Source organism: Sinomicrobium endophyticum (assembly GCF_052983315.1).
In genome coordinates this window covers 230131-287801 of the sequence record NZ_JBRKIS010000043.1, presented here as the reverse complement: position 1 = coordinate 287801, position 57671 = coordinate 230131, and the positions used below count along the sequence as shown (strand labels likewise).

The 57671-nt window shown below is 42.3% G+C and carries 58 protein-coding genes (2 of these 58 only partly in view); 39 read left to right on the top strand and 19 right to left on the bottom strand.

All coding sequences use genetic code 11. From position 1 onward, the window contains the following. The 3 genes from ACVBDU_RS17960 to ACVBDU_RS17950 all read left to right on the top strand — a co-directional run. Positions 1-3087, top strand: the final stretch of a protein-coding gene (locus ACVBDU_RS17960; protein ID WP_447181108.1) for a T9SS type B sorting domain-containing protein. The gene continues 8163 nt to the left of window position 1, outside the view; the window shows 3087 of its 11250 coding nt (coding positions 8164-11250); its start codon lies off the left edge, out of view; its stop codon occupies positions 3085-3087. Between the two features lie 228 nt (positions 3088-3315). After that, positions 3316-4269, top strand: a complete 954-nt coding sequence (locus ACVBDU_RS17955) for a PorP/SprF family type IX secretion system membrane protein (RefSeq protein WP_447181107.1) — start codon at positions 3316-3318, stop codon at positions 4267-4269. Positions 4270-4371: 102 nt separating this feature from the next. Continuing rightward, positions 4372-5190, top strand: coding sequence for a coiled-coil domain-containing protein (locus tag ACVBDU_RS17950; protein WP_447181106.1), 819 nt, complete (start codon positions 4372-4374; stop codon positions 5188-5190). Positions 5191-5494: 304 nt separating this feature from the next. On the opposite strand, the gene ACVBDU_RS17945 is transcribed toward ACVBDU_RS17950, so the two are convergent. The 5 genes from ACVBDU_RS17945 to ACVBDU_RS17925 form a co-directional block, all read right to left on the bottom strand. Beyond that, positions 5495-6646, bottom strand: a complete 1152-nt coding sequence (locus tag ACVBDU_RS17945; protein WP_447181105.1) for an alpha/beta hydrolase — start codon at positions 6644-6646, stop codon at positions 5495-5497. Between the two features lie 429 nt (positions 6647-7075). Beyond that, positions 7076-7693, bottom strand: coding sequence for a hypothetical protein (locus tag ACVBDU_RS17940; RefSeq protein ID WP_447181104.1), 618 nt, complete (start codon positions 7691-7693; stop codon positions 7076-7078). Between the two features lie 16 nt (positions 7694-7709). Further along, on the bottom strand, positions 7710-8261 hold the full coding sequence (locus ACVBDU_RS17935; RefSeq protein WP_447181103.1) for an RNA polymerase sigma factor: 552 nt from the start codon (positions 8259-8261) through the stop codon (positions 7710-7712). Between the two features lie 39 nt (positions 8262-8300). Then, complete coding sequence (locus ACVBDU_RS17930) at positions 8301-9011, bottom strand: LexA family transcriptional regulator (RefSeq protein ID WP_447181102.1); 711 nt, start codon at positions 9009-9011, stop codon at positions 8301-8303. Positions 9012-9476: 465 nt separating this feature from the next. After that, a complete protein-coding gene (locus tag ACVBDU_RS17925; protein ID WP_447181101.1) occupies positions 9477-10136 on the bottom strand; it encodes a response regulator in 660 nt (219 codons plus the stop codon). Positions 10137-10546: 410 nt separating this feature from the next. Between ACVBDU_RS17925 and porN the strand changes: the two genes are divergently transcribed. Together porN and ACVBDU_RS17915 are read left to right on the top strand one after the other, a co-directional pair. Continuing rightward, on the top strand, positions 10547-11449 hold the full coding sequence (gene porN / locus ACVBDU_RS17920) for a type IX secretion system ring subunit PorN/GldN (protein ID WP_447181100.1): 903 nt from the start codon (positions 10547-10549) through the stop codon (positions 11447-11449). Between the two features lie 91 nt (positions 11450-11540). Beyond that, complete coding sequence (locus tag ACVBDU_RS17915) at positions 11541-12596, top strand: NAD(P)/FAD-dependent oxidoreductase (RefSeq protein ID WP_447181099.1); 1056 nt, start codon at positions 11541-11543, stop codon at positions 12594-12596. 32 nt (positions 12597-12628) lie between these two features. Here ACVBDU_RS17915 and ACVBDU_RS17910 read toward each other — a convergent pair whose 3' ends face one another. Further along, a complete protein-coding gene (locus ACVBDU_RS17910) occupies positions 12629-13033 on the bottom strand; it encodes a DUF983 domain-containing protein (RefSeq protein ID WP_447181098.1) in 405 nt (134 codons plus the stop codon). Between the two features lie 219 nt (positions 13034-13252). Here ACVBDU_RS17910 and ACVBDU_RS17905 point away from each other — a divergent pair, with 219 nt between their 5' ends. From ACVBDU_RS17905 to ACVBDU_RS24045, 9 genes are all read left to right on the top strand, one after another. After that, a complete protein-coding gene (locus tag ACVBDU_RS17905; RefSeq protein WP_447181097.1) occupies positions 13253-15166 on the top strand; it encodes an ABC-F family ATP-binding cassette domain-containing protein in 1914 nt (637 codons plus the stop codon). 254 nt (positions 15167-15420) lie between these two features. Next, positions 15421-16332, top strand: a complete 912-nt coding sequence (gene cyoE / locus ACVBDU_RS17900; RefSeq protein WP_447181096.1) for a heme o synthase — start codon at positions 15421-15423, stop codon at positions 16330-16332. A 55-nt stretch (positions 16333-16387) separates the two neighbouring features. Further along, positions 16388-16969, top strand: coding sequence for a cytochrome c oxidase subunit 3 (locus ACVBDU_RS17895; RefSeq protein ID WP_447181095.1), 582 nt, complete (start codon positions 16388-16390; stop codon positions 16967-16969). A gap of 49 nt (positions 16970-17018) precedes the next feature. Then, on the top strand, positions 17019-17993 hold the full coding sequence (locus ACVBDU_RS17890; protein WP_447181094.1) for a cytochrome c oxidase subunit 3: 975 nt from the start codon (positions 17019-17021) through the stop codon (positions 17991-17993). Positions 17994-18051: 58 nt separating this feature from the next. Continuing rightward, positions 18052-18402, top strand: coding sequence for a cytochrome C oxidase subunit IV family protein (locus ACVBDU_RS17885; RefSeq protein ID WP_447181093.1), 351 nt, complete (start codon positions 18052-18054; stop codon positions 18400-18402). Positions 18403-18524: 122 nt separating this feature from the next. Then, positions 18525-19202: a hypothetical protein gene (locus ACVBDU_RS17880; protein ID WP_447181092.1), complete on the top strand. Its 678-nt coding sequence runs from the start codon at positions 18525-18527 to the stop codon at positions 19200-19202. Between the two features lie 60 nt (positions 19203-19262). After that, positions 19263-19952 carry an SCO family protein gene (locus ACVBDU_RS17875; protein ID WP_447181091.1) on the top strand — a complete coding sequence of 230 codons (690 nt, stop codon included), beginning with the start codon at positions 19263-19265 and terminating at the stop codon, positions 19950-19952. A 10-nt stretch (positions 19953-19962) separates the two neighbouring features. Beyond that, complete coding sequence (locus tag ACVBDU_RS17870; protein WP_447181090.1) at positions 19963-20493, top strand: DUF420 domain-containing protein; 531 nt, start codon at positions 19963-19965, stop codon at positions 20491-20493. Positions 20494-20534: 41 nt separating this feature from the next. Beyond that, complete coding sequence (locus ACVBDU_RS24045) at positions 20535-20750, top strand: CAMCR motif-containing small membrane protein (protein ID WP_514372388.1); 216 nt, start codon at positions 20535-20537, stop codon at positions 20748-20750. Between the two features lie 21 nt (positions 20751-20771). Here the strand turns inward: ACVBDU_RS24045 and ACVBDU_RS17865 are convergent, their stop codons facing one another. The 4 genes from ACVBDU_RS17865 to ACVBDU_RS17850 all read right to left on the bottom strand — a co-directional run bounded on the left by ACVBDU_RS17865 (position 20772) and on the right by ACVBDU_RS17850 (position 26853). Beyond that, entirely contained in the window at positions 20772-22112 is a 1341-nt protein-coding gene (locus ACVBDU_RS17865) for a TolC family protein (RefSeq protein ID WP_447181089.1), read from the bottom strand. A gap of 10 nt (positions 22113-22122) precedes the next feature. Beyond that, complete coding sequence (locus tag ACVBDU_RS17860; protein WP_447181088.1) at positions 22123-25194, bottom strand: efflux RND transporter permease subunit; 3072 nt, start codon at positions 25192-25194, stop codon at positions 22123-22125. Between the two features lie 5 nt (positions 25195-25199). Further along, entirely contained in the window at positions 25200-26246 is a 1047-nt protein-coding gene (locus ACVBDU_RS17855; protein ID WP_447181087.1) for an efflux RND transporter periplasmic adaptor subunit, read from the bottom strand. A 196-nt stretch (positions 26247-26442) separates the two neighbouring features. Beyond that, positions 26443-26853: a BrxA/BrxB family bacilliredoxin gene (locus ACVBDU_RS17850; protein WP_447181086.1), complete on the bottom strand. Its 411-nt coding sequence runs from the start codon at positions 26851-26853 to the stop codon at positions 26443-26445. 217 nt (positions 26854-27070) lie between these two features. On the opposite strand from ACVBDU_RS17850, the gene ACVBDU_RS17845 reads away from it, so the two are divergent. From ACVBDU_RS17845 to ACVBDU_RS17835, 3 genes are read left to right on the top strand one after another with little or no spacing between them, the layout of a single operon-like run. Beyond that, complete coding sequence (locus tag ACVBDU_RS17845; RefSeq protein ID WP_447181085.1) at positions 27071-27652, top strand: HupE/UreJ family protein; 582 nt, start codon at positions 27071-27073, stop codon at positions 27650-27652. Position 27653: 1 nt separating this feature from the next. After that, complete coding sequence (locus ACVBDU_RS17840; protein WP_447181084.1) at positions 27654-28094, top strand: deoxycytidylate deaminase; 441 nt, start codon at positions 27654-27656, stop codon at positions 28092-28094. Continuing rightward, a complete protein-coding gene (locus ACVBDU_RS17835; protein WP_447181083.1) occupies positions 28084-29730 on the top strand; it encodes a S41 family peptidase in 1647 nt (548 codons plus the stop codon). The genes ACVBDU_RS17840 and ACVBDU_RS17835 overlap by 11 nt, the downstream gene beginning before the upstream one ends. A 5-nt stretch (positions 29731-29735) precedes the next feature. Here ACVBDU_RS17835 and ACVBDU_RS17830 read toward each other — a convergent pair whose 3' ends face one another. The 4 genes from ACVBDU_RS17830 to ACVBDU_RS17815 all read right to left on the bottom strand — a co-directional run bounded on the left by ACVBDU_RS17830 (position 29736) and on the right by ACVBDU_RS17815 (position 32143). Beyond that, complete coding sequence (locus tag ACVBDU_RS17830) at positions 29736-30338, bottom strand: FAD-dependent oxidoreductase (protein ID WP_447181082.1); 603 nt, start codon at positions 30336-30338, stop codon at positions 29736-29738. Further along, complete coding sequence (locus ACVBDU_RS17825) at positions 30338-30541, bottom strand: hypothetical protein (RefSeq protein WP_447181081.1); 204 nt, start codon at positions 30539-30541, stop codon at positions 30338-30340. Before ACVBDU_RS17825 ends, ACVBDU_RS17830 begins: the two co-directional genes overlap by 1 nt. 94 nt (positions 30542-30635) lie before the next feature. Further along, a complete protein-coding gene (locus ACVBDU_RS17820) occupies positions 30636-31208 on the bottom strand; it encodes a MarC family protein (protein WP_447181080.1) in 573 nt (190 codons plus the stop codon). A gap of 143 nt (positions 31209-31351) precedes the next feature. After that, positions 31352-32143 carry a glycerophosphodiester phosphodiesterase gene (locus tag ACVBDU_RS17815; protein WP_447181079.1) on the bottom strand — a complete coding sequence of 264 codons (792 nt, stop codon included), beginning with the start codon at positions 32141-32143 and terminating at the stop codon, positions 31352-31354. Between the two features lie 169 nt (positions 32144-32312). On the opposite strand from ACVBDU_RS17815, the gene ACVBDU_RS17810 reads away from it, so the two are divergent. The 5 genes from ACVBDU_RS17810 to dgt all read left to right on the top strand — a co-directional run bounded on the left by ACVBDU_RS17810 (position 32313) and on the right by dgt (position 38751). Beyond that, a complete protein-coding gene (locus tag ACVBDU_RS17810) occupies positions 32313-32882 on the top strand; it encodes a DUF3109 family protein (RefSeq protein ID WP_447181078.1) in 570 nt (189 codons plus the stop codon). Positions 32883-33253: 371 nt separating this feature from the next. After that, a complete protein-coding gene (locus ACVBDU_RS17805) occupies positions 33254-34240 on the top strand; it encodes a ribonucleotide-diphosphate reductase subunit beta (protein ID WP_447181077.1) in 987 nt (328 codons plus the stop codon). A 55-nt stretch (positions 34241-34295) separates the two neighbouring features. Further along, on the top strand, positions 34296-36743 hold the full coding sequence (locus tag ACVBDU_RS17800) for a ribonucleoside-diphosphate reductase subunit alpha (protein WP_447181076.1): 2448 nt from the start codon (positions 34296-34298) through the stop codon (positions 36741-36743). A 152-nt stretch (positions 36744-36895) separates the two neighbouring features. Beyond that, positions 36896-37405, top strand: coding sequence for an RDD family protein (locus ACVBDU_RS17795; protein ID WP_447181075.1), 510 nt, complete (start codon positions 36896-36898; stop codon positions 37403-37405). Then, positions 37405-38751 (top strand): dGTP triphosphohydrolase, encoded by a 1347-nt coding sequence (gene dgt, locus ACVBDU_RS17790; protein ID WP_447181207.1) that lies wholly within the window; start codon positions 37405-37407, stop codon positions 38749-38751. The genes ACVBDU_RS17795 and dgt overlap by 1 nt, the downstream gene beginning before the upstream one ends. A gap of 3 nt (positions 38752-38754) precedes the next feature. On the opposite strand, the gene ACVBDU_RS17785 is transcribed toward dgt, so the two are convergent. The 3 genes from ACVBDU_RS17785 to ACVBDU_RS17775 form a co-directional block, all read right to left on the bottom strand. Beyond that, positions 38755-39846, bottom strand: coding sequence for an alpha/beta fold hydrolase (locus tag ACVBDU_RS17785; protein WP_447181074.1), 1092 nt, complete (start codon positions 39844-39846; stop codon positions 38755-38757). A 292-nt stretch (positions 39847-40138) separates the two neighbouring features. Next, entirely contained in the window at positions 40139-42076 is a 1938-nt protein-coding gene (locus ACVBDU_RS17780; RefSeq protein ID WP_447181073.1) for a sialate O-acetylesterase, read from the bottom strand. Between the two features lie 362 nt (positions 42077-42438). After that, complete coding sequence (locus ACVBDU_RS17775; RefSeq protein WP_447181072.1) at positions 42439-42903, bottom strand: hypothetical protein; 465 nt, start codon at positions 42901-42903, stop codon at positions 42439-42441. A 285-nt stretch (positions 42904-43188) separates the two neighbouring features. Between ACVBDU_RS17775 and ACVBDU_RS17770 the strand changes: the two genes are divergently transcribed. The 6 genes from ACVBDU_RS17770 to ACVBDU_RS17745 all read left to right on the top strand — a co-directional run bounded on the left by ACVBDU_RS17770 (position 43189) and on the right by ACVBDU_RS17745 (position 48001). Continuing rightward, positions 43189-43641, top strand: coding sequence for a lipocalin-like domain-containing protein (locus tag ACVBDU_RS17770; protein ID WP_447181071.1), 453 nt, complete (start codon positions 43189-43191; stop codon positions 43639-43641). Between the two features lie 41 nt (positions 43642-43682). Further along, a complete protein-coding gene (locus ACVBDU_RS17765) occupies positions 43683-44138 on the top strand; it encodes a hypothetical protein (protein ID WP_447181070.1) in 456 nt (151 codons plus the stop codon). A 141-nt stretch (positions 44139-44279) separates the two neighbouring features. Next, a complete protein-coding gene (locus ACVBDU_RS17760; RefSeq protein ID WP_447181069.1) occupies positions 44280-45380 on the top strand; it encodes a serine hydrolase domain-containing protein in 1101 nt (366 codons plus the stop codon). Positions 45381-45550: 170 nt separating this feature from the next. Beyond that, positions 45551-46042 carry a hypothetical protein gene (locus ACVBDU_RS17755; RefSeq protein WP_447181068.1) on the top strand — a complete coding sequence of 164 codons (492 nt, stop codon included), beginning with the start codon at positions 45551-45553 and terminating at the stop codon, positions 46040-46042. Positions 46043-46508: 466 nt separating this feature from the next. Then, a complete protein-coding gene (locus tag ACVBDU_RS17750) occupies positions 46509-47210 on the top strand; it encodes a hypothetical protein (protein WP_447181067.1) in 702 nt (233 codons plus the stop codon). Positions 47211-47335: 125 nt separating this feature from the next. Then, positions 47336-48001, top strand: coding sequence for a DUF2461 domain-containing protein (locus tag ACVBDU_RS17745; protein WP_447181066.1), 666 nt, complete (start codon positions 47336-47338; stop codon positions 47999-48001). 82 nt (positions 48002-48083) lie between these two features. Here ACVBDU_RS17745 and ACVBDU_RS17740 read toward each other — a convergent pair whose 3' ends face one another. Then, positions 48084-48641, bottom strand: a complete 558-nt coding sequence (locus ACVBDU_RS17740) for a GNAT family N-acetyltransferase (RefSeq protein ID WP_447181065.1) — start codon at positions 48639-48641, stop codon at positions 48084-48086. Positions 48642-48850: 209 nt separating this feature from the next. Between ACVBDU_RS17740 and ACVBDU_RS17735 the strand changes: the two genes are divergently transcribed. The 6 genes from ACVBDU_RS17735 (at position 48851) to ACVBDU_RS17710 (ending at position 53729) form a co-directional block, all read left to right on the top strand. After that, positions 48851-49939 carry a serine hydrolase domain-containing protein gene (locus ACVBDU_RS17735; protein ID WP_447181064.1) on the top strand — a complete coding sequence of 363 codons (1089 nt, stop codon included), beginning with the start codon at positions 48851-48853 and terminating at the stop codon, positions 49937-49939. Beyond that, positions 49940-50500 carry a GNAT family N-acetyltransferase gene (locus ACVBDU_RS17730; protein ID WP_447181063.1) on the top strand — a complete coding sequence of 187 codons (561 nt, stop codon included), beginning with the start codon at positions 49940-49942 and terminating at the stop codon, positions 50498-50500. Positions 50501-50521: 21 nt separating this feature from the next. Further along, complete coding sequence (locus ACVBDU_RS17725) at positions 50522-50893, top strand: DUF1801 domain-containing protein (protein WP_447181062.1); 372 nt, start codon at positions 50522-50524, stop codon at positions 50891-50893. Positions 50894-50914: 21 nt separating this feature from the next. Continuing rightward, positions 50915-51286: a VOC family protein gene (locus ACVBDU_RS17720; RefSeq protein ID WP_447181061.1), complete on the top strand. Its 372-nt coding sequence runs from the start codon at positions 50915-50917 to the stop codon at positions 51284-51286. A 250-nt stretch (positions 51287-51536) separates the two neighbouring features. Beyond that, entirely contained in the window at positions 51537-53027 is a 1491-nt protein-coding gene (locus ACVBDU_RS17715; protein WP_447181060.1) for a TlpA family protein disulfide reductase, read from the top strand. A gap of 297 nt (positions 53028-53324) precedes the next feature. Continuing rightward, positions 53325-53729: a VOC family protein gene (locus tag ACVBDU_RS17710; protein WP_447181059.1), complete on the top strand. Its 405-nt coding sequence runs from the start codon at positions 53325-53327 to the stop codon at positions 53727-53729. 1 nt (position 53730) lies between these two features. Here ACVBDU_RS17710 and ACVBDU_RS17705 read toward each other — a convergent pair whose 3' ends face one another. After that, complete coding sequence (locus tag ACVBDU_RS17705; protein ID WP_447181058.1) at positions 53731-53862, bottom strand: hypothetical protein; 132 nt, start codon at positions 53860-53862, stop codon at positions 53731-53733. Positions 53863-53920: 58 nt separating this feature from the next. On the opposite strand from ACVBDU_RS17705, the gene ACVBDU_RS17700 reads away from it, so the two are divergent. The 5 genes from ACVBDU_RS17700 to ACVBDU_RS17680 all read left to right on the top strand — a co-directional run. Further along, on the top strand, positions 53921-54355 hold the full coding sequence (locus ACVBDU_RS17700; RefSeq protein WP_447181057.1) for a hypothetical protein: 435 nt from the start codon (positions 53921-53923) through the stop codon (positions 54353-54355). A 158-nt stretch (positions 54356-54513) separates the two neighbouring features. After that, positions 54514-55011 carry a MepB family protein gene (locus ACVBDU_RS17695; RefSeq protein ID WP_447181056.1) on the top strand — a complete coding sequence of 166 codons (498 nt, stop codon included), beginning with the start codon at positions 54514-54516 and terminating at the stop codon, positions 55009-55011. A 150-nt stretch (positions 55012-55161) separates the two neighbouring features. Beyond that, complete coding sequence (locus tag ACVBDU_RS17690; protein ID WP_447181055.1) at positions 55162-55578, top strand: DUF6194 family protein; 417 nt, start codon at positions 55162-55164, stop codon at positions 55576-55578. Between the two features lie 260 nt (positions 55579-55838). Continuing rightward, entirely contained in the window at positions 55839-56921 is a 1083-nt protein-coding gene (locus ACVBDU_RS17685) for a redoxin domain-containing protein (RefSeq protein WP_447181054.1), read from the top strand. A gap of 352 nt (positions 56922-57273) precedes the next feature. Beyond that, a protein-coding gene (locus tag ACVBDU_RS17680) for a TlpA family protein disulfide reductase (RefSeq protein WP_447181053.1) crosses the window boundary here: on the top strand, positions 57274-57671 show its beginning. It continues 550 nt past the right edge of the window; the window shows 398 of its 948 coding nt (coding positions 1-398); it begins with the start codon at positions 57274-57276; its stop codon lies off the right edge, out of view.

Sequence of the window (57671 nt, the reverse complement as noted above, 5' to 3'; positions counted from 1 at the left end):
GCAGGTACACACGATGCCTCCAATGGCCTGACTCCTGTAGTCAATCTCGGTGGAGGAAGTTACTATGTGGAGATCCGCCAGATCAATGTACCGGGTTGTACCCGTACCAGGGCTTTCGGTATAGCAGAGCCAATTGGCGGAGATATAGAAGCTGAAACGGAAGTCATAGTAACTCCTATTACCTGTGAACAGGCAACGGGAAGTATATACATCCTGGCATCGGGTGGATGGGGAGGTCATAAGTATTATGTAGCTCCCATAACAGCACCAGCACCGGCAGAAGGTGATTTTGTCGATACGCGGAACTTTACCGGGCTCACTCCGAATATTTACCAGGTTTGGGTAAGTGATGCAGGAGGGTGTATGGTGCAACTGAGCAATGTTAACCTGCAGGAACCGGACCCTATAAACGCCGGGATAACTGCTAATCCCGGAACGGACCTGCAATGTATCGGAGATACCAATATTGAGGTGTCTGCGCAAAACGTTACCGGGGGCTCCGGTGACTATCAGTACCGGCTTAATCGCTATGCGGCGGATGGGACCACTATAGAAAACACAACAGATACCTATAATTCACCGGATTTCGGTGGTTTGGGGAAAGGGATTTACTCCATTACGATAGAAGATAACTGGGATTGTACATTTACTACCGCCACAATAACCATTACCGAACCGGCTCCTATAGTACCTGTACTGGAAATAGTGGAAAATATCCGTTGTGAAGAAGATGCCGTTATCCGTGTTTCGGCAACCGGCGGCATTGGCGGACCTTATACCTATAGTGCGGATATAAACGGACCTTACACCGGTACGGATACTTTCAATGTGGGGCCGGGGACATATTCTTTCTATGTGAAAGATGCTAATGACTGTGAACCGGTACGAAGTAATGAAGTAACCATAAATGCTATTGAAGATATTGTTATAGACCTGGATCTTTCTGCAGCAAGTGTTAATTGCAGCGGGGATGCTACAGCTACAATACGGGCTGCGGCAACCGGCGGACTGGGAAATTATCTCTATATCCTGCTCGATGAAAACCAGGCTCCTGTAGCAGGACAACAAAATGCTTCCGGTATATTTACAGGGCTTCTTGCAGGTACATATTACGTTATGGTGGAAAGTGACGATTGTGACGAGGTATCCGTAGCCATAACAGTAACGGAACCCGATCCCTTGATTATAGATGTAGAAACCATTGATGTTTTGTGTTACGGAGGCCGGAACGGAAGAATAACTCTTTCCGCAAGCGGAGGCACGGGAACAGTGAAGTATGCCATATCACCAAATCTGAACCAGTTCCATGAAGAAGCGGAGTTTGATAACCTGGGAGCAGGAACCTATACCATTGTTGCCCAGGATGGAGCAGGGTGCTTTGAGAGGTTCGAGGTTACGATCATCGAACCGGATCCGATAGCAATAGATCTGAGCTTTACGGAGGAGATATGTAAAGACGATAACAATGCATCCGTTACTGCAGTTATTACCGGGGGAACGGCACCGTATTTTACCAGTCTGAACAACAGGAATGACTATCAGGAAGGCAGGTTGGAGTTTACGGGTCTTGCAGGAGGGGAAACCTATGTAGTGTTCGTTAAGGACAGTAATGATTGTGAAACCTATCAGACAATCACCATTCCGGAAGGAGTCAATATTGTTCCCGAAGTGGAAATTATATATGGTTTTTGCCGCAACAGTTCTTTCCAAAATGAAGTTACCGTTCGAATAGCCGATCCGGGAGAAGTCACCAGGGTCACTTATTCCCTTGACGGAGGTACACCCCGTACCAGCAGAACCTTTGCAAATCTCGCACCGGGATCTCATACCATAGAGGTTATTCATACCAACGGATGTATAAAGAGTGTATCTTTTGTTATCGAAGAGAAAGATCCGCTGGATCGGGTAGAGGCAACAAGTGTTACCGATGTGAATTGTCACGGAGAAGAAACGGGTAGTATTACCGTTCAGGCTACCGGGGGAGAAGGCGCCATTGCGTATGCCATTCTCGGTATAGATGTTTACCAGTCTTCTAACGTATTCGATAACCTGGCAGTGGGAACCTATACCATTATAGCACGGGATGAAGCGGGATGTACGGTAACGACATCTGTGGAAATCGATGAGCCGTCACAGCCCGTAACTGTGCAGGTGGTGAGTTTACAGGAAGAAGTATGCGAAGGCGACCGGGATGCTTATGTGGAGATAAGTGTGTCCGGAGGTACACCCCCTTATGCCACCAGCCTGAACAACAGAAACAATTTTGTAAATGATAGATTCCTGTTTACAGACCTTCCGGGAGGAAGAACACATACTATCTATGTGAGAGATGCCGGCGGATGTGAATATATAGCTGTGGTGGACTTTGAAAACCCGGTGACCATTCAGCCCGAAGCGGAAATAAATTATGGCTGTGAAGGAGCATTTTCTACAAATTCAGTAACCATTAGCGTAGATGAAAATGTGGCTGATGATGTCATCTACAGATTGGATGGCGCGGCCGGACAAATGAGCAATATTTTCAGTGACCTTAGCCCGGGAATGCATACGGTAGAAGTACTGCATGCCAATGGATGTTCCAGAAGCGTATCCTTTATGGTTGAAGACATAGCGCCTTTACAGTTGAGACTCCAGGTGAACAACCTGAATGAGATTACGGCCATAGCATCCGGAGGTGCCGGAGGGTACCAATACTATGTTGATGATATAAGTCTTAACGACAAAAATACCTATTATATAAACCATACTGCGACATATACGGTACGTGTAGTCGATGCCAATGGCTGTGTTGCCATGGTGTCTATAAGTATGGAATTTATAGATATAGAGATTCCCAATGTATTTACCCCGAACGGAGACGGATATGAAGATACCTGGAAGATACGTAATTCCGAAGGGTATCCGGATATGAAAGTAATTATCTATGACCGCTACGGAAGGGAACTGGTGAAATTACCCCAGGGAATTGGCTGGGACGGAATCTATAAGGGAAGATTGTTGCCTACCGGAGATTACTGGTATACACTGAAACTCAACGGGGAAAATGATTCCCGTGAATTCGTAGGGCACTTTACCCTTTACAGATAAACAGATATTGGAAAAGCTGCCTGCTTACCGGAAATGACACTTCCTTTTCGCGCAGTTTGGGAAAGTCGGTTCCGGGAACGCGGCAGCTTTAAAAAGAAATTGTAATAATTCGGAGTCCGGATTAAGGCCTGCTAACCCGGGCCGACAAAAGATTCCGGGCTTTTCCGGTAACTGTACCGGCATCCAAAAGAAGCGGAAAAGTGGCTTTGGGCCAAAAAATATAAGCAAATGAGAAAAAAACTATGTATACTGGCTGTTCTTTTTGTTGTAAAAATCCATGCCCAGGAACTTACCCTGCCCGTATATACGCAATACCTCGCAGACAGTGAATTTGTTATTTCCCCCACCTATGCGGGTATTGGCGAATATATAAGGGTACGCGCCAACGGTGTGTCTCAATGGGTGGGTATCAAAGATTCGCCGAACACACAATCTGTTGCGGGAGATGTACGTCTGGGAATGCGATCGGGAGTAGGGATCACCTTCTTTAACGATAAAAACGGATACACCAGGCAGTACGGAGGTAGATTGTCTTATGCACATCACCTCACCATTGACCCGTATGAGAATAATTTCCTCTCCTTCGGGCTTTCCTATAATTTCAACCAGTTCAAAATAGATGTTTCCGAGTTTGCTCCCGGAGATCCGGGAATTACGGATAACCGCCTGGTGAACAACCATAATTTCGATGTGGGTGTATTGTATCGCTACCGGAGGTTTTACGTAAGTCTTAATGCAGCCAATCTGCTGAATAAACGCACGGACGATTTTACCGTAACCGAACCCAATATACTGCGGAATTATTACGTCTATGCCGGGTACAGGTTCCGGAAACACAAAAAAAGTGAATTTGAAATCGAACCTTCCGTATATTTCCAGATATTCGAAAGTGACGGCCGTTCGAGCACCGACTTTAACATCAAATTCAGAAAGTACGATTTCGAAGATTATTACTGGGCCGGGATATCCTATCGCTTTCTCAATGATCAGGTATTGGACCCGCTTAACATAGGTCCTATGGCCGGTATTAAGATCAGTAATTTTTATGCAGCCTATTCCTACCAGGTATCGCTCAATTCTATTTTCGGGTATAATAGCGGAACGCATATGATTACCCTGGGACTGGATATTTTCCAGGGAATAGGAGAATGTAAATGTACACTCAATACCGGAGGATGGTAGTGTCCGGAGAAATTACCGGGTAACCATCCGGGTTCGTTTTAACCGGCCAGACCCGCACATCGTTAATAATACATTTTTTCAACCCTAAAACTTATAATTTACATGAAATATATACTGTGTTTTGTTTTTATGATGTTTTCTGTTTTTGCCTTTGCGGATTGTACTTCACTGTATTCTGCTGTAACCTATGCCTTTTCACATAGCGGAAAATCCCTCAAAGCAAATAATTTCGATCACCAGCGGTATTATGCAAAGCGATCTATGGAAGCGATCGAAAATGCAGAGGAACAGTTGGGAAGCTGTGGCTGTAGCAAGGCAGGAGACATAATATACGATATAAAGGAGAATCTGGAAAAATCCATAGATCCGGAAGATTGGGATACCGGGAGGTTCTATATAAAAAAGGTCCGTACTTTTCTCGGTGAACTGATCACCACTTTGGATCTGTGCACTGCCGATACGGACCCTGTTCCTGCTACAGTGCCGGATACTGCAAAAGAAAATGATTATAAAGAAAAGAAAGTAGAAGGAGAGGACACGGCAACACTGGCGGAAAAACAAATGGCCTTAAAAAAAGAACAGGAAGCACTTATTGCCAGGCAAAAAGAACTTGAAAAACGATTGGAAGAACAACGCCTGCTCGAACAGCGACTGAAGGAAGAAAGAGAATTGGAACTGGACGAACAAAAAGAACTGATGGTAAAGGCGGAAATAGAATTGTATAAAATAGAAAGTGCCGCAGTAGAGCTTATCCGGGCTTTTTCCTGTGAAAAGGAATTTATGACCACGGAAGCATACAAAAGAGATGAAGAAGTTTTGGAAAATGAAAGTATGAGGGAAACCAGAGACTTTTATAAAGAAAAATTTCGGGAAATAACGGAAAAAATGCTGAAAGAACTCAATTCGTGTATCAATAAATGAGGAAATCCTAACAAAAAAATAACCAGTATCCGTATAAAAACCGCCGGGGAGAAATCCCTGGCGGTTTTTATGATCAGGTAGAAGCTGAAACCCTGCTCCTCCGGATATATCGGGATTGCGATTAGTTTCTCCGCATTTTTACTTTTCTTATTTTCAGGTTGATATGTTGCCGGGTTATTGAGTGCTGACTGAATAACTCAGTAACCTGATAACTATGGCAATCCTGTCCGTCCGTCCCGGCGGGGAAATTGCCATTTCCTAACCTCCGGATTTGCAGTCCGGAGTGGTTTGTTTTCCCGGTATTCTACCAGCCCATATCCTTCTTTATATTGAATATTCTTTCCTGGATCATATCCTTGGTCATGAAATCTATTTCCTTCATCAGGAAGGCTTTTTCGTAGGTTCTGAGGGCCTTCTTGGCATTGCCGCTCTTTTCATGAAAATCCGCCTCAAAAAAATAGCCGAGCATAGAATCCGAAAATTCCTTTTTTCCCAGTTTTCCCAGGCTTTCCAGGGAGGCCAGGTCTTCTTTGGCAATACTGGCTGCATAGATAGCCATAATGTCATTTAACCGGATCTTTTTTTGTACATGATAGGTTTCCCCGATAGCGTTGTACTTATTTTCCAGGTATTCAAATACAGGTCCTTTATCATAGGTGAGCACTTGTTGCTTGTATTGTTCGGGATCAATGGGGCGGTAAAGGTCAAAAATACGGTACAGGGAACGCGGAATAGCATACGTGGCTACAGTGTAACTATCCGAATCTTTGACGGTGTAGAAATGATACTGCAGCTTTTCATTTTCTACCGTATCCAACAGGTGATGAAGTTCCGCGATACGTGAAGCAGTTTCTTCGTCCCGGTTTTTATCCGCCGCAATAAGATGATAGAATTTTTGTGATGTAAGGGTAGATAACCTGCTGGAAAGGTAATTCTCCACATTTGGCGCAAAAGTAGGCTCTATATTGATATACGCATCAAACAGGGGGCGATCCTTGAACAAATAGTAATTCGTAAAATTGGCTGTAAGCCCGTGGCCTATGATGATCCTGAAATCGGCCAGGCTGTATTTTTGTGCAAGAGAAGGGATCAGTTCCATGCCTATAAACTCAAAGAAATCATTGCCCTTGCCTTTAGGGAACCCGGTATCGTCATTGTAGTTACAATCACTGTTGCGGTGCCCTTCCTGGCGGATACCTACAATAATGCTTTCCGGCATTTCATCATTATAATGAAAAAAATTGGCAGAAGCCATTGTAACGTCAAAGAGATAATCTGCATCGAGTACTACGATAAGGGGATATTTCTTTTTGGCATCGTAATTTTTTGGGATGTGGTATCTCACATCCCTCGTTTCTCCGAGTTTCTGAGAAGGATAAGTTGTTTCTTTATATTGTGCGGACATGCCGTAAATGCCGAATAACAGGCCGGCGCAGGTGAATATCAAATTTTTCATTCGGATATAAGTTTAAATTAAGCCGTTTATTATCAAGTTGAAAGTTAAAGCCCTGTATCCGACCCCGATAATTATCGGGACCATTGCAGTTCTTTGGTTTCTATAAACTTTTACTTTGTTCAGTTATTAAGTTATTGGGTAATTGCGTGTTGACTAAATAACCGGGTAACTTAATAACTATGGCAATTTCCGAGCCTGGACGGGCAGGATTGCCACTTTCTAACCTCTGGACAGCAAGTCCAGAGAGGTTTAGTATCAGTTATGAAGATTTTTCAGGTTCGTGGTTTTCGGAATAAAAAGTCTGCCTGTACCGTGTCAGCAGAATTCCTTAGCCTTTTTAATACATAAAACAAGCACTACAAAAGAGTAAATGCTTGTTTTATCTTGTTCCGGAGAAAATCTCCGTTACCGGGTGTTTTTCTGTGTAAATTAGTCCTCTATGATCTTGTCGCGTTTTCCGTCTTTGTAAAGCGCAACAAAAACATCGTTGAATCCCATGTCCATCAGTTCCTTTTTCAGAATGCGGGCCTCATCGGGCGTGTCAAAAATACCGATACTAAAGGCGTAAAAAAGATTTGGGTTTTGAGCGTAAATGAAATTGGTGTTGGACTGAAGGGCTATCTGATCTGTTTCAAAAGCCTTTATTTGTACGGTAAAAACAGAGTCTTTGGAAACAGCGGGGAAGGACGTGGCACTCACATTGTCCAGTTTTTTTTGCAGATTGCTGTTTTCGTTTTCCAGACCGGATATTCTTTCCTTTAACACAGAAGTGCTGTCCATGTTCCGGAGCAGTAACGAATTTTTTTCATAGCAGGAAGCATAAGACGCTTCCATAGCCGTGAGTTCTGAACTAAAATAATAAGCAAAGCCAATTATCGCGAGGCAGAGGACCGAAGTGATCGCCCAGGCTGTATTTCGCATTTTTGTGCTCTTGTCGTAACTATTATTTTTTTCGGTAATCTGGTCCAGGAGTTTCTCGTTACTTTTCTGTTCCCTTTCAATTTTCTTGTGCAGTGCTACCAGGTCTTCTTCTTCTATGTAAGGCATATTCGGTATAGTTTGGTTAAATGGAAATATTATTTCTTTTGGCAATCTTGCGGAGGTTGGTCAGGGCATAGCGCATTCTTCCTAGAGAAGTATTGATGTTTACACCCATTTCTTCTGATATTTCCTTAAAGGTCATATCCCTGTATATACGCATAATAATGACATCTTGCTGATCCGGCGGAAGTTCTTCGATAAGCTTTTTTACCCTGGTCTCGGTTTGTTGTTTGATGAGGAATTTTTCCGCATCAAGCGATCCGTCCTCTATGCCGGACAGAAAGTTGAAGTCCTCGAAATTACGGAAAATACGCTTTCTCTGGTTTTGTCTGAAATGATCTATAACCAGGTTATGCGCAATACGCATTACCCAGGACAGGAATTTTCCTTCCTCACTGTAATCTCCCTTTTTTAAAGTATTGACCACTTTAATAAAGGTGTCCTGGAAGATATCCTCGGTAATGTTCTTATCCAGGACTTTGGAGAAAATAAAATTGTAGATTTTCTGGGAATGCCGGGTTATAAATATTTCAATGATCTTATCGTTTTCAGATATTACGCTTTTTACTTCCATGCTGGGGCATTTTTCTGTCATCAGGGTCACAAATAATTATTAATGGTCTTTTTTTACGATGTCCAATGACAAGGTACTGGTCACCCGCCATGCCTCGGTAATCTCTTCTATGGGCATGACAATATTGTTGGAAAAGTTTCCGTTGTCGTTCATGAGATTGAGTATGTACGGGTTATTAGGATCTTTCATTACCCGGTTAATGTGAATTCCCCGAAGCTTGCTCACGAGAATACACACGGTATTATCCTCTATCTGGTTACGGTCTTCGATTTTTTCTCCGATTACGAAAGCACCTTCCCGTAACGTGGGAGACATGGATACACCTGCCATTTGAAAAGCCCTGGCATTGGGGTTCGTAAAAGAGAAAGGAAGGTTGCATTTGGGCATTTTGTCCAGGAATTCCTCTTTCTGATAATTGGATACATACTGGTAATGTGCCTCAATCGGAACAGCCAGGATGCTGTTGGACGATCTGTTCCTGGTGTGTTCGGAAGAAAACAGGACATTGAGGTCTATATCCAGCATATTACATATGGAAATGATCAGTTCGTAGTCCAGGCTGTTTCTCCTCTTCCATGTAGATATGGTGTTGGGCTTTACATCCAGTACCCGGGACAGCTCTATATTTGTCTGTATCCCAAGGTGGTTCTTTAATTTTTTCAGTAGAAGTGTTACGTCTACGTTGTAATCCCTCTTCAGGGCGATAGCGGGATTACATTCATTGGTCGTTTCGATAGTATTAAATTTCATAATAAAGAATTTTTCAATATTCTACAGGTGTTATGGTTTTATATTAAGTTCTGAAACCACTCTGTTGGCAAAGTGAGAGTTACCTTGCTGGCGACATCCGGAATGTCACTGCCAGGCCCGGCAACTAAAAACGGGCAGTACACAAACCAGATAGAGTGGTTTTTTATAGTTCAGAACTTTTTTCCGGGATACATTAAGATGTAATCCCTGTATGCTCAAAAATATGGCGCAGTGGTGTTTTTTCGGTCCGAAAACCTATAGTATTTGTTCGTTCCGAATGTAGAACTTGTTCTAATGAGGAATAGGAAATACCGTGCGGCAGAAGCTGTTTTTTGAAGGGCAAAATGTCCCGATTCCAAAAAAAAGTGGCACATTAAGAGCAAAGAATGCTTCAGAATGCGCCACAGGTAGTCATGGCAATAACGATATGCCGGAACCAGGTTCCGGTTTTACCCGGTATTTTTGTCAGATGGCAAAAACAGGGGCGTCATAATGGTTGAAGATCTCGATAAGTTCGGTGACATTGCCGATGTTCAGTTTTTTGAATATCCGCATTTTGTGTGTGCTTACGGTAGATTTTTTCAGGTCCAGTATGTTCACGATTTCAAGGTTGCCATTTCCCTTAGCAATAAGTCTGGCGATTTCCAGTTCACGGTTAGACAGGCTGTTTAACGGATTTTTTAATGGTTTTCCGTGTTGCAGGGAGGACTCCTGCAAAAAGTGTTTGGTGACGGACCTGCTTACATACGTATCGCCGTTAATTACCTCGGTTATCGCTTCTTCGATCTCTTCCTTGGAACTGTGTTTGTGCAGGTATCCGTTGGCACCGGCATGAATAAACCGCATGGCATACCTTTTTTCGCTTAAGGCAGAAAACATCAGGATTTTTACATCCGGTGATATCGAGCGGATGACACTGATCATTTCCGTTCCTATACCATTGGGGATATCAATATCCAGGATGATCAGCTCGAAATATTCCTTTTTCAGAATATCGATGGTCTGCGAGAAATCTTCAATAGAGGTAATTCTTGCGCCGGGAAGAAAATCTTCAATAATCCGGGCGATAGCAAATTGTATGACAATATGGTCGTCAACTAGTAAAATGGGGTATTTTTCACTCATGGATACATCGTTTTGGTTTAACATTATGGGGTTATCTGTCTATACGTTACGAAAGGCGATCCACTATTTTCAATGCCAATATAGTAATTTTTTAATTATAGTCTACTGCCTTATAAAGAATTAGAAAAATCCGCGGAATATAACCATAAAATCTCTTTTTGAGATTATTTTTACGTATTGTATATTTCGAAATGAAAATATTTTTCAGATAAAAGAACATTGTACACAATAATATTTATTTTGAAGAGTTAATGTTCGTGAATAGTGTATAGTTGTACAGTCTGTAATAAGGATTTATTATACAATTTTTTCACCGTAAGACTCTGTTAGTTAGGGGTTTAAATGTTTGATGTTAAAATTTTAAATATTCTGGTTGCGGAAACGGTGTTAAACTAAAAAATTATAAGCTTATGTTTTGGAGGGGTGTTTTATCTGTTGCTGTTACGGCATTTACAGCCTGGAGTGCCAGTGGACAGGCCAATGTGCTAAATGCTAAAAGGCCTGAAGATATAGGGAAAAAAACTGAGGCGCAGGCAATGGCAGGACCGGATGTGCCATTGGAATACGGCTATGTGGAAGACAGGGATATACTGTGGTCTAAAGTAGTCTGGGAGGTTATAGACCTTAATGAAAGGGTGAACTTCCCTCTGTACTATCCTATTGACGGTACCGGGGGGCATACCGGTAGGCAGTCTCTTTATGATGTTTTGGTTACTAATATAAAGAACGGAAAAATAAGAGATATTTATTCGGATTCCTATTTTTCCGAAAACAGGAATTTCGGAGAACTGGAAGCTACGTTATCTAAAGTAGATACTACCGATCTTGGATACGAACAGATAAATGCGGGGGAACGGGTTTCGGAAATGTATATTGACAGGCGCGACCTGTCTTCTGCCGATATTGTAGAATACCATATTAAAGGTATGTGGTATTTTGATAAACGCCAGGGAGAACTGAAATATCGTTTGCTGGGAATAGCTCCTGTAGCTCCGGATGTCAATTTTATGGATGAAGGAATTGATGACGGTTCTAATCTTGTAGAACTGTTTTGGGTATGGTATCCGGGGGCCAGGCAGGTGCTGCATGAAGCTAAAGCTTTTAATGTGACCAATTCCGGGGTTCCCATATCTTTTGATCATCTGCTCAATGCGCGTAGGTTTAACAGCGTAATATATAAGGAAGAGAATGTATACGGAGACCGGGAGGTCCAGGATTATATTCCGGATAACGCTATGTTCCAGCTCATGGAAGCCCAGCGGATCCAGGAAGAGATAAGAAATTTTGAACAGGATGTCTGGAAAAACGAGTAAACTTTAATCCTCATTCATAATCAGGATATAAAAATATCCGAAAATCCCCGTAAAACGCCTGCACAGTCCGGGCGTTTTATATTTTTGTGTAATGACAACAGATTATATTATTGTAGGGCTCGGCCTGGCCGGGATATCTTTTTGTGAATATCTCCGGGAGAACGGTAAAGAGTTTGTGGTTTTTGACGGAGGGTCTCAGCAGTCTTCTGCAGTAGCCGGTGGTGTTTATAATCCTGTGGTGCTGAAGCGCTTTACCCCCGCATGGAAGGCAGGAGAACAACTGGATATAGCGATGTCCCTTTACAGGAAGCTGGAAAAAAGATTTACCCGGAAATTCGTTTACCCGATGCCGGTATATCGCAAATTTGCTTCTGTAGAAGAACAGAACCTGTGGTTTGAAGCAGCCGATAAACCGGCATTGTCACCTTTTCTCTCCCCGCGGATAATGCACAACGATAATCCTCGTATACATGCGCCCTATGGATTCGGTGAAGTATGGCACACGGGAAGGATAGGGGTAAAAGAGCTCCAGGAAGAATATACCGATCATCTGCTGGCACAAAATAAACTCCGGAAAGAAAGTCTGGACTATGAAGTTCTGGAGTTTACCGAAGGCGGTGTGCGATATAAGGAGATCGCAGCAAAGCATATAGTGTTTGCAGAAGGTTTCGGGATGATGTCCAATCCGTTTTTTAACTATTTGCCGTTACGGGGAGCAAAGGGAGAGTTGCTGACCATTAAGGCGTCCGGACTGCGCTTGAATGCTATATTAAAATCGTCTGTTTTTCTAATTCCCCTGCAAGACGATCTTTACAAAGTGGGGGCTACCTATAATTGGCAGGATAAGACCAATGCCGTAACCCCCAGGGCAAGGGAAGAATTGTTAAGTAAACTGAAGCCTGTTCTGGATGGCGAATACGAGGTCGTAGAGCAGGAGGCGGGAATACGTCCTACCGTGACGGATCGAAGACCCCTTACCGGCAGGCATCCTCATTATAAAAACATGTATATACTGAACGGTCTGGGAACCCGTGGTACATTAACGGGGCCGTATGTTGCCGGTCAGTTGTATCGCTTTATAGAAGAAGATGCCCCGTTGAGCGAAGAGATCGATATAGAACGGTTCCGGTCAAAATATCCGGGATAATGTCGTATTCTATAGTGTTTCATGTGGTTCCGTCAGGAAGCTTCCGGCCTTTTCGTTTGCTTGCCGGCATCCGGATCGTATTTGATAAAGAAGTTTATCCATATGTTCCTGGATAATCGCATAATTACGGGCATAAATGCGATGAGCGTTCCCATGATGGCAAAGAAAGCTATCTTTAAACCCGTGCCTATAAATAAAAAGGAGATGACAAAAGCACCTACAGCAAAAGCTGTTCCTACGCCATAACTAACGTACATAGCCCCGTAAAAAAAGGAAGGTTCTATCTTGTAACGAGTGCCGCAATGCGAGCACTTTTCGTGCATTTTTAACGTTTTGTACGGATTGTAGAGATTCTTGTCGGTATACATGCTTTCCTGCTGGCATTTAGGGCAGCTTCCTGTTAAAACACTATATAGGCGGGATCCTTTTTTTAACATGGGGAAATTGAATTTACAGAAATTGCATCAAAATTACTAAATAATAGTTTAATATCCGGAGCTGTGCAACGCCTAAACTTCGCAGGCCCGAAAAAAATACGTTTATTTGCACCGGTTTTTGGGAAGATAAGAAATAAACACCGGGTTTTCGTAACGAACGGATGTATAATATTCCAGACCTGGAAACAGAAAAAAATTAAGAATAGGAAATAACAGATCATGCTCAATATTCACAACTTATCGATTTCTTTTGGGGGCGAGTTTCTTTTTGAAGAAGTGTCTTTTCGGTTGAACCCGGGAGACAGGGTGGGCCTTATAGGAAAGAATGGTGCGGGAAAGTCTACGATGTTAAAGTTGCTGTCCGGTGAAATGCGGCCGGATACCGGGGTCATAGCTTTTGATAAAGACGTGTGCGTCGGTTTTCTGAAGCAGGATATCGATTTTGTACAGGGGCGTACCGTATTGGAAGAAGCCTATCAGGCCTTTGAAGAGATCAAAGCCCTGGAAATGCAACTGGACGATATAAATCATAAACTGGCGGAAAGAACCGATTATGAGAGTGAAGCCTATCACCAGTTGATGGTGGATCTTAGTGATATTACACACCGTTATGAGATCCTGGGCGGATACAATTACCAGGGAGAAACAGAAAAGGTATTGCAGGGGCTCGGTTTTAAAAGAGAAGATTTTGACAAGCTTACCGATACTTTTTCCGGTGGATGGCGTATGCGTATAGAACTTGCAAAACTGTTGCTTCAGAACAACGATGTGCTTCTGCTCGATGAGCCTACAAACCACCTGGATATAGAATCTATAATCTGGCTCGAACAGTTTTTACAGCGCTATCCGGGCGCCGTGGTTATCGTGTCGCACGATAAGATGTTTCTGGACAACGTTACCAACAGGACCATAGAGATATCTCTGGGTAAAATATACGATTACAGTAAACCCTATTCCGAATACCTCGTACTTCGTGATGAAATAAAGGAGCAGCAGCTCAATGCCAAGAAAAACCAGGATAAGCAGATACAACAGGCCGAACGACTGATAGAAAAGTTCCGGGCTAAGGCTTCCAAGGCATCTATGGCACAATCGCTTATGAAAAAACTCGACAAAATTGAGCGCGTTGAGGTGGATGAAGAGGATAACAGTGTTATGCATCTTAAATTTCCTGTTTCCATTCAGCCCGGAAAGGTCGTTATAGAAGCGGAAGAGGTCGGTAAGAATTATGGAGAGAAAGAGGTGCTTAAAGGCATTGATCTTCTTGTGGAACGCGGGAGTAAAATAGCTTTTGTAGGCCAGAACGGCCAGGGAAAAACCACTTTGGCAAAGATAATCGTGGGAGAATTGGCTCATACGGGAAATATAAAACTGGGGCACAACGTACAACTCGGGTACTTTGCCCAGAACCAGGCAGAGTACCTGGATGGAGAAAAGACAGTGCTCGGACTTATGGAAGATTCCGCCAACGACACCAACCGAAGTAAAGTCCGGGATATGCTGGGGTCCTTTTTGTTCCGGGGAGATGATGTGGATAAAAAAGTTAAAGTGCTTTCCGGGGGAGAACGAAACCGCCTTGCACTTTGTAAAATGTTGCTGGACCCCTTTAATGTGCTGGTTATGGACGAACCTACCAACCACCTCGATATAAAGTCCAAAAATGTACTTAAGCAGGCTTTGCGGAATTTTGAAGGTACTCTTTTACTGGTGTCGCACGACAGGGATTTTCTCCAGGGGCTGACGGATAAGGTATTTGAATTTAAGGACGGAAAGATAAAAGAATACCTGGGAGATATTAACTTTTTCCTGGAGCAACGGAATGTTGCCGATTTTCGGGCTGTGGAAAAGGCTTCCGTGGAAAAACAGGAAAAAAAAGAAGATAGGCAAAAAGATACCGCACTCTCCTATGAAGAACAGAAGAAGCAGAAATCTCTGAAAAACCGGCTCGGGAAAGTGGAATCACGGATCACCCTGCTGGAAAAGGAGATAAAGGAAACCGATGCAAAGCTGGCTGCGGATTATGATGCTCTGGTCGGTAATAAAGCGTTTTTTAAGGAATACGAAGATAAAAAACGGGAACTGACCGCCCTCACGGTAGAATGGGAGGAGTTGATGGTTACCCTGGACGAATAACGGTAGTATGCAGATGTTATTCTTGTGTCAGAAAAGACTTCCGAAGATTCTCAGAGACTAAACTTTAACTTTTTACAGTACACGGAAGGTTTAAAATACCTGTGTTCAAAATTCCGGATTTATAATTTAAACGGTATCTTTGCACCCGATTATTTAGATGGGAGATATTAGGTATGAGATGTAGAATGAATCTTTTTGAGAGTATTCATACGGTATCTCAGGTCTCACATCTCAAATCTCATATCTGAAAACCGATGAAGACGGCTTTACGAACTACTACAAAAACAGGAACGTTTGCACAGGCTTTGGAAGATTTTAAGCAGATTACCAAAGTAGGCCTGGCCGTTAGTGTGGTATTCTCTTCTGTTGCCGGTTATTTCCTCGGCGCCGAAACTATAGATTACAGGGTGTTGTTATTGCTCATGATAGGCGGGTATTTTATGGTTGGCGCGTCCAATGCCTATAACCAGATCATAGAGCGCGATCTCGATGCCCTGATGAAACGCACCAGGAACAGGCCCATTCCGTCCGGAAGGATGTCCGTAAATACGGCGTTTGTAATCGCTACGGTCTGTGCCGTGCTGGGGATCGTGATATTGTATATGGTAAACCCTAAAACAGCCATGTTCGGGGCCATATCTATTTTTTTGTATACCAGTGTGTATACCCCTTTGAAAACCAAAACACCTTTATCCGTATTTGTAGGGGCATTCCCGGGAGCAATTCCCTTTATGCTGGGATGGGTTGCCGCGACGAATAAATTTGGTATTGAGCCGGGAACCCTGTTTATGATACAGTTTTTCTGGCAGTTTCCCCACTTCTGGGCCATTGGCTGGCTTTTGTACGACGATTACAAAAAAGCCGGATATTATATGTTGCCTACAGGTAAAAAAGACAGTGCCACAGCATTGCAGATAATTATGTATATCATATGGATGATTATCGTTTCCGTATTCCCGGTAACGGGGCTTACAGGCAGATTACACCTGTCCGTAGCTGGAGCTGTGATTGTTGCCTTGCTCGGTGTGGGAATGTTGTATTTTGCTATCCGGCTGTATCACGAGAAAGACAATATAGCCGCAAGAAAACTCATGCTGGCCAGTGTTGCGTACATCACTTTTGTGCAGATAGTGTATGTCGCCGATAAATTTATTGGCGGGTATTAAAATAATATAGAAGGAAAACGGGATGTCCCGATGAGATAATTGCGAAGCATTACATATGGATTTAACACAGGGAACTTTTGAAGAAAAGAATGTCAGGGCTAAGAAAATGATGCTTTGGTTCGGTATGGTGAGCATAGTGATGACTTTTGCAGGCCTTACCAGTGCCTATGTAGTGAGTAAGTCCAGGCCGGATTGGTTGCAGGATTTTGAATTGCCGTCCGCATTTTATATCAGTACGGTGTTCATCGTGGCAAGCAGTGTTACATTTCACCTGGCAAAAAAGGCCATAACAGGATTGCGTCGTGGCGCAGGGACTGTTTTGTTACTCATAACCCTGGTTTTAGGAATAGGATTTATAGCATCCCAGTTTTCGGGTTTTTCACAGATAATAGAAGAAGGGTATTACTTCACCGGAAGTGAGAGCAGTATAACCACCTCGTTTCTTTACGCGATCACCGTAGCGCATATAGCTCACGTTGTGGCTGGTATTATAGTGCTTTTGGTTGTAATTTATAATCATTTTAAAGAAAAGTACGGGCCGGGTCAAACCCTTGGTTTAGAATTGGGTGTGACCTTCTGGCATTTCCTGGATTTTCTGTGGGTATACCTCATTTTATTTTTCTATTTCTTTAGATAAGAAAAAAACGTAAATTTGGGCAGTTTTAAAAAGATATATGTATTAGTGTATGGAAGCTACTGTTACAACAGCTACAGAAGGCAAGGTTTGGGGAGGAGGCAATGAGCCGCTTAATGCCAGTTATGGCAAGATGATGATGTGGTTCTTTATCGTATCCGATGCCTTGACATTCTCCGGATTTCTTGCAGCATATGGTTTTTCGAGATTTAAATTTATAGAATCCTGGCCTATTGCAGACGAAGTGTTTACCCACTTTCCGTTCCTGCATGGTGTAGACGCTCCGATGTACTATGTAGCGTTGATGACCTTTATCCTTATCTTTTCTTCCGTAACTATGGTGCTTGCCGTAGATGCCGGACATCAGCTGAAAAAGACTAAGGTGGCCTGGTATATGTTGTTTACCATCGTAGGTGGTATTATCTTTCTCGGGTCGCAGGCCTGGGAGTGGAAGAACTTTATTCTCGGTGAATACGGTGCCCTGGAAACCAGGGGTGGAAGGATACTGCAATTTGTAGATGCGGATACCGGTAAGCGTATAGCCCTTCATGATTTTGCCACACCTACGGGAGAAACAAAACAAGGAATGAATGCCAACGGGCTTTCTGCAGAAGTAGAAGGCAGTGAGGCAATATATTCTTTAGAAGATATTGTGGCCGGGTTTAATGCGCACTCCAATATAGTCATAAGAACCGAGATGCTGAATGAAGAAGGGCATAAAACCGTACTCAGCAGAACAGAGTCGGCAGAAAAGATAAAGAGTGCCGTTCTGGTTGTAGAGGGGGCTAACCTGGAAAGAAACGAATACGGAAATAGGTTATTTGCAGACTTTTTCTTCTTTATTACCGGGTTCCACGGATTTCACGTGTTCTCCGGGGTAGTTATCAACGTTATTATATTCTTTAACGTAATACTCGGTACCTACGAAAAGAGAAAGAGCTATGAAATGGTAGAAAAGGTAGGGTTGTACTGGCACTTTGTAGACCTGGTTTGGGTATTTGTATTTACATTCTTCTATCTAGTATAAAATAAAAAGGCAACAAAGGCGATCCCTCAGGAGAGTTTAGATAATATATAATTAGAAAATGGCAGCACACGCACACGCATCTAACGTAAAGAGAATATGGATGGTATTTGTTATATTGTCCGTAATAACTATAGTAGAAGTAGCTCTCGGTATCGTAAAGCCGGAGTGGTCTATGGCTCACGTTGTAGGGATGAAGATCCTCAACTGGATATTTATCATCCTTACCATAGTTAAGGCATATTATATAGCCTGGGCTTTTATGCACCTCGAAGGGGAAAAAGGAGCTTTCAGGTGGTCTATTGTCCTGCCGCTTCTTATACTCATTCCTTATCTGATATTCATATTACTTACCGAAGGTAGTTATGTGCATGATGTATTAAGTAACGGCTTTGTGAGTTGGGACTTCTAAACCACATTTAACAATATTAAGAAGGCGGTTTTAAACCGTCTTTTTTATTTTTGTAGCACCTTTAGAGTAGTCTCCTGAAAAAGGGAAATAAGTTCGACAGGTTCTTTAATTGATGTTTACGAATGAAAAAGTATATAGTTCTCGGAGTATTGTTTATCCTTCCTATTATAGCCTATCTTTTCTTTGCTTCGGGGGTGAATAATTTTGTGAAGTTGCCTGTACTGACAGAGAATGTCGGGGAGGTGTCGGCTTTTCATTCTTTGAGTGGTGATGAGGTACGGCTGGAAGACAAGATTACGGTACTTGGTTTTCTTGGAAAGCATCCCGATAAAATGAAAGGCAATGCCTTTAACATCAATCAGAAGATATACAAGAGATTCTACAATTTTTCCGATTTTCAGTTTGTGATGATCCTCCCCGAGGGTACGGAGGAAGAAGCACGGGAATTAAAAAAGGAATTGTCCCCGCTTACCGATATGGTGAACTGGAAGTTCCTCTTTGGAAAAGAAGAGGATATCGCAGACCTTTTTCACAGCTTGAAAAGCAATGTATCCCTGGATAAAAATATGAGCATTCCTCTGGTGTTTATTGTAGACCGTGAACGCAATTTAAGAGGGAGGAAAAAAGATAAAGATTCCGATAATGTTTTGTTTGGATTTGATGCTTCATCTGTGGCGGAACTCAATGACAAGATGATAGACGATATAAAAATATTGCTGGCGGAATATCGCCTGGAGTTGAAAAAAAATAACACTACCAGTAAGCGGGATTCTTATCTCAGGAAATTAAATGACAATTAATAAAGCCGGTTGCGTCGTTATGGCAAATGCGGTTATGTTTAATGGAAAAGTGAAGTTCTTATGAAAGGTAATTATACATATGTCTGGGTTTCTCTGGTTATTCTTGTATTCGGTATTATTTTTATACCTAAAATAATAGACCGGGTAAAGGATGGCGATGTGGTGGATGGTGACCGTCATAAGATAGGCAAGGAGCATAAAGATATCGGAAAGGAAGAACTGGTTGTGGTAGGAGAGGTGCCGCCATTTGCTTTTACGGATCAGAATAATAAGAAAATAACCAATGCCGATTATAAAGGTAAGGTTTATCTCATCGAGTTTTTCTTTACTACCTGCCCTACCATTTGTCCTGTAATGAACAAAAATATGGTAAAGATACAGGAAGCATTCCGGGATAATCTTAAATTCGGAATAGCCTCTATAACCATTAATCCGGAGAATGATACGCCGGAAGTTCTCAAGGCATATGCGGAAAAGTACGGCGCGGAACATCCGAACTGGCATTTCCTTACCGGTGATCAGGACGAAATATATCAGCTCGCTAATAATGGTTTTAACCTGTATGCAGGAGTAAACCCCGAAGTGGATGGAGGTTTTGAACATTCCGGAATGTTTGCCCTGGTAGATGAAAAAGGAAATATACGCTCCAGAATAGACAAATTCGGTAATCCTATGGTGTATTATGATGGGTTGGAACAACAGGGTATAGACATGTTAAAAGAAGATATTGGCATTCTGCTGGGAATTTAAATATGAACCTATGACAGCAACAACCATTGAAGAGAAGAAATACAATAAGCTTATCCTTGTCTTATCTATTGTGATTCCTGTAGCGGTGGCCATTCTTTTTGGAGTAAAGATTCCCAACGTGGAGCCGTTGACCTTTTTACCGCCTGTTTATGCTACGATAAACGGCCTTACGGCTGTTTTGCTGTTCACGGCCGTGTGGGCTGTTAAAAATGGAAAAATTAAGCTTCACGAACGCCTGATGAAAATATGTATAGGCTTGTCCGCTGCATTTTTGATTATGTATATAGCCTATCATATGACCTCAGATTCTACCGTATACGGAGGAGAGGGGATAATAAAATATGTGTACTATTTTATCCTGATAACACATATACTGCTCTCCATTATCATCATACCACTGGTATTGATATCCTTTGTCAGGGCATTGGCAAAGAGGTTTGACAGGCACAGGAAAATAGCACGGATTACTTATCCCATATGGCTTTATGTAGCCGTTACCGGAGTTGTGGTTTACCTGATGATTTCCCCGTATTACGCATAAGCTAAGTCTTGTTCGGATAAAACATTGTAAATTTTATAGTTATTAGCACTAAATATCTCATACTCGTTTTCGTTCTCCTATGGACGGTATTGCCGGCCGGGGCACAGTGTGCCATGTGCAGGGCCGTACTGGAAAGCGGGGAAGGGCAGGAAGCCGCCAGGGGTATTAATAACGGTATTATATATCTTATGGCTATCCCGTATATTGTTATGGGTATACTTGGCTATTTCGTATATCGCAGGTTCCGCAGCAAATAAAAACCCCTTTTCAAAGTATGGCTATTGAGGTTTCGTACCGGTAAGTACTCTGAGGTCGAGTATGGCAAGGTTGTAGTTTAATTGTGCGGCATAGGCGTTCCGGGCTGCTTTCTCCAGTTCCACTTTGGTTTCCAGAAGCTCTTTTTTAGTGATTAATCCCGTTTCCAGTCCATTGTTTTTAATACGGAATTCTTCTTCCCGGAACATGTGGGCCTGCCGGGCGGTGGAAAGAAGTTGCTCCGCCTGTTTGGCATTACGGTATGCCTTCGTTATTTTGTTCCGGATCTCATCCCTGGTATTTTCCGCATATAACGAGGCTTGTAATTGCCTGGACTTAATTTGTTCCAGTTCCGATTTGCGTTTGCCGAAGTCCAGGAAGTTCCAGGTGAGGTTAGCCCCGACAAAATAGTTGGTTTCCGGGAGTTCTTCGATGATTCCCTGGTAAGTGACCCCGCCGGTAATTCCCAGATCGGGGAGGTAGGCGTTTTTGGCGGCAGCTACCCCGTGTTCTGCCTTTTCCTGTTGATATACGGCAGCCCGGATATCCGGATTGTCCCGCATGGCTCTCGCCAGGTATTCGCTTTCCGGTTGCAGAATATATGGCGCTTCCGGGAGTGGAGCCAGTTCCAGGACAACCGTGTCTGCCAGGGAAAGGGTGTTGCGAAGATCAGCCATGTAATTATCCCTGTTTATTTCGGCTTCCAGAAGAAGGTGCTCCTTGCTTGCTTTTTCCGCCTTTAATCCCAATACGTTCACCTCCTGGGTCTCTCCGGCTATACGTGCGCTTTCCGCATCGTATAACCGGGCTTCTGCCAGTTCGACTTCCGCTTTTGCTTCCCCGATTTTTTTATCCTGTATTTTTACGGCATAAAATAGTTTTTCTACTCCGGCTTCGACCTCCAATGCTGCTTTGTGAAGTTTACTGTTCTCCATTTCATTTTCCGCCCGAATTGCTTTTACACCATGACGAACCCGGAAAAGCTGGGTGACCGGCTGATAAGCCAGTATACCCGCAGTAAAAATGTCCCTGTCTCCCTGGTATAGTGTAAAATCGTTCCAGGGTATGGGGATGTTCAGGAAATCCCCGATACCCCCACGGGGGATCACAAAATTATTGTCTCTGAACGAATGGAGATAGTTGCCGCTGGCATACAGTACTGGTTTCCCCTTTGCAGACATGGCCCGGATCTTGTAAAAACTCTCGTTTGCCTTTTCCTGCTGAATGCGAAGAAGCCTGTTTTCGGAAAGCGCTATTTCCTTTGCTTCTTCCAGGCCGAGAACACGCGATTGCTGGGCTTTGATACCGAGTGGTAGTAGCAGGAGCAATAATAACAGGTGAATATGGATCGGCAATTTGTTCATATTTTACGATTCATGTGAGATGAGGTGTGTTATATCCCGGGGGTTTTATCAGCAGGGCATAGAGTACGGGAATAGTAAGCAGAGCCATTACCATGGACCAGACCACACCTACCGCAAGTACACTGGCGAGCGGACTCCACATCGGAGAACCCGAAATTATCATAGGTAATACCCCGAAGGCTGCAGCCATAGCTGTCAGGAAAATAGGACGTAGCCTTCTTTTTCCGGCTTCGATGGCCGCTTCCTGTATGGAATCTCCTTTAATGAGCAGTTCGTTGGTGTAATCTATTAAAATAATAGCATTGCGGACGACCACGCCGGAAAGGCTGATGAGCCCGACAAAAGCCGTAAAACCAAAATTGTTACCAGTGATCAGAAGCCCGAGAAAAGCCCCGAAAAGGCTGAGCGGAATGGTGAGCATGACCAGCATGGTTTCTTTCAGGTTTTTGAACTGGAACAATAAAATAAGGAAGATGAAGACGATGCTTATACCCAGGGCAATGATCATCTGGCTGAAGGTTTCTTCCTTGTTTTCGTATTCTCCGCCATAAGTTATTCTGTAGCCCGCAGGTAAATCTATTTTATCGATCTCTTTTCGTGCAAGGTTCAGTACCTGTTCGGGAAGGACTCCTTTTTTGCTTTCACTCAGCACCGATAGGGTGCGTACCCCGTTACGGCGTACAATACGTCCTGTATGCCATTGTGGGGTAAGCTCGGCGATCTGCCGGAGCGGAACAGAACCTCCTGTAACCGGGGAGGGCAGATATGTGTTTTCCAGCCGGCTGAAATCCTTCCGGCTTTCCTCATCCAGCCGCAGGACCAGGTCTACCGGGGTATTGCCTTCATACATGGTACTCACCGGGGCCCCGGAAAAACCTACATACAAGGTTTTGGCCACACTTTCCGTGGTGAAGCCCAGGCGGCTGGCCTCTGGTTTCAGTTGTATGTTTATACCGTAATAGTCTTCGTGGAAATTGTCACGTACATTATCGCTTCCCGGAGTGTCCTTTAATATGTGACTTATCTGTTCCCCGATATTTTTTACCGCTTGTATCTCCTCTCCGGAAATACGGACTTCCACAGGAGCGAGATAAGGTGTTCCCTGCTGCATGAGTTTTACCAGGGCACGGCCTTCGGGAGCAAGGGCATTGACTTTTTCCGCCAATTCTTCCGAAAATTCCCGGGCGGTGTCGTCATTGGTAGTATTTATAAGTATCTGGGCAAAATTCGACGCCGGTACTTCCGGGGCAAAGTTGTAATAAAAACGTGGAGCACTGCTTCCGGTAAAGACGGCATGCGAAAGTACCCGTTTGTCTCCGGTAATTTCCCCGGCAATACGTTGAATGACTTCTTCGGTCTTCTCTACTTTGGTACCTGTAGGCATCCAAAGATCAATGACAAACTGGTTGCGTTCCGCTGCCGGAAAAAATTTCTGCGGAATGAAAAAATACATGGCCACTCCAAGTACGATCATAAACAAACTGCCGTAAACAGTAACCCTGTGATGTGTCATACACCAATCCAGGGACTTGTCATAAACGGTTTGGAGGTGGTCCAGCATCGAAGGTTTTTTATCAGTTCCCTGATTGTCCTGGTGCAGCCCTTTCTTTATAAAGGCATGGCAGAGGATGGGGGTAAATGCCATAGCCATCAGGAAAGAAGAGGCCAGTGCAATAGTTACCGTAAGGGGAAGGGCGAGAATAAACTCGCCGACGGATCCGCTTAAGATGATCATGGGTAAAAAGGCAGCGATAATAGTTATGGTAGCTGTGAGCACCGGGATAACGAGATCGGTGGCACTCTTCCAGGCTGCTTTGGAAGGCGGCATTCCTTCATCCAGAAGTTCCACGTAGTTGTCGGCAATAACTATGGCATCATCTACCACCATACCGAGCACCACGATCAGGGCCGCAAGGGAGACCTGATGCAATTCTATGCCGAAGGCGTGCAGCATGGCAAAAGTCATGGCGATGGTCATAGGAATGGCCATGGCGGCTACAAGCGCGATGCGAAATGGTAAAAGAACGAGGATAACGATAACCACAGCAACGATAGCAATAAAGAACTCCCGTATAAAATGACTGACATTGTGGTCTACCAGTGCGGGTTGATCGATAACCTTTACAATTTTCACATCAGAAGGGAGTTGCTCCCGTACTTCGTTTATAATTCGTTCGACTTCCTCCCCGAAATCCACAATGTTATTCCCTTCCTGCATTTGGAGGGAGAGCATCACGGCAGAAGAACCGTTTACGGCAGTATACGAATCGGCTTCTTCATATCTTCGTTCTATGTGCGCTACATCTCCAATGCGGATAACGTCGCCGTTTGGGGCGGTTCCGACCACCTGTTGTGCAATTTCTTCTTCCGTATTATAGTAACCCGTGGTGTAAAAGGGAACTTGTTCTGTATCTGTTTTCAGATGGCCGCTGGGGTAAATGTTGTTTTGTGACCGCAGTATATTTATAACCTCGCTGAACTTTACGCCATACTGTGCCAGTTTTTCCGAATTGGAAGTGATGACGATCTCCTGTTGCCTTTCCCCGATTCGCTTCATCTTGGACACGGCGCGGATGTTTCGCAACCTGTCTTCGAGTTTTCGGGTGTATTCTTTTAATTGCCGGGAATCGGTATTTTGAGCTGTAATCCCAAGTACGATAGCTTCCGTATCCCCGAAATCCGAATTTGTAATGGGGCCTATGACCCCTTGGGGAAGCCCTGTTTGTTTGGTGACCTGCAGAGCAATACTCAGTTTGTTCCAGAAGACATCCGGACTTTCCACCCATTCTTCCAGCTCTACCTGGATGACCATGAGTTCGTCCCGCGATGTGGAAAATGTTTTTCCCTTTCTTACTTCGGAAAACTGGAACAGAGTTTCTTCGACTTTACGGGTAAGCTGATCTTCTACCTGCAAAGAGTTGGCTCCGGGAAAATATGCCAGTACCAATCCCTGTCTTACGGTTATTTTCGGATCTTCCCTGCGGGGCATGGTCAGAAGGGAATACACTCCGGCAAAAAATACGATCACCAGTACGGAAATGGTGACCTGGGGATGTTTCAGGGATGATCGTACGAAGTTCATGGACGTTATTTTATGGTTACCGGTGTGCCGTCGTATAATTTTTGCTGTCCTCCGGTGACAATCTGATCTCCTTCACGCAATCCGGAGGTGACTTCTATTTCCTGTTTAAATAGTTTTCCGACGGAGATACTGCGTTTGAATACCCGGTTTTTGTCTGTGTCCAGTACATATACATAGGTGTTGTTGTCCGGATCTCTTAAAACAGCATTCCCGGGAATGGTCAGTATATTTTCTTTACGACGAGTGTCAATATGTATTTCGGCAATCATACCCGGAAGTATTTTGTGGTCCGGGTTTTCCAGGATGATCCTGGCATTGTAGGTGCGTGTGGTGGCTTCGGCGGCCAGTCCGACTTCCGTTACTTTACCTGTATAAACGGTGTCCAGGGCCGGAATGGTAACCCTGGCTTCCTGGTCTCTCCGGATCAGGCTTATATTGTTTTCCGGAACTGCGGCATTGACTTTTATCTGGTCTATATCCGCAAGTCCGAACAGGGGCATTCCCTTATCAATCACTTCTCCTTCAGATACGCCTTTTTTTAGCAGTACACCGGAAATAGGAGCGTAAAGACGGGTGTCGTTCACATTTTTGTTTCGTAATTTTTGTTGCGCCCTGGCCTGTTGAAGTCCCGCCTGTACCTGTACAAAATCAGCCTCGCTTAAGCTGTTGCGGTCATACATGATCTTAAGCCGGTTGTATTTATCCTCTACTTCAAGCAGCTTACCTTCGGCGGCTTCCAGTCCGATGCGATAATCGGAATCGTCCAGGCTGGCCAAAAGAGCCCCTTTTTTAATGCTTTCTCCTTCACGGATCGCAACATAGTTTACTTTTCCGGCAACCATAAATCCGAGGCGAAGAGTTTCCTTTCCTTCTACGTTGCCACTCAGGGATACGGAAGTGAAAACAGTATCATTTCTCACGGATTTTACTTCTACTGATTGTGCTTCCGGCTTCTTTTCTTTGTTTTTGTCTGAAGAACAACCGCTTATTACAAGAACCGGGAAAAGGAAGAAAATAAGGCTCTTTGCAGGTGAAAAACGATCTGACAGCATTTTGGTGAGATTTTGTTTACAATACCAAAATACAGCTTTTACACCATTAAAAAAAGGGGGAAATCACGATTTGTAGTAAGATGTCTGAAAAAGTTTGTTGTGTATGGGGGAAAATCAGTTGTTTTCGGAGAATAAAAACAATGCCTGAAAAGCATCGCTATTCAGGCATGTCCGCAACTTTTATGTTATGCTGATATTAGCAGTGTTCGTTATATGCTTCTACCAGGTTATCAGCTATCAATTCTGCCGGACGGCCCTCAATGTGGTGACGTTCCAGCATGTGTACGAGTTCCCCGTCTTTGAAAAGAGCCATACTTGGCGAAGAAGGGGGGAAAGGAACCATGCGACCCCTGGCTCTGTCGGTAGCTTCCCGGTCTACTCCGGCAAAAACAGTAACTATATGGTCCGGCTTTTTGGCATTGTCCAAAGACATTTTGGCGCCGGGCCTCGCGTTTGCAGCAGCACATCCGCATACCGAGTTAACCACAACAAGGGTGGTTCCCGGTTTGGCCAGAGCTGCATCTACGTCTTCTGCGGTATGTAATTCTTGAAACCCGACATTGGTCAGGTCTTCTTTCATCGGTTTTACTAATTCTTCCGGATACATATTTCTACTTTTTTTGACTTGTCTACAAAATTACAAATAATTTTGTGGAGAAACGATGCTTTAACAGTTTGTTTAGCTTTCCGAATCAAGGCCTTAAGCTGAAGGCGGACAAAGATGGCAGGATAGCGCTTCGTTCGGGGGTGTCTTTTATTTAACATGCAGATATGCAATTTTTATAAATAAATCGTAAGTTTGGGCAACCTCAAAAAATATCTATATGTCACAGTTTTGGCTGTATTTTAAACTGGGGCTTACGCATGTCCTGGATATCCATGCTTACGACCATATTCTTTTTCTTGTTGCGTTAACGGTACCTTATACCTTTAACCACTGGAAGAAGATATTATGGTTGGTTACCGTATTTACCATAGGGCATACTCTGTCCCTTATTATGTCTACATACGGACTCATACGGGTAAGCGCCACCCTGGTGGAATTTCTTATTCCGGTAACTATTTTTATTACCGCATTGTTTAATATATTTACGGCAAAGCGCTCGGGAATAGAAAAATTCGGGCCTGCATTTTTTGTAACCCTGTTTTTCGGGATTATTCACGGTCTCGGTTTTTCATCGTATTTTAAAGGGATTATTGCGGGCGAGGAAAATAAGTTGCTGCCACTACTCGAATTTGCATTGGGGATTGAAGCGGCACAGATTATCGTAGTACTTGTAGTACTTATTGCAGGGTTTATTTTGTCTACCGTGTTCCGGTTTAACCGGAGGGATTGGATCCTGGTCATATCGGCTATGGTAATAGGTATTGTTTTACCGATGCTGATAGAAAACTATCCGTATTGATATGTCAGAAAAGAAACAGGAAAAATACGACAGAGCCTATCTGCGGATGGCTATGGAATGGAGCAAGCTGTCCTATTGTAAACGCAGACAGGTAGGAGCTATCATCGTAAAGGACAGGATGATCATATCCGACGGGTATAACGGAACTCCGACGGGTTTTGAAAATATTTGTGAGGATGATGAGGGGTATACCAAATGGTATGTGCTCCATGCGGAAGCCAATGCCATACTTAAGGTGGCTTCTTCTACACAGTCGTGCAACGGCGCTACTTTGTACATAACCTTGTCTCCTTGCAAAGAATGTAGTAAATTAGTACATCAGGCAGGAATCACCAGAGTGGTCTATCACCAGGCATATAAAGATGATTCCGGATTACAATTTCTCGCCAAAGCAGGCGTTGAATTAGAACATATACCCAACCTGGAAGAGTATGAAGGATGAAAAGAAAATATGGCTGCCCCTGCTGATAGCTGTCGCATTAGCTGCAGGAGTGCTTATTGGCGGGAAGATCAATTTTAAAGATGCTCCCGAAAAACTCTTTTCATCCAACTCCAAGAAAGAAAAGCTCAATCGCCTTATCGATTACATAGATTACGAGTATGTAGATGATGTCAATACCGACAGTATCGTAGATATCACCGTAAACGAAATACTGGAGAAACTGGATCCGCATTCCGTGTATATACCCAGGGAAGACCGGCAGAGAGTAGCAGAAAACATGCAGGGGGATTTTGTGGGAATCGGGGTGAGTTTTTACATGTATAAAGACACACTTTCGGTGATCAGGCCTATAGAAGGCGGTCCCAGTATCCGTGCTGGGATTAAGCCGGGAGATCGTATTCTGTATGCGGATAACGACACCCTTTTCGGTAAGGAGATCCGGAGCAGGGACCTGGTAAACAAGCTTAAAGGTGTTTCGGGTACCCCCGTACAGGTAAAAGTTTATCGGAAAGATCAGGACTCATTACTCACTTTTAATATAAAAAGGTCTAAAGTGCCTATCCGCAGTGTAGATGCTTTTTACATGCTTACCGATACCCTCGGGTATATAAAGATAAACCGTTTTGCAGAAACTACGTATAAAGAATTTAAAGAAGCACTCGGTTTATTGACAAGACGTGGTGCAAAAGAGCTGGTTCTTGATCTTCGGGATAATCCCGGCGGATATATGGGAGTAGCCGAAGAAATAGCCGATGAGTTCCTTGAAGAAAATAAGCTGATATTGTTTACCAAGAATAAGAAGGGAGAAGTGCGAAAGACATTTGCTACCTCCAAGGGAGATTTTGAAGATGGTAAAGTATATGTTCTTATCAACGAAAAGTCCGCTTCTGCCAGTGAGATCATTGCCGGGGCACTTCAGGATAATGACAAGGGCATTATTGTGGGCAGGCGGTCCTTCGGAAAAGGACTGGTACAGCGCGAAATGGCCTTGGGAGACGGTTCTTCCGTGCGGCTAACCGTCTCCAGGTATTATACTCCTACAGGAAGGTCTATACAGCGTTCGTATGATAATGGTATAGATGATTATTACGGCAAGTTCTATGAACGGTATCACAATGGCGAGCTGGCTTCTGCAGACAGTATTCACGTAGAAGATTCCCTGAAGTTCACAACGCCGAAAGGCAAAATAGTTTACGGAGGGGGAGGAATTATCCCGGATGTGTTTATTCCGTTGGACACCAATCTGGAAGAAGAAGCGTTAAACTATATACTTCAAAACGGATTTTTGTCTTATTTTGTGTTTGAATATCTGGACAGGGACAGAAACCTGTTCAGTAAATACGATGAAGAAGAATTTTTACAAAATGTTGTGATAGAAGATAAGCTTATCGAAGAATTTGTAAGATACGGACAGCGTAACAGGGGATTGATAGGAGTAGATTTTTCCAGGATAGATTTCTCCAAATACAAAGACAACCTCAAAAAGCATATTAAGGCCACTATTGCAGAACAGCTTTACGGTAGTGTGGCACACATACGCATAATAAATACAGGAGACAACACCATTTCCAAAGTACTGGAAATAAGCCGGACCGGCGATGAAGAGGTGGTTAACTATGTCCGTCCCGAAAATTAAACCCGTTATATCTTATCGTGTACCTTGCTGTGTTTGCCGTTATTCCATAGGGTGAGAATATCCGTGGCTACCTGTGCACCGCTACCTGCGGCTATAGCAAACTGACTGCGCCACCCGGCCAGGGTTCCGGCTACATAAATACCTTCTTTTACCAGGTGATCCGTGTTTTGCAGTTGTTTTCTGTTTTTTTCGGGAGGAGATAGCCTGTGTGGGATGAGATATTCGTTTAACCCTTCGATATTAAAAAGATCGGTATATCCGGTAGCAATTACTACAATCCTGGCTTTATACTCGCTCTTGTTGGTCTTAACAGTAAAATTCCCGGCTTCTCCGGTTACAGCTACTACCTTTTCTCTTTCTATTTGTGTTACACCGGGATATTTATCTGCCAGATGCTGTTTCCCTTGTTCCAGGATTTCCATCCCGGTAGTTCCCGGTGCCATGCCCAGAACATTATTCAATAAAGCACTTTGCAGGTGCGAAGCCTTCTGATGCATAATGATCCCGGTATTTTTGTCCTTGCCGTACGCGGTATTTCGGGAAGACCCTAATATAAGGGCACACTGCATGCCTGCAGCTCCTCCGCCTATGATCATGACGTCAAACACTATCTCTTATTATTAATTTTGTCCTGTATCTTCTTGGAGAGTGTAAAAATAACGAGTAGTAATATGGCGCAAAGAGAAGAAACAACGCCTATCATGGCTATAATACTATCCCCTTCCATTGGAGCATTGAAGTCTATTAGGGTAACGTTATAAGCTATAAGGCCAATGGCTGCGAGGATCAGTATAAGGATGAAATATTTCATGAATGCTTATTTGTTTTTATCGGAGAGACAAAGGTACAAAGAATTCGGCACCCGGAGACAAGATGCTAGGAAGTGAATGTATAAACCTTAGTCTCTAAAACAAGTTGGTAGCGTTACTGGCGAATAGTTTTACCGCAATGGCAAGCAGCACGACACCGAATATTTTACGAATCACTCCAAGTCCCGATTTGCCCAGCATCCGTTCTATTTTCTTCGAAAATTTCAATACGATGTAAACAAAAAGGATATTAATGATAATAGCCACAATAATATTTTCCACATGATACTCCGCTCTTAGGGATAAAATAGAGGTCATGGTCCCGGCACCTGCTATAAGCGGAAAAGCCAGGGGGACTACCGAGGCTGTCTCGGGAGCATCGTCATTATAAAGTGTGATGCCAAGGACCATTTCTATGGCGAGGAAAAAAATAATAAAAGAACCCGCCACGGCAAAAGAGTAAACATCAATCCCGATAAGACTGAGTATTTTTTCACCGACAAAAAGAAAGGCGATCATAATAATCCCGGCGATAACAGATGCCTTTTCCGATTGAATGTGCCCTACTTTTTCCCGCAGTGCGATAATGATCGGAACGCTCCCGATGATGTCGATTACGGCAAACAAAACCATTGTCGCCGTAGCAATTTCTTTAATGCTAAAGTTCATAATAGCAACAAGTTAAAAAAAAATGATGGCAAAAGTAAGCATATCCGCCGGATAAACAGAACTCTCCGGTTAAAAAAATAACCGGCGGCCCTTCATCACGGATAGGCGTGCGTGGAGCTTAATTATGGATTCGGAAAAACAGGTCAGTGTTTCTCTAGGATCTCAAATAATAATTCCGGCTCATTGGTAGTAATAAAATCGACATCCTGTTGCAGCAGCCATTCCATATCTTCCCGTTTGTTTACCGTCCATACATTTACCGTAAGCCCTTCTTCTTTTGCCTGTTTTATCCATTCCGGGTGTTCTTTCATGGTTTTTATGTAGTAGTCCAGGCCAAAGAAACCGTCTTTTTTCAGTTCGGCAGGGGACAGGTCGCCGTTGAGGTAAGCGACATTGGCCTGAGGATCCAGGGCCATTACTTTTTTGCAGATATCGTAGTCAAAGCTGATGTAGTCTATCCACTCCTGAGCTTTCAGCCTGTGCACCAGCGCAACAGATTTCTCTGCCAGTTCCAGGCCACGAGCCTTGTCTTTGGACGGTTTTATTTCAAATATGAGTTTGGTATGGCGTTGCTTCATACCCTCTTTAATGTATGTCTCGACTGTCGGAATTTTTTCGCCGTTCGGGTATTGCTTTTGCAGTAATTCCTCGTAGGTGGAGTCTTCTATGTGTATTCCCATAAAATCCGCATCGTGGTTTACCACAAGCACTCCGTCTTTGGTCATCCATACATCAAATTCAGAACCCTCGCATCCTAGTTTTATGGCCTGGTTGAGGGAGGCAAGTGAGTTTTCCGGATATCTGGCTTTTTTAAATGCGCCACGATGGGCAATTACTTTGTTTTTATTAAAGCCTTGTCCTTCCTGGGCAACAGCTTTCTCTGAAATGCCGGTTGCTATCATACACGTAATAAAAAAGAAAAGTATTTTTTTCATGTTTTTGGGTCTTTTGTAAAAAAAAGCTGTGCTAAAATAGGAAAATAATCTTGGTTGTCTCCGTAATATGATCGCTAACTTAATGTTAGCTAAACGTAAAGAGTTAAAGAAAAAAAATACTTCGTACATCCAACTTCGTACTTCATACTTTTGTCCATATCTTTGCAGCATGTTTCAATTAGGAAAGACCATAGTGTCCGAAGAGATTCTGGAGGAAGATTTCGTATGTAACCTGTCCGCGTGTAAAGGGGCCTGTTGTGTTGACGGAGATGCCGGTGCTCCTCTCGATAAGGAAGAGACTGCCATACTCGATGCCATATACCCGGAAGTGAAACCCTTTTTGCGCGCAGAAGGGGTTGCTGCGATTGAAAAGCAGGGAACTTTTGTTAAAGGTGAAGACGGTGACTGGGAAACTCCCCTGGTCAATGGCAGCGAATGTGCCTATGTTATCTTTGATAAAAAAGGAACGGCGCTCTGTGCCATAGAAGAAGCCTATAACCACAAGAAAATATCCTGGAAAAAACCTGTTTCCTGTCACCTTTACCCGGTGCGGGTCAAGGAATACTCCCAGTTTGCAGCCGTAAACTACCACAAATGGTATATTTGTGACGACGCCTGCGCTCTCGGAAAGGAATTTCAAGTGCCTGTGTACAAATTCGTAAAAGATGCCCTGATCCGTAAGTTCGGAGAAGGCTGGTACAGGGAACTGGAAGAAGTGGCCGAAGGACTGAAAAGATAAAAGCGAGGTTTCGGATTCCTGGCTCGCGTAGTATACTTCCGTATTATTTTATCGTAAAAAGCAGAATTTCCATTTAGTCCTTACAGCGTTGTTTTTTATGTATGATGTCTGGATAGTGCCTTTAAAATAAGGATTTTTTTGAAATATCTTTGTTTTTTAACAGGAAAAAAAGTTGAATTTAATAGCTTGTATTTCAGTTTTTTATGTTTTTCGGGAAGGAAGACGCCGGGAAAACATTTCAACAAGGACTGTTAAAAACTTTTACAGGAAAGCATCGCTTTAGCCTTTCATTTCTAACGACATTTTGCAATCTTTGTTAGTCCCAACCTACCCCATTCAATAAAGTATTAACTTCCTAAAAACGAGAAGAAATGTCCATTACTACAGAGCCCATTTTACAAGAGAACAAAGACAGGTTTGTCATTTTTCCGATCAAGCACCACGATATCTGGGAATGGTACAAAAAACAGGAGGCTTGTTTCTGGACCGCCGAAGAAATTGATCTGCATCAGGACCTGAGTGACTGGAATAACAAACTGAGTGATGATGAGCGGTATTTCGTAAAACACATCCTGGCGTTCTTTGCGGCTTCTGATGGAATTGTCAATGAGAATCTGGCGGAAAACTTCGTGAATGAAGTGCAGTATTCCGAGGCAAAATTCTTCTACGGTTTCCAGATCATGATGGAAAACATCCATTCGGAAACCTATTCTTTGCTGATAGATACCTACGTCAAGGAAGAAAATGAAAAAAATCAGTTGTTTAAAGCTATCGAGGTGTTCCCGGCGATCAGGAAAAAAGCGGACTGGGCGCTGCGCTGGATAGAATCCGATTCTTTTGCGGAAAGGCTGATCGCTTTCGCCGCGGTAGAAGGCATCTTCTTCTCGGGGGCCTTCTGTTCTATTTTCTGGCTGAAAAAACGAGGACTCATGCCCGGTCTTACCTTTTCCAATGAATTGATATCGAGAGACGAAGGAATGCACTGTGACTTTGCTGTACATCTGCATAACAACCACCTGGTGAACAAAGTTCCGAAAGAACGGATCAAGGAGATCATCATTGATGCCCTGAACATCGAAAGGGAGTTTATTACAGAGTCCCTTCCGGTAAGTTTGATAGGGATGAATGCCAAACTGATGACACAATACCTGGAATTCGTAACGGACAGGTTGCTGGTAGAAATGGAATGCGAAAAAGTATACAATGCCACCAACCCGTTCGATTTTATGGATATGATATCCCTGCAGGGGAAAACCAATTTCTTTGAGAAACGGGTATCCGAATACCAGAAAGCAGGTGTGCTGAATAAAGATAAAGATGACGAGTCGCAAAAGATCAGCTTCGATGCCGATTTTTAACGGACGGTAACACAAACAGATTATGAAAAATATTTAATAAAAAAACAGTAGCGGTATGGATGTAATTAAAAGAGACGGTAGGAAAGAGCCGGTGATGTTCGACAAGATCACTGCGCGGGTACGAAAATTGTGTTACGGGTTGAATACTTTGGTAGATCCCGTAAAAGTGGCAATGCGTGTCATTGAAGGATTGTACGATGGCGTAACCACTTCAGAGCTGGACAACCTGGCAGCTGAAATTGCAGCTACCATGACCACCACACACCCCGATTATGCCAAACTGGCTGCAAGGATATCCGTTTCCAACCTGCATAAGAACACCAAGAAGTCTTTTTCGGAAACCATGGCCGATCTCTACAATTATGTAAACCCCCGTACCGGGAAGAAAGCGCCGCTGCTGTCTGATGAAGTTTACAAAGTAGTCCAGGAAAATGCCGAAGCCTTAGATTCCACCATCATATACAACAGGGATTTCGGGTATGACTATTTCGGGTTTAAGACCCTCGAACGTTCGTATCTGCTGAAACTCAACGGTAAGATAGCCGAGCGTCCGCAACATATGCTTATGCGTGTTGCCGTAGGGATTCACCTCGATGACATGGAGAGTGTTGTGGAAACATACGAACTCATGTCTAAAAAATACTTTACACACGCTACGCCCACCCTGTTTAATTCCGGAACACCCAAACCGCAAATGTCTTCCTGTTTCCTGCTCGCCATGAAGGATGACAGTATAGACGGCATTTACGATACCTTAAAGCACACCGCAAAAATATCCCAGTCTGCCGGGGGAATAGGCCTTTCCATACACAACGTCCGTGCAACCGGGAGTTATATTGCCGGTACCAACGGTACTTCCAATGGTATAGTGCCCATGCTTCGCGTATTTAACGATACGGCCCGTTACGTAGATCAGGGCGGAGGAAAGCGAAAAGGGAGCTTTGCCATATACGTAGAGCCGTGGCATGCCGATATTATGGATTTCCTCGACCTGAAGAAAAACCACGGAAAGGAAGAAATGCGTGCGAGGGACCTGTTCTATGCCATGTGGATACCGGACCTGTTTATGAAAAGAGTAGAACAAAACGGAAGCTGGACCCTCATGTGCCCTAACGAATGTCCCGGACTGTTCGATAGCTATGCAGAAGAATTCGAGAAAAAGTACGAAGAATACGAAGCTGCCGGCAAAGGAAGGAAGACTGTAAAAGCAAGGGATCTTTGGGAAAAAATACTCGAATCGCAGATAGAGACCGGAACACCGTATATGCTATACAAGGATGCTGCTAACCGCAAATCCAACCAGAAGAACCTGGGAACCATACGCTCTTCCAATCTCTGTACCGAGATCATGGAATACACCTCTCCTGATGAGGTGGCTGTATGTAACCTGGCATCCATAGCACTGCCCATGTATATCAAAGGCAATGAGTTTGATCATAAAGAACTCTATAAAGTTACCAAAAGGGTTACAAGGAACCTAAACAGGGTTATCGACAGAAACTATTACCCGGTAAAAGAAGCGGAGAACTCCAATTTCCGTCACCGTCCCATAGGACTTGGTGTACAAGGGCTGGCGGATACTTTTATTCGCCTGAGAATGCCTTTTACTTCCGATGAGGCCAAAACACTGAACCAGGAAATTTTCGAGACTATCTATTTTGCCGCGGTAACAGCGTCTATGGAAATGGCCAAAGAAGAAGGAGCGTACGAAACCTTTAAAGGATCTCCGATCTCACAAGGTGAATTCCAGTTTAACCTGTGGGGAATAAAAGACGAAGAACTGAGCGGAAGATGGAACTGGACAAAGTTGCGCAAAGATGTGATGAAACACGGTGTACGAAACTCCCTGCTTGTTGCGCCGATGCCTACCGCATCCACTTCGCAGATACTTGGTAACAACGAGTGCTTTGAGCCATACACATCCAACATTTATACGAGAAGGGTATTATCCGGGGAGTTCATAGTAGTAAACAAACACCTTTTGGAAGACCTGGTAAACCTCGGTCTGTGGACGGAAGACCTGAAACAGGAACTGATGCGTGCCAACGGGTCCATACAACATATAGATGGTATTCCCCAGGACATAAAAGAACTCTACAAAACCGTATGGGAGCTCAGCATGAAAGATATTATAGATATGTCCCGTCACAGAGGATACTTTATCGATCAGTCCCAGTCGCTGAACCTGTTTATGGAAAATGCGAATTTTGCCAAACTTACTTCTATGCATTTCTATGCCTGGAAGAGCGGGCTCAAGACAGGAATGTACTATCTGAGGACCAAATCAGCCGTAGATGCCATTAAATTTACACTGGACAACAGCAAGAAGGCTGCTCCCGAACCAAAGCAGGAAGAAGTGCCGGCAGGAGTAGCGGCCATAATACAAAGTGCACCTGAAAACCAGCCGGTAGCCGTAGAGCCCCTGACTCCGGAAGAGCTGAAGGAAATGCTGGCCAAGTCCCGCGAAAGTGAAGACGATGACTGCCTGATGTGCGGGTCTTAAAAAGAGAAAGTTTATAAGTAAATTATAACACAACCCCGGAGAAGCTTTACCGAAGGCTTTTTCGGGGTTTTGAAATGCAGACGGATAAGGAAATAGATCGATTGTTCCGGGGAAATATCAGGAATATGTACAAATCACTTAAATTATAGTCTATGCAAAAAAAATACTACTATCTTCCCGAAAAAGTATACGCTGGTAAAGGTAAACGCCTGGCCAACTTTGTTATAGACCGGATAGTGATCTATATATTGACATTTTTGATGGGTATGCTGGCCTATATATTGTCAGAAATATTGGATATGGGAGGTTTTCTCCGTTTTGTAGAAAATATGACCACTATAGAAGAACTTTTGTTCGGAGTGGTTGTCAGCCTGATCTATTACATGGCTTTGGAGAGTACGACGGGTAGGACCATAGGGAAGTTTGTAACCAATACAAGGGTAATTAACGAAAGTGAAAAGAAAGCTACTCCCGATGAGGTATTTATCCGGAGTCTCTGTCGTTTTATTCCCTTTGACGCCTTTTCCTTTTTAGGCAGTGAAGGCAGGGGATGGCACGATTCCATACCCAAGACCTATGTGGTGGACATTAAAAAATACGACGAAGAAAAACAAATACGGGAAGGCCTGGACCAATTAGGAGCAAACACACAAGAAATATGATGCAGTGGGAAGAACTTTTGTCCCTTAGACGACAAGGAGACAAAAACAAAAGATTACGCAAAGAACAGGAAGAGACCCGTCTCGGGTTTGAGGTCGATTATGACCGTATTATATTTTCTTCTTCCTTCAGGAGTTTACAGGACAAAACACAGGTAATTCCGTTGTCCAGGACCGATTTCGTACACACACGTCTCACCCACAGTATGGAAGTATCGGTAGTAGGGCGTAGCCTCGGGAGGATCGTAGGCATAAAAATACTGGAAAAGCATCCTTACCTGCAGGAAGTGCACGGTTACAGGTTTAATGATTTCGGCGCTATCGTGGCGGCGGCAGCCCTTGCTCACGACATCGGCAACCCGCCTTTCGGACATAGTGGAGAGAAAGCCATAGGAGCATTTTTTAAGACCGGGGAAGGGGTAAAATACAAAGAATTCCTTGACGCAAAACAATACCAGGACCTGACCGATTTTGAAGGAAATGCCAATGGTTTTAAGATACTCACCGAAAGCCGGGAGGGTGTACAAGGAGGGTTGAGACTCAGCTATGCCACTCTCGGAGCGTTTACCAAGTACCCGAAGGAATCCCTTCCCAAGAAGCCGACACAGCATATTGCCGATAAAAAATTCGGTTTTTTCCAGTCCGAAAAAGATTTTTTTGGAGAGGTAGCTTCCGAACTTAGACTGCGATGTACACGCAGTGGAGAAAATGTGTCCTATGCCCGGCATCCGCTTGCTTTTCTCGTGGAAGCAGCAGACGATATTTGTTATACGATCATCGATTTTGAGGACGGCATTAACCTGGGGCTGATAGATGAAGAATATGCCCTGGAATACCTGATAAAACTGGTGAAAGACCGGATAAACACAGGTAAATACGGAGAACTGAAAACCAAGGAAGACCGGATAAGTTACCTCCGTGCCCTGGCTATAAACACACTTATCGAAGAAGCCGCACGGGTGTTTATAGAAAACGAAGAAGCTATATTAAAAGGAGAATTTTCCACATCGTTGCTGGACAAGTGCAAGTACACGGCACAGGTGAATGATATAATAAAACTAAGTATTGAAAAGATATACAAATCCGAAGAAGTGACCGAAAAGGAAATAGCAGGTTATGCTATTATGGAGAAACTTCTCGGCGTTTTTTGTAAAGCCGCCTTGCATCGGTTCCTGGGAGAAGAGACCCATTACGATAATCTCGTACTACAGCTTATACCCGAAAAATACCTTCAGGGATTCACTTCCGAATACCAGTGCCTACTCGGTGTAAGTTGTTTTGTGGCGAGTCTCACCGATGGAAGAGTGGTAGGTATTTACAATAAGATCAACGGGGGACAGATCGGTTAAGGATCAGTTATATTTGTCCAGAAAGGATTTTACAATGTCAAAATAAGCCTCCCCGGCTTCCAGGTTGAGGTTATGGGAGGCGTCCGGTATAATGTGCAGCTCCTTTTTATCTTCCGGCACCTTTTTAAGGGCAGCGTAGATTTTGTTGGCCTGTTTTAAACCTATGGCATAATCATATTCGCCCTGAACAACGAGGACAGGTTTAGTTATTACCCCGATTTCATCAATGATACTCAGGTGATTGTATTCAGGCGTATTCCGGAATACCCGGTTCACATATTCGAATTTTTGCATGACCGTATCAAATTCAGTTTTGGTGTAATGGGCCCTCTCGTAATACCCGGAAGTTTTTCCGAGTTCTACCGCTTCTTTCCTTGCCTCCTCATTGGCCCAGTAGACATTGAAACCCAGTGCTTCCGGAAATGTGTGCTTCAGGAGATTTACATCCTCAAAAAGCTGGTCAAAATTACTTTGTTCTATTTCCTGTAGTCTGGAGAGAATTTTCCTGTAACGATCTTGTTCTTCCGGATCATCCGATTTCTTCAGCAGTTCTTCGGCAAGCTCCCTTTCATGTTCGACAAGAGCAAGAATGGGATATACCCCATCTGCCTTTCCACTAACGCAGGTAAAGGTATTTATTTTCCCCTGGTGTTTTATCATATACAATAATCCGAGAGTACCGCCCCAGGAAGAACCGATGAGGTTGACAGGCCGGTTTTTGTACTTATTCTTTAAATGATCTACCACTCCATCCAGGTCCTCCACAAACTGCCCCATGTTCAGCATGGTAGAGTCCTTTTCCACATCCGATTTACCGCTTCCCCTTTGGTCCAGGTACGCAATCAGGTAATCGTCTTCCAGGTACATACGATTGAACTCATGGTCAAATCCTGAAAAAGCGCCCGGACCACCGTGCAAATTGATCAGGAGTGGTCCGTCGGCATTTCCTATCAAGCGAACATATAAATTTGATTGTTTAACGGGAATCTTAAATTCCGTATCCGTTTTGGTCTTTGTATCCGAACAGCCCGATAGGACGGACATAAATAAAAATAAAAAAAGAACAGGCAGGGGCAGTTTTGTTTTAAGTATCATAGAAGTACCTTTTTAATAATCTTTTTTTGTAAAATATGGATAATCAGGTACTAATGTACTTAATTTAGATTAAAAGCCGTTATTCTGGATCTAAACCGATTGTTAACTTACAATACAGCTTTTTCTGCCAATCATTGATCATCTTTCTGCCGGGAGCATAAACTATCTGCGGATATTGTTGTTCCGGGCATAGATGCAAAAGTAAAACAGGCTGAACAGGGAAATAAATACATGGTCCATAATCGTATGGATTTTGTTATTTCTAAGATGGGGTGCATGAATTCTGAAAAAGTTATTTTTTGAGTTCAAAAGGACTTGCCGGTAAACCGTTTTCCGAGTACAGGTTGGCCGTAGCCGGATTATTTGCCCAGGCGTATCTCACTACTACCGGATTAGAAATCGCATCGTTCCATACCTTTAGGGTATTTTTACCGGTTATTTCGGCCTTTGCCCAAACAAAGTTTTTCCCATCTGCAGAAATAGCGAAATACTCCGGGGCTTTGCCGTTACGGGTCACTAAACCTTTCCCCGCATGATCAAACGTAACAATTACATGGCCCTTTTTGAAATTTGCTTTCGCCGGAACAGGTCCCGAAGCTGTTGTCGTCTTTTCGCCATAAGCTATCTTTCCGGCCAGCAATGCCAGGCGTTTGCCGACATCTTTTTTGTTAAGAGGATGAATGTCGTTCCATTCCCCCAGATCGGTAATAACAGCCATTCCAGTATTCGGAACGGATAAGGTATTCAATTGTGCCTGTCGTAATGCCGCCCAGTTACTTTCTACCGGGGTATCGGTTTCTTCCATAAAGTTTGCCAGTTGAACATAGAGGAAAGGAAAATCGCCCTGTTTCCATGCTTCTCTCCAGTTTTTTATCATGGCAGGGAAGGTTTTATTGTATCCTTCCGGGTTTCCGGTGTTGGATTCCCCCTGGTACCAGATGACCCCTTTTATGGAATAATGGAACAAGGGAGCTATCATTTTATTGTATAATCCCCCCGGCTTCCAGCGTATAAAAGTTTGTCCCGGTGCACGGGGCATGGTGGTACCTGCCCGATATTTCCACGTACCCTTCAGATCTATGGTATCACCGGGAACAGCAAGGTAATACGGTTTATCCGGAGCAAAACCACCGTTCCCCGCATTACATACTACCCGGACCGTTATAGTATTTTTACCCGCTTTAAGTACACTGGCCCCGACATCGTATTTCCGCGGCGGGTACTGATAACCTGTAGTCCCCACCTGTTCCCCGTTGACATAAGCATAATCCTGGTCTATAATACGCCCGAGAGATAATCTTGCAGGTTTACCCGTCATATTTTCCGGAATATCCACCGTTTTACGGAACCAGACAGAGCCTATGTGATTCCCTACGGGACCTTCTTTCCAGTACCCGGGAATCTCCGTGGTGTTCCAGTCCTGGTCTTCCGTTTCCGGGCTGCTCCAGGCGTTGTTTTCTGTAAGTCCCGGATCTTTGGCATTCAGGGTCCGGTACCAGTCGGCGACGCGGGTACTGTCTTCCGTCTCTATTTTTTTAATAAGGGCATCATCCTTAAATTTTTGAAGTTCTTCATAGGCATAGGGAAATTCTTTCAGGGTTTCTTCACTCATCCAGGCCTCTATGGGTGAACCTCCGAGGGCAGCATTGATAAGCCCTATGGGAACCTGGTATTGCTCATATAATTCCAATGCGAAAAAATAAGCTACGGCAGAAAAGCCGAGAATAGTTTCCGGGGTGGCACTTTGCCATTCGCCATCTTCCAGGTCTTTATTCTCCTTTTTAAAATCGTATAGATCCGGCACCAGGAATTGTCGTATATCCGGATTTTCAGCTTCCCAGACGATTTCTGCATATTTTTCGCGGACCCTTGTCATAGAGAGCTCCATATTGGATTGTCCCGAGCAGATCCACACATCCCCGAATACGATGTTTTGTACCGTTATCCGGTTGCTTGCTTCAAATTCCATGTTATAGGGACCGCCCGCTTTCTGTGCAGGCAGGGGGATATGCCATTCCCCGTTATTATCCGCTTTAACCCCATAAGTAGCCCCGCGGAACGTAAGTTTTACGGATTCACCCGGAGAAGCCCATCCCCAGACTTTTATTTCCTTATCCCGTTGCAGTACCATATGATCGCTGATAAGGCGGGGAAGCCGAATTTGTGCGGATATGCTTACCGGGAATTGTATGAGTAAAAAAAGAATACCGAATATGCTGGACTTATTCATGGGTGGGTTGGTTTTTAAGAACTATGTAATTGTTGAATTCTATATATAAATTTATCTTCTTATAGTCTATATGACTACTAAAATACATTTTTTTTGAAGAATAATATTAGATTTGAACCGGAAGATTTCTGTTTTTCACAAAAAAGAAGGGGGATTTTTATAGTCTGATCAAATCCGGGAAGAGGTTTTAACCGGAGGGATATCCCGTAAAATGCTCAATACACAGGTTTGTAACCGGAAGTTCCGGGCAGGGAGATTTGCAGAGATTAAAGAAAAGAAGATAACGGAAACAGGGATTTTCGGGATTTGAGATACGAATAAATATTTTTTATATGAGATCAAATCCGGAGATCATCCCTCGGTCATTCCGTTGAGATTTCATAAAAAAGTCCAGGACCGTCGCAATCCTGCCAGTTGTTCAGCAAAGTATTTTCTTTGGTATTCAGCCGAAGAAATTCTTTGTTGTCCGCAGAGCACGTCCCGATTATAGAATTGCTGTCATCCGGGAAGGTAAGGGATATCCCTGTCTGAACATCGTCCTGTACCATAACAAATGTTCCCTCACCGGTCAAGGTATCATTATCTGTTACCCTGGTTTTTACAAAAGTATCATCTTCATTCAGTATATATGTTTCCTGCCACTGCATGTCTTCTCCCGTAGTTACGGAATCCTGTCCAAAAGAGCCCGTCATCTGAAATAATTTCCATTCCTGCGGATAAGGTCTGTTAAGGAGTGGGTTGTCTACTCCGGAACTGTCATCGTCATCATTCGAACAGGAAAAAAACAAAAAGGCTAAAAACACAAAATATGGGATACGAAAGTTCATGGCTTATACTACTTTTAGTGATTAAAATAATGCAGGTGAGTTGGAAAGGTGGCCATGTTCTAACAAATATCGGGCTTTTTTACCTTTTAAGTAAGAAAAAGCAGCAAAAACTGGAAGCGTATCCGGAATTATGTTTTATTTGTACCCTTATTTCCGAATAATGGGGCCGGGGGTATGATGGCGCACCCTTGTATCTTATGGAAAGTAATTGGTACATCCGGTAGAAGCCATTACAAATTTAATATTATAAACAGGATTTCACTATAAACCACCAAAACCACAACAATGAAAAAAATCTGCCTATGTATTGCCATGGGATTCACCATGCTGCAATCATGTACAACCGCAACAAAAGAAAAAGGGCACTCTATACAAGGAACCTGGAAACTCGTTTCCGGAACTACCATTCAAGATAAAGACACCGTGCATACTGATTATACCAGGGATCAGGAAATGATCAAAATCATCAATGCTACACACTTTGCCTTTTTACGGCACGATCTGAACGACGGGAAGGACAGTAGTGCAGTCTTCGTAGCAGGGGGAGGGAAGTACACCCTCAAAGGAAATAAGTACACCGAACACCTGGAATACTTTAATGTCAGGGAATGGGAGGGAAACAGCTTCGAACTTGAATACGAAATCAAGGGAGATACCCTGACCACTAAGGGAATCGAAAAAGTCGAAGCCTTAGGAGTAAACCATATAAATATTGAAAAATACATAAGAGTACCATAACATAAAACCTACCCGTTTTTAGTCATATACAAAACAGTTTTATGCGCAAACCAGTGGACAAACCGTACCTTGTTTTCTGGTGGATGATTCCGGTAATCATGGGCCTCGGGTTTCTCCATCCTCAGGAAACAGTAGATATAAATATCTATGACACCTATTGCGTCATAGCATATTTATACCTGGCTATGCTAATTTCGTTTCTGTTTGCTATTATAGGTCTGGGATACTGGGCAGTGTGGAAATGGCAAAGGAGACTATTCCGCTGGCTGAGTTTCATTCACATGGCATTTACCATCGGAGGTACTGTTTTTCTTTATATTTTGCAGTTCGTGGATTCGGGTTTACCCAAAGAAGATGTCTTTGCATATATGAGATACATGAATTGGATAAATACCATTTCCCTGCTTTTGATTTTCGGCATACTGCTGTCACAATTAGGTTATTTGATAAATATCTTATGGGCATGGTTACGGAAACCCTCTGGTGAACGAGAATAAAAATATATTTTCCCCACTGGTACCCGTTTACAAAGCATCTGAAAAACTTCCCAGAAAAATATCCCCATACCTTTTCGCTCAAAAGGAAATAATTATATTTACTTCTCCCGAACAGGGAATTTTCAAAATACACCAAAGCCAATGAAACACATACTTCCCCTGTTTTTCCTTATTCTTTCCCTTATGGGCAATATCGTTTCTTCCCAAAACGCAGAGGAAATTCGTGAATATCTTCAAAATAAAATGCAGGAGCACGAGATTCCGGGGTTACAGCTTGCCGTAGTCAAAAACAATGAAATCGTATTTTCGGAAGCATTAGGGTTGGCCAATCTCCCTTTTTCCGTGACTGCTATGAAAAGCACCATTTTTTCTATTAATTCCGTAGGCAAGGTCTTTACATCAACCGCTATAATGCAATTAGCGGAACAGGGCAAACTTCAATTGTCAGATCCCGTATCCCGACACCTTAAGGACCTTCCCGGTGACTGGAAAGACATAACCGTAAAACAATTGCTGAGCCATACCTCCGGCCTTCCCGATGTCGAAGCACCGAACGGTCTTATAGGCGGTAAGGACATGGATACTGCATGGACGATGTTGAAAAAACTCCCTTTGAAAAGCAATCCCGGAGAAAAGTTCGACTATATAAGTACCAATTATCTCTTGCTGGGTAAGGTTATAGAAAAGTGCAGCGATATACCTTTCGGGCAATTTATTCAGGAAAATCAATGGGACGTCGCCGGGATGTTTGCCACCGTTTACAGTAATTCTTCCGATGTTATAGAAAACAAGAGCCCTACATATTCCTATTACTACCAGGACAAAGTCTCGGGCGAGTATAAGAAAGGAGATCGTTTACAAGAACTACACGAAGAATTCCCCCTCGCCTTAAGAACAGATTCCGGCGTGTTCTCCAATGCCGGGGAAATGGCGCAATGGATCATAGCCCTGCAAACAGGAAAACTGTTGAAAAACAAGGAGACTATAAAAACCATGTGGCAGCCGGTGCCCCTGAATAATGGTGAGTATGGCGGATTCGGAGGTATTTTTACGGCTTATGGACTGGGATGGCCCGTGGTACAAAGAGAAAAACATCCGGCAGTTGTCCCCCTGGGCGGAGGACGGGCTTCATTCTTTATCTACCCTGACGACGACCTGGCTATCGTTTTACTCACCAACCTCATGAGAAACGGTTCCTATAAAATTATTGAGGACGTAGCCGGTTTTTATTTAGAGGATTAAAGTACTTCGTATACAAAGCATTGGCAAAGCTCTTCAAAAAAGGCTTCCGTAACATTTTTTTGAATAATTCGTCATGGAGGTAAATGACTATGATGATAAAACTATCTATTTTTTGTACCTTCCTTATATTATCTGTTTTTCTTTGTCCCGGGACTTCTTTTGCACAACAAATGACAATAGAGCCTTTCCCTTTTATTTTTACAGAAAACGATACAATAATAGCAGAAAGAGGAATATATAGGGCAACCGAAAATGATGAAGTTTCCACAGATTTCTTACCACCCACTTTTATACGATTTGGCAGTATAGACCCCGTTCCTGGAAAATTGATTCTTTACATGCATCCGGATATTGATCGTTTTATCAGGGAAAGCCGTAAGAGTAAAAGGTTCATGTACTTCTTGAAGAATCAGCAAGTAGCAGATTTTATTGTGGTTAACATACATGTACAGGACATAAACACTCTTGTCAATGATTTATATATGACGGAAGAAGGGATTTCTAGTGATAAGGCTGATAACCTTTGGAGAGCAAGACCATCAAAAATAAAAGAGATTGAATGTAAGCCCATTGTTTATGATCCTTTTTCATCAGTATATTGCCACGTGGGAAACAGCGTTAATCATATTTTGAAGCTTTATAAAATAACATATGGAAGATAATTCAAGTTTAAAAAGTACCTTAAGACAACATGATGTGAAAAATAATTTTGACCAGTACTCAAGCATTGATCTATTTATTTGAAAAGCAGTCAAAATATTGGTAAATTGAACTCATAAACCGGGGAATGTGAAATACTGAGCCAAATGAAGAGTACAATTAGCCTTAAAAACAGCATAATAATATTTGGAATACCGGCATTGCTCGTTACAACAGTTATATGCATAGCCACAACATACGAATATAAACCATATCCTGATAGTCTTGCCATAGGCATAACGTTGGATTTGTTACGTAACCATTCCAGTATTGTATTTTTTGTTGATCAGGAAAACCAGGATATCCAATAAAACGGTATTTCCGGTATTGGTGTTGGGTCTTGTTATTGGGTCCGCAATTTTACCTTCGGAAAACCAACAATACCTCAACTTCTTTAAAAGATGGATTTTCCCGGTTTTGGAATTGACTATGATATCATTCGTGGTATATAAAATTTCAAAAACAGTAAAACAATATAAATTAAACAAGGAAAAATCATCTGACTTTTTTACTGCTCTGAAAATCACCTGCTATGAAATACTTCCGAAAGCGGCAGCAATACCTTTAATCACCGAAATAGCAGTCTTTTATTATGGATTTTTACATTGGAAGAAAAGACCATTGAAAGAAAATGAATTCTCGTATCATAAAGAAAGTGGCTCAGTGGCATTACTATCCGTAGTATTATTTATGATTGTTATAGAAACTATGGTATTACACATACTATTGGTCCAGTGGAGTGAGGTATTAGCATGGAGTCTCACTTTTGTAAGCATATATTCTTCTTTTCAGATTTTCGGATTTTTAAGATCCATGTCCAAAAGACCTATATCCATTCAGAACCGCCGGTTATATCTTCGGTATGGAATTATGAATGAAGCAATCATAGACATTGCAGAAATCCAATCCATAGAAATATCTTCAAAAGATATTGATACGGATGAAGAAACCCGGAAGTTTACTTTCTTAGGAGACCTGGAGGGTCATAACATAATTATACGTTTAAGGAAAGAAAATACTTTAACAGGGCTTTACGGAATAAAAAGAAAATTTAAAGTACTGGCACTCCATGTGGATCAGAAGGAGATGTTCTATAACCGAATTAATGATGTTTTACAACAAGATAAATAAAGATCAGGCAATCACGGCACCCCTTTGTAACAGGAGCCCACCATACAAAGCATTGGCAACACCCCTCAAAAAGACTTCCCTAAAAAAAATAAATCCCTAAATTTGGATAAACAAAATCCGTCAGAATGATCTCCAAAGAAACCCTTTCCTTTTTAAAAGAACTTAAAAACAATAACAACCGCGATTGGTTCAACGAAAATAAAAAACGGTTCAAGACCGCAGAAGCAGAGGTAAAAAGTGCCGCCAATACCCTTTTCGAAATAATGAAAACGCACGATGCCGTAGACAATGTAAAACTATTCAGAATATACAGGGATGTACGCTTTTCGGGTAACAAAGAACCTTACAAAACCCATTTCGGAATTACTTTCCACAGGCAAAAGCCCGAATATCGGGGTGGGTATTACCTGCATATAGAACCCGGAAGCTCCTTTATAGCCACAGGCTTCTGGAACCCGGAGAAACAGGACCTCAACCGCATTCGTAAAGAATTTGAAACAGACGACTCCGAAATGCGGGAAATTATAAACGACAAAACCCTGCAATCCGTTTGGGGCGGGCTCAAGGGAGACGAAGTAAAATCAGCTCCCAAAGGCTTTAACAAAGAACACCAGGCCATAGACCTCATTAAGAAAAAGCAGTACATCTTCACTAAAAACTTTACCGATAAAGAAGTATTGAGCAAAAACTTCCTCGAAGAAGCAGATAAGTCCTTCCGCACCATACGTCCCTATTTCGATTATATGAGCGACGTACTTACCACCGATTTAAACGGAGTTTCGTTGCTTTAGATGATAAAAATAGAGCAAAATTTAAGCGGAGGATAATAAAAACGAGACAACATTAATTTCTCCGCTTTACTAAAATTTTAAACTACCTCACACACTGCAAATGTTCCATCCTTTTCCCCGACAGGGTCTTTTCTCCGACGACAGCAAAGCCCATTTTCAGGTATAGTTTTTTAGCTTTCGGGTTGTCTTTATCTACCAATAACCCTAATACCTGACCTTGCTTTAACATATATTCCGCAATCAGAAATTCCAGTATCCCGGACCCGATTCCCTTACCCTGCATAGCCGGGTTTACACCAATACAATCTATATAAAACTCGCCCGGCTGTGTTTCCTTTTCCATAGTCAAATCCCGGCCAAACCTCAGCTTTACCTCATCGGCAACAGGCTTTCGCAGCGTGTCCAGCAATGCCCCGTCATAAACGATGGCTACCCCTGTTATTTCACCCGCATCTTCCGCTATCCAGCAATTTTCATAAGAGTACTGGTTGCCCTTCCTGCCTACCAGGTTTTCCAGGAAACCGGTAGCCTTGTCCGCATTCCTCTCCCCGATAATATTATACGTAATGTCTTCCATAGCCAACATAATATAAGCAGCTATAACCTCAGAATCCTCTTTCTTTCCTTTCCGGATGACCATTGCCTTTTGCGGTTAGATGTTTGTGCAAAGGTAACCATGTTTCCTCGTCAGGATAAGCGGATTCCATCGTTTTCTGCCCCCATCAGATAATAGGGTATAAGTAAGGAGAACCAAAACTATTTATTTGAAAATTAATAAAATGGTGGTAAATTGTTTGCCGCATGTATCTTTTTAATCCTTTAAGATCATGCCTCGTTAAGAAACTCCCAATGCTAAAAAGTACAATAATACCATTTATCTTTACCCTACTATATATAAGCTGTGTCCCTGGGGGAAAAGAGACAATTAAAAACCTCAAAAATGTAGAGGTCCCGCCCGATTCTCTAAACACTTTTATCCGGGCCAGGATGCACGATTGGAACATACCGGGACTCTCCATTGCCGTAATAAACAACAGTGAAGTAGTTTACCATCAAACATTCGGGTATGCCGATCTCGAAAAACAACTGCCGATCACCGAAACAACCATTTTTGAAGGCGCATCCATATCAAAATCCGTTTTTGCCTTTTTTGTAATGCAATATGTAGAAGAAGGTAAACTGGATTTGGATAAGCCTTTGTACGAATATTTACCCTATCCCGATATTGCTTATGACGAGAGATACAAAAAAATAACAGCCAGGATGGTCCTAAGCCACAGGTCCGGCTTCCCGAACTGGAGAGAAAACGAAGAAGACAAAAAACTCAAAATCAAGTTTGAACCCGGCACCGATTACGAATATTCCGGGGAAGGATATCAATACCTGGCAATGGTTTTAAAACACATAGAAGGTACAGACTGGAATGACCTGGAAAAAGCTTTTCAGGATAAGGTGGCTAAACCCATAGGAATGAAGCATACCGTTTTTATCCAAACCCCATACACCAGGAAACATAAAGCCGAACCCTATGACGGAGAAGGCAAACCAATCGATTGGAAAAACAACTATTGGTATAAAAAAGACGATGGCAGGTTTGTAGCCCCTGCTTCCATACACACGGAACCCCTGGATTTTTCCAAGTGGATGATAGCCGTAATGAACAGAAAAGTGCTTTCCGGAACCAGCTATGAAGAATTGTTTAAGCACCATTCCCTGACATCCACTTCCGGAATAAATGTTTACTACACCCTGGGTTTTGTAACCGCCGACGAACCCTATAACAACACCTATTTTCACAGTGGTAATAACGATGGGTTTACCTGCTGGTATCTCATGGATGTAGATAAAAAATGGGGATACGTACTGTTTACAAACTCGACATACGGAGAAAAACTCGGCAATGCGTTATGGGACTATTTGGAAAAAGAAGAATATTAAATGTATTTTACAAAAATGATGCTTGAAAAAATGGATCAAGGAGATTTTTCCGAGATAAAAACAAAACGCCTTTTGTTAAGACGATTAGAACAATCCGATTGGGAAATAATCTCCTACCTGCGTACAGACAAAACGATAAACAGATTTGTGAAAAGACCAAAAGCCGAATCCAAAGAAAAAGCACTCGAATTCATAGAAAAAATTAACTTTGGAACAGACCATAAGACTTTTTACTATTGGTGTATATCCATAAAAGGAGACCCGACAATGATGGGGAGCATCTGCCTGTGGAATTTTTCAAAAGACAGAAAAACAGCAGAAGTCGGATACGATTTAAGTCCCGAATTCCAGGGAAAAGGTTTTATGAGTGAAGCCTTGAAAAGTATCATTGAATTTGCCTTTAACAACCTGGGTGTTGAGGTGATTGAGGCCTATACACACAGAAAGAATAACAGTTCTAAAACACTATTGGAAAGAAACAACTTCAAGTGTATTCCCGGTAAAACGGATAAAAACAATGAAGACAATGTAATATTTGAAATAAGAATTGGTAGATCATAACTACTAAAAACACAATATAAAATGGCCCGCGAAAAACTGGACAATTACTATTTGAACAAAGACGAACCCAACAAAAGCTGTTTGCTTACCCTGCGTAGTATTATTCTGAAGCAGGACGAAAACATAACCGAAACCCAAAAATGGGGGATGCCTTGCTTCTGCTATAAAAATAAGATGTTTTGCTACCTGTGGACAGACAAAAAAACAAACGAACCATACATTTTAATGGTAGAAGGGAAATACCTTAACCACGCAGAACTGGAAGAAGGCAACCGTTCCCGTATGAAGATCTTCAGAATAAATCCCGGTAAAGACCTACCAATGAAAACCATACAGTTATTACTGAACGACGCCCTGGATTTATACAGAAACGGAACCATTAAGATCAAATGAATACCTGAAAAAGCCTTTAAAATGAAAAACAATACATCCATCCGCAGGATCGTACCCAACATATATTCCGATAACCTCGAAAAGAGCAAACAGTTTTATACCCGATTCCTGGAAATGGAACTGGTTATGGACATGGGCTGGATACTCACCTTTGCCTCTAAAGAAAATCCTACGGCACAGATATCCGTTTTTGAGAATACCAAAAAAGAAACGCTGAACAACACCGCCATATTCCTGTCTATAGAAGTATCCGATGTAGATCAACTCTATGAAAGAGCGAAAAACCAGGGATGGGAAATCGTATATCCCATTACCGACGAACCCTGGGGCGTAAGGCGTTTTTTCGTAAAAGACCCCAACGGAGCAACTATAAATATCTTAGAGCATTTATAAAACTTGTCAAAAACTTTGGTGTTCGTTTGCAAGGCCCATTAAAGGGAGACTGTCGCAAGTCTCCCGACCTATGACACTCTTTACCTGGCCGCCTATACAAAAACTATTTGTTTGAAAATTAATGAAATGGTGGTAAATTAGCATTGTTCAGAATTTCGATCTAAAAGATAGAAAACAAGTAAAAATCCAATGCGGGAAGATAATATGGTAAGATTCCGCAGGCAAACAAGTCACCATATATAACGAAAAAATGAGAGTACAAAAAATCATATTAACAATCCTGATTTTAGGGCTTATCGGTTGTTCTAAAAAAGAGAAAAGGATAACCATAAATGGAAAAATCGATGGAAAGTATCCTGAAAAAGTTGAATACATACCCCCAATTGATGGAAAATGGTTTTACGGAGGCAAAAAATCCATAACGACTGATTCTGTCGGGGCGTTTCAAATAAAAATGGATATAGAGAAACCATTATTTGTAACCATATATGTTCCGGGAAAAGCAGGTGGTGTTTTGCTGGTCGAACCCGGCATGACCTATGATCTGAAAATTGAATTAGAAAAAAATCTAAAAAAATTCCGGATCATGTCCAAAGACAGTATAGCCCAAAACTTATACAATACTTTACCAAGTCCTGAATTTTTTATGTTGGGTTTGAATGAATTTTATAAGGATTCAATTCCCTCGGAAATATCCGCAAGAATAGAGACATTTAAAGAAAATGAGATGGCCAGGTTCAATACATTGTTGGAAACAAATGAAATTTCAAAAGACTTTTATGAATTGGCAATATTAGACAGAAAAGTCTATTATTCTGCCTTGGAAGCTGGCGCTGCTGCAATATTGTTGCGAAAGCTTCTCACTACAGAAGATACAAAAAGAACAGAGGAACTTAAGAATTTTTGGAACGAAAAAATCGGAATGTCAAAACTAAGCGGGTTAGATTATGCCCGCTCCCCCTGGTTTTATGCTTTAGTCTATAATTCCCTATGGTATAACCGATACGCATCAGAAAAACCCGATTCCGATGGTATGATAAAAATGTATGAAACAGACAAAAGACTAAAATACAATATTGACGAACCCAAAAAATATCTTAAAGGAAAAGAACTTGAATATTATTTAGCTTCGTATATATTCTTAGAAAGCTGGCAGACAAAAGACAACTCCAAAGAACCAGTTGAAATGTACGAAAATTTCAAAAATGAATATCCCGATAGCCCTTATAATACAAATCTCGCTTCAGCCGTAAAGCCGATTATCAACTTCCACAAAAAACTGGAAAATACACCACCCAATAAAAAAGTACACATTATCAAAAACTATGAAAACGTTAACACATTCGATGAGCTAATAAAAAAACTTAAGGGCAAAAAAGTTTTCGTGGATATATGGGGCACGTGGTGCGGTCCTTGCAAAAAAGAATTTGAACATAAAGAAACGTTGGATGAACTATTGAAATCTAAAGAAATTACCGCACTTTATATATGTGAAGGAAGGAACAGTAAGGAAAAGGTGTGGAAAGAAATGATAAAATTTTACGATTTGGAAGGGCAACATATCCTGGCAAATGACAAACTGGTTGCAAACATAATCGATAAGTTTGGGAACTACGGTCGTTTCGCTTACCCTCGATATTTATTGGTGGATGAAAATGGAAAAGTAGTTAATCAGCATGCCAGCTATCCATCAAAAACGAAGCAATTGGAAAAGGAAATAAATGATAATTACATCTGGTAAAATGGAATAGCCATAATATCCTCCGGCGTTTGTTTGCAACGAGTGCTTATCGTCCCAGAATTTGTAATCCTTCATGAGAAGGAAACTTGTCACACTCTTCACCTGGCGGCTTATACAAAAACTATTATTTGAAAGTTATTGAAATGGTGGTAAATTGATAGCATTAAGAATCCTTACCCTTTACCAGAAACTAAAAAGCGGAAAAACGATTGTAGATTTGGCGTAAAGAATCACATTGGTTGCATAATAAGATAAAAACTAATAGCTTTATATACTTTTAATAATTAAGGAAATAGTATGAAAATAATAACAACCATACTTTGTCTCCCTGTTACGGATCTTCAAAAGACACTTGATTTCTATAAGGAAGTTTTTGGTTTTAATGATGCACAAATTGATGATGATATGCTGGCACTTGAACTTCCGAATCTCTCTCTTTTTCTTATGACACAAGAGAGCTATGAGTCGTATACCAGGAAAGCGAACCGCGATGCTCTCATGCCTGGAATCTCTGCACCGGCTGTCATAAGTTGTGCAGTCAAAACTAAAGAAGATGTAGACCAGGCGCTCAGTAAGACTGAGACGTATGGAGGCTCTTCCGCAGGGCCGGCGGAAATTGATTCTGTATCGGGAGGATATATCGGGTATTTCACCGATCCGGACGGACATCTTTGGGAGCTTGTATGCCCCCATCAAAAATAATTTAGGCGTATGTAATCAGCTGCACTAAAGCCTGTGGTGTTCCTTGCAACGCCCATTCCCTCTGTTGTGGCAAGCACCCGTACCGGACATTTTTGGAACTGGCATTTTCCTGTTTTTTCCATGATTCCATCATCTTATTTTTTTAACATTTTTAATTATCTTTAGAGAGATGAAAATAAAACCAATCCAAGTTGAAAAATGCTAAAAATGTATTTCATAGAATAAGCTACCTTCAATACCTGTTGTATGCGATAGCGCTGTTTTTTCTACTGAAAATTTATTACGATATTTTTTTTGTAGAAGATAAGGACTCCGTTTTCAGTGATGTAAATAAGGGCCTGATGTTTCTCGGTCTCGGAATTAGTTTCTGTTCTTTGCAGGATACCGGTAAAACCCAGAATAATTTTTCCAAACGGATATGGGAAAGTTCCAAAAAAGGTAAAGTGGCATTAATCGTTCTGTCCCTGGAAGTATTATTTTTTCTCCTGTTAGGGCTGTCCGGACTATTTATTTCAAAAAATGAACTTTTACAGGAAGTATCTATGGGGCTTATTGTTTTAGGTATAGGAATGATAGGAATTTTAAAAGTTGCTATAGAAATGCATGAAAATCACCGGAAGTCTTAAAAAAATCGTCGCATATATGCCTGTCACACCCGGTGTTTGCAACGCCCATTAGACCGGGAGCCTTCCTGCCCTGTATATACCCCTTATAACAAACCCCTTTTCACTCGTTTGGATAGAGTAGAAAAAAGCGATAATAGAAGAACAAACCGATGCCGAAAATGATAAATAGTGAACTTGCCGGGATTAAAAAAATGATTTATGACAAATGTGCACTTCAGGTTTCCGGATTTAAAACCGAACCGGAAAGTAAAGACTACGAAGCCTGCCAATTTCAACTTAACGGGCTGAATATTATCTGCAGAAACGCAAAAATAACACCTAAAAAAGCCGGGCAGTTTGTAACATTCTGGAAACGGAACGGAAAGGGCCCGATTGAACCATTTCATGAAACAGATTCCATGGATTTCTATGTCGTAAACGTTCAAACCACAAACCAGCTGGGGCAATTTGTATTCCCCAAATCCGTGCTTATCAAAAAAGGAATAATTTCAACTGACAAAAAAGAAGGGAAAAGAGCCTTTAGAGTTTATCCCTCCTGGGATGTTACCAACAACAAACAAGCAGAACAAACCCAAAAATGGCAACGCAACTATTTTTATGAGATCAACAATTCAACAGATCTGAAACGAGTAATAGAACTATATAAAAATAAATAAGACAGCAAAGATTCCCCCCGGCCATCACAAGTTTCGCGGCTTATGCACGCTTCATCTGCTTATACAATAACTATTATTTAAAAGTTATTGAAAAGATGGTAAATTAATGACATTAAGTATTTTTGTGTCTTCATCTGAAAAAAACTAAGAATGAGACCAGAAGAAATAAAAGATTACATTACCGAAAACTTTGAAGGGATTCATATTATGAAGTCAGGCGGGGACACCTTTTTTATGCCTGGTAAGAGCGCTAAAATGCCATTTGCAACAATAATTACATCCGATAACGAATATGACAACGTATCCGATTTGGACCGGGATGGATTTTATCGCTTCAACCTAGGTATTGACAAAAAACAATATGAAACCCTGTTTAAAGATATCCCGAAGAAAAAAGGAGTCGGCGCCTATTTGGATTCAGACATAGATTTTACCGAAGAAGATAAGATATTACCACATCCCGTATATAGCTCTATGTATTGGGTTTGCGTTGTTAACCCGTCTAAAAAGACATTTGAATCTTTAAAAGAATATCTGGCTATAGCTTATAATAAAGTATCAAAATAATTGTAATGTTTCCCCCTGGTGTTCGTTTGCAATGGGTGCCTATTTTCCCCGGGCACTCCCTGAAAACCTCTATTATTTCTTGTAAATATCCATCTCAAAAACCTCCCAAAAGCCCCGATCGGGGCTTTTGTTAAGCAGTCATAAAATGTTGGATTTTATGGAGAAAGGAAGTATATTGTTGTAGGAAAACAGTCTGGCCCCTTTATTTTACCACGGTTTTAGCACAGTTCTTTCCTCGAAAAACACAAAAACATACCCATATGAAACCAACACTACGCAAACCTGCTTTAATACTTTTTCTTTCCGTGCTCTTAGCTTGTCAGAAAAACAAAGAAACCCCCGGGTTTTTGATAACAGGTACAATTAGCGATAACTACAAAGGCTATATTTACCTCGACTATAATAATACTGTAGACAGTGCCCTTGTAGAAAATGCTTCTTTCCGCTTTAAAGGAAAAGTCCCGCAACCACTCGAAGCCCATTTACTTCCCGGGTCACCAAAATCAGGAGAAGATATGACGGTATCCCCGTTTATGCTTGAAAACAGTACTATAAACATTGCACTTGAATATCGTAAGTTCCGGTACAACGGATCAGAAATAAAAGGATTTGATGTAGACAGCATCAGTGGTTCCACCAGCCAGGAACTAAAGGAAGATTTCGAAGCTAAAATGAAAAACACCTTTCATCAGGAAGAAAATGACAGCATAAGAGAAACCATACTTTATGAAAACCTTTCGGAGTTTATAAAAAACAATCCGCAATCGGTATTGAGCGGTATGAAACTTGCTTTCCTGAGCAATTTTTATGGGTACTTAAACAGTAACGAGTTACAGTATTTACAGGAACAAATGGATACGGCTTACCAGGATAAAAAGGATTTGAAAACCATTACAAATATCATTAAAAGGAGAAGGGTACTGGATGTAGGAAAAACCCCGCCTAAAATTATACTTCCCGATCCCGATGGAAAATTAGTGGATAGCGATTCCTTGCGGAGCAATTATGTTTTATATGAATTTTGGGCGTCCTGGTGTCGTCCATGCCGGCAAACGAACCCCGGTTTACGTAAAGTTTACAATGCTTTTCATAAAGACGGCTTTGATATCCTGGGTGTTTCCATAGATAAAGACCCGGACAAATGGAAAACCGCCATACAGGAAGATGAACTCCAATGGATACAAGTCATAGATTCCCTCAATGAGACAGATGAAAAATATCACCTCACTACCATACCGTACAACGTATTACTTGACAAGGAAGGCAAAATTATAGCGCGAAATGTTAAACCCGAACGGTTAAGAGACATCCTTACAGAGAAACTCCAATCAGGCATACAATAACTTACATAGCTATTCTCTCTCTGGCGCTCGTTTGCAACGAGTGCCCATCGTCCCCGGGCGTTTGCAACGCCCTTTTTAAAAAATATGATCCAAAAAAACTCCAATGATGTTCAGATCAATAACCCGTTCCATTTCACTTTTAGTCGTCGTATCCCTTTTTTCTTGCACTCAAAAAAACACTATTGAGGCACATATAGAGGGGCTTGGCAATGATACCATACTCATTGAATATGTTGATTTGTCCAAACCATTTATAGGAAAGCATAAAACGAATCTACGTTATACAAAGGATACGATTTTTGCTGAAAATGATAAGTTTATTTATAACAATAAAGTAAACAATCCGATAATAATGGAGATAACCCCTGTACATGGGGGATATAAAAAACCCGGTGGTGGTGAAAGAAGAGCCAGTACCAAAACAATTTTTTTACAGGTGTCCCCGGAAGACAAAATAAAAATAGAAGGTAAAGCCGAAAAGTATTATATAGATTACACAGTCAAAGGGTCCCGCATCAGTAGAGAATATAGTACCCTAAGGAAGGATAAGTTACCCTATATAATACAAAACGATAAAAATTATTTAATACGGGATACATTACGATTCCATAAAGCAAAAAAAACAGAAATCGAGAAAGTAACCAATGCCATCAGCAATACCCGTAAATTAATAAATGATATTGATCTCCGATATATTGAAAATAATCCCGATAAAGATATTTCCGTTTACCTGTCGCTCCATTACGGCAA

Coding starts and splice junctions, on each gene's coding strand:
- ACVBDU_RS17955 (WP_447181107.1), top strand. CDS start 3,316: ATGAGAAAAAAACTATGTATACTGGCTGTTCTTTTTGTTGTAAAAATC.
- ACVBDU_RS17950 (WP_447181106.1), top strand. CDS start 4,372: ATGAAATATATACTGTGTTTTGTTTTTATGATGTTTTCTGTTTTTGCC.
- ACVBDU_RS17945 (WP_447181105.1), bottom strand. CDS start 6,646: ATGAAAAATTTGATATTCACCTGCGCCGGCCTGTTATTCGGCATTTAC.
- ACVBDU_RS17940 (WP_447181104.1), bottom strand. CDS start 7,693: ATGCCTTACATAGAAGAAGAAGACCTGGTAGCACTGCACAAGAAAATT.
- ACVBDU_RS17935 (WP_447181103.1), bottom strand. CDS start 8,261: ATGGAAGTAAAAAGCGTAATATCTGAAAACGATAAGATCATTGAAATA.
- ACVBDU_RS17930 (WP_447181102.1), bottom strand. CDS start 9,011: ATGAAATTTAATACTATCGAAACGACCAATGAATGTAATCCCGCTATC.
- ACVBDU_RS17925 (WP_447181101.1), bottom strand. CDS start 10,136: ATGAGTGAAAAATACCCCATTTTACTAGTTGACGACCATATTGTCATA.
- porN (WP_447181100.1), top strand. CDS start 10,547: ATGTTTTGGAGGGGTGTTTTATCTGTTGCTGTTACGGCATTTACAGCC.
- ACVBDU_RS17915 (WP_447181099.1), top strand. CDS start 11,541: ATGACAACAGATTATATTATTGTAGGGCTCGGCCTGGCCGGGATATCT.
- ACVBDU_RS17910 (WP_447181098.1), bottom strand. CDS start 13,033: ATGTTAAAAAAAGGATCCCGCCTATATAGTGTTTTAACAGGAAGCTGC.
- ACVBDU_RS17905 (WP_447181097.1), top strand. CDS start 13,253: ATGCTCAATATTCACAACTTATCGATTTCTTTTGGGGGCGAGTTTCTT.
- cyoE (WP_447181096.1), top strand. CDS start 15,421: ATGAAGACGGCTTTACGAACTACTACAAAAACAGGAACGTTTGCACAG.
- ACVBDU_RS17895 (WP_447181095.1), top strand. CDS start 16,388: ATGGATTTAACACAGGGAACTTTTGAAGAAAAGAATGTCAGGGCTAAG.
- ACVBDU_RS17890 (WP_447181094.1), top strand. CDS start 17,019: ATGGAAGCTACTGTTACAACAGCTACAGAAGGCAAGGTTTGGGGAGGA.
- ACVBDU_RS17885 (WP_447181093.1), top strand. CDS start 18,052: ATGGCAGCACACGCACACGCATCTAACGTAAAGAGAATATGGATGGTA.
- ACVBDU_RS17880 (WP_447181092.1), top strand. CDS start 18,525: ATGAAAAAGTATATAGTTCTCGGAGTATTGTTTATCCTTCCTATTATA.
- ACVBDU_RS17875 (WP_447181091.1), top strand. CDS start 19,263: ATGAAAGGTAATTATACATATGTCTGGGTTTCTCTGGTTATTCTTGTA.
- ACVBDU_RS17870 (WP_447181090.1), top strand. CDS start 19,963: ATGACAGCAACAACCATTGAAGAGAAGAAATACAATAAGCTTATCCTT.
- ACVBDU_RS17865 (WP_447181089.1), bottom strand. CDS start 22,112: ATGAACAAATTGCCGATCCATATTCACCTGTTATTATTGCTCCTGCTA.
- ACVBDU_RS17860 (WP_447181088.1), bottom strand. CDS start 25,194: ATGAACTTCGTACGATCATCCCTGAAACATCCCCAGGTCACCATTTCC.
- ACVBDU_RS17855 (WP_447181087.1), bottom strand. CDS start 26,246: ATGCTGTCAGATCGTTTTTCACCTGCAAAGAGCCTTATTTTCTTCCTT.
- ACVBDU_RS17850 (WP_447181086.1), bottom strand. CDS start 26,853: ATGTATCCGGAAGAATTAGTAAAACCGATGAAAGAAGACCTGACCAAT.
- ACVBDU_RS17845 (WP_447181085.1), top strand. CDS start 27,071: ATGTCACAGTTTTGGCTGTATTTTAAACTGGGGCTTACGCATGTCCTG.
- ACVBDU_RS17840 (WP_447181084.1), top strand. CDS start 27,654: ATGTCAGAAAAGAAACAGGAAAAATACGACAGAGCCTATCTGCGGATG.
- ACVBDU_RS17835 (WP_447181083.1), top strand. CDS start 28,084: ATGAAGGATGAAAAGAAAATATGGCTGCCCCTGCTGATAGCTGTCGCA.
- ACVBDU_RS17825 (WP_447181081.1), bottom strand. CDS start 30,541: ATGAAATATTTCATCCTTATACTGATCCTCGCAGCCATTGGCCTTATA.
- ACVBDU_RS17820 (WP_447181080.1), bottom strand. CDS start 31,208: ATGAACTTTAGCATTAAAGAAATTGCTACGGCGACAATGGTTTTGTTT.
- ACVBDU_RS17815 (WP_447181079.1), bottom strand. CDS start 32,143: ATGAAAAAAATACTTTTCTTTTTTATTACGTGTATGATAGCAACCGGC.
- ACVBDU_RS17810 (WP_447181078.1), top strand. CDS start 32,313: ATGTTTCAATTAGGAAAGACCATAGTGTCCGAAGAGATTCTGGAGGAA.
- ACVBDU_RS17805 (WP_447181077.1), top strand. CDS start 33,254: ATGTCCATTACTACAGAGCCCATTTTACAAGAGAACAAAGACAGGTTT.
- ACVBDU_RS17800 (WP_447181076.1), top strand. CDS start 34,296: ATGGATGTAATTAAAAGAGACGGTAGGAAAGAGCCGGTGATGTTCGAC.
- ACVBDU_RS17795 (WP_447181075.1), top strand. CDS start 36,896: ATGCAAAAAAAATACTACTATCTTCCCGAAAAAGTATACGCTGGTAAA.
- dgt (WP_447181207.1), top strand. CDS start 37,405: ATGCAGTGGGAAGAACTTTTGTCCCTTAGACGACAAGGAGACAAAAAC.
- ACVBDU_RS17785 (WP_447181074.1), bottom strand. CDS start 39,846: ATGATACTTAAAACAAAACTGCCCCTGCCTGTTCTTTTTTTATTTTTA.
- ACVBDU_RS17780 (WP_447181073.1), bottom strand. CDS start 42,076: ATGAATAAGTCCAGCATATTCGGTATTCTTTTTTTACTCATACAATTC.
- ACVBDU_RS17775 (WP_447181072.1), bottom strand. CDS start 42,903: ATGAACTTTCGTATCCCATATTTTGTGTTTTTAGCCTTTTTGTTTTTT.
- ACVBDU_RS17770 (WP_447181071.1), top strand. CDS start 43,189: ATGAAAAAAATCTGCCTATGTATTGCCATGGGATTCACCATGCTGCAA.
- ACVBDU_RS17765 (WP_447181070.1), top strand. CDS start 43,683: ATGCGCAAACCAGTGGACAAACCGTACCTTGTTTTCTGGTGGATGATT.
- ACVBDU_RS17760 (WP_447181069.1), top strand. CDS start 44,280: ATGAAACACATACTTCCCCTGTTTTTCCTTATTCTTTCCCTTATGGGC.
- ACVBDU_RS17755 (WP_447181068.1), top strand. CDS start 45,551: ATGACAATAGAGCCTTTCCCTTTTATTTTTACAGAAAACGATACAATA.
- ACVBDU_RS17750 (WP_447181067.1), top strand. CDS start 46,509: ATGATATCATTCGTGGTATATAAAATTTCAAAAACAGTAAAACAATAT.
- ACVBDU_RS17745 (WP_447181066.1), top strand. CDS start 47,336: ATGATCTCCAAAGAAACCCTTTCCTTTTTAAAAGAACTTAAAAACAAT.
- ACVBDU_RS17740 (WP_447181065.1), bottom strand. CDS start 48,641: ATGGTCATCCGGAAAGGAAAGAAAGAGGATTCTGAGGTTATAGCTGCT.
- ACVBDU_RS17735 (WP_447181064.1), top strand. CDS start 48,851: ATGCTAAAAAGTACAATAATACCATTTATCTTTACCCTACTATATATA.
- ACVBDU_RS17730 (WP_447181063.1), top strand. CDS start 49,940: ATGTATTTTACAAAAATGATGCTTGAAAAAATGGATCAAGGAGATTTT.
- ACVBDU_RS17725 (WP_447181062.1), top strand. CDS start 50,522: ATGGCCCGCGAAAAACTGGACAATTACTATTTGAACAAAGACGAACCC.
- ACVBDU_RS17720 (WP_447181061.1), top strand. CDS start 50,915: ATGAAAAACAATACATCCATCCGCAGGATCGTACCCAACATATATTCC.
- ACVBDU_RS17715 (WP_447181060.1), top strand. CDS start 51,537: ATGAGAGTACAAAAAATCATATTAACAATCCTGATTTTAGGGCTTATC.
- ACVBDU_RS17710 (WP_447181059.1), top strand. CDS start 53,325: ATGAAAATAATAACAACCATACTTTGTCTCCCTGTTACGGATCTTCAA.
- ACVBDU_RS17705 (WP_447181058.1), bottom strand. CDS start 53,862: ATGATGGAATCATGGAAAAAACAGGAAAATGCCAGTTCCAAAAATGTC.
- ACVBDU_RS17695 (WP_447181056.1), top strand. CDS start 54,514: ATGATAAATAGTGAACTTGCCGGGATTAAAAAAATGATTTATGACAAA.
- ACVBDU_RS17690 (WP_447181055.1), top strand. CDS start 55,162: ATGAGACCAGAAGAAATAAAAGATTACATTACCGAAAACTTTGAAGGG.
- ACVBDU_RS17685 (WP_447181054.1), top strand. CDS start 55,839: ATGAAACCAACACTACGCAAACCTGCTTTAATACTTTTTCTTTCCGTG.